The sequence below is a fragment of the Petrotoga sp. 8T1HF07.NaAc.6.1 genome (assembly GCF_016772115.1).
In the GTDB taxonomy this organism is placed as follows: Bacteria; Thermotogota; Thermotogae; order Petrotogales; family Petrotogaceae; genus Petrotoga; species Petrotoga mobilis.
Genome location: NZ_AUPG01000005.1, coordinates 1 through 57,671, shown reverse-complemented (window position 1 = coordinate 57,671; position 57,671 = coordinate 1). Strand labels below are relative to the sequence as shown.

The 57,671-nt window shown below is 35.7% G+C and carries 48 protein-coding genes and 2 pseudogenes (1 of these 50 running past the window's edge); 32 read left to right on the top strand and 18 right to left on the bottom strand.

The features are described from left to right. The 5 genes and pseudogenes from fliF to NAAC61_RS04575 form a co-directional block, all read right to left on the bottom strand. A pseudogene (fliF, locus tag NAAC61_RS04600) lies at window positions 1–982 on the bottom strand (flagellar basal-body MS-ring/collar protein FliF) (it extends 568 nt beyond the left edge of the window). A gap of 26 nt (window positions 983–1,008) precedes the next feature. Beyond that, window positions 1,009–2,031, bottom strand: a complete 1,023-nt coding sequence (locus NAAC61_RS04590; protein WP_202695387.1) for a lytic transglycosylase domain-containing protein — start codon at window positions 2,029–2,031, stop codon at window positions 1,009–1,011. A gap of 11 nt (window positions 2,032–2,042) precedes the next feature. Next, window positions 2,043–2,870 carry a purine-nucleoside phosphorylase gene (locus NAAC61_RS04585; protein WP_202695386.1) on the bottom strand — a complete coding sequence of 276 codons (828 nt, stop codon included), beginning with the start codon at window positions 2,868–2,870 and terminating at the stop codon, window positions 2,043–2,045. A 15-nt stretch (window positions 2,871–2,885) separates the two neighbouring features. Further along, complete coding sequence (gene hpt, locus NAAC61_RS04580) at window positions 2,886–3,398, bottom strand: hypoxanthine phosphoribosyltransferase (RefSeq protein WP_012209173.1); 513 nt, start codon at window positions 3,396–3,398, stop codon at window positions 2,886–2,888. Window positions 3,399–3,581: 183 nt separating this feature from the next. Beyond that, on the bottom strand, window positions 3,582–4,316 hold the full coding sequence (locus tag NAAC61_RS04575; protein ID WP_041534111.1) for a biotin--[acetyl-CoA-carboxylase] ligase: 735 nt from the start codon (window positions 4,314–4,316) through the stop codon (window positions 3,582–3,584). Between the two features lie 108 nt (window positions 4,317–4,424). Here NAAC61_RS04575 and NAAC61_RS04570 point away from each other — a divergent pair, with 108 nt between their 5' ends. The 28 genes and pseudogenes from NAAC61_RS04570 (at window position 4,425) to NAAC61_RS04435 (ending at window position 37,288) form a co-directional block, all read left to right on the top strand. After that, the gene (locus NAAC61_RS04570; protein ID WP_012209171.1) at window positions 4,425–5,531 is read left to right on the top strand and encodes an FtsW/RodA/SpoVE family cell cycle protein; all 1,107 of its coding nucleotides are present in this window, start codon (window positions 4,425–4,427) and stop codon (window positions 5,529–5,531) included. 7 nt (window positions 5,532–5,538) lie between these two features. Then, entirely contained in the window at window positions 5,539–6,456 is a 918-nt protein-coding gene (locus NAAC61_RS04565) for a glutamate formimidoyltransferase (protein WP_012209170.1), read from the top strand. Next, window positions 6,453–6,920 carry a 23S rRNA (pseudouridine(1915)-N(3))-methyltransferase RlmH gene (locus tag NAAC61_RS04560; protein WP_103065915.1) on the top strand — a complete coding sequence of 156 codons (468 nt, stop codon included), beginning with the start codon at window positions 6,453–6,455 and terminating at the stop codon, window positions 6,918–6,920. The genes NAAC61_RS04565 and NAAC61_RS04560 overlap by 4 nt, the downstream gene beginning before the upstream one ends. A gap of 62 nt (window positions 6,921–6,982) precedes the next feature. Further along, window positions 6,983–8,245 (top strand): adenylosuccinate synthase, encoded by a 1,263-nt coding sequence (locus NAAC61_RS04555; protein ID WP_121958831.1) that lies wholly within the window; start codon window positions 6,983–6,985, stop codon window positions 8,243–8,245. A gap of 20 nt (window positions 8,246–8,265) precedes the next feature. Next, on the top strand, window positions 8,266–9,738 hold the full coding sequence (locus NAAC61_RS04550) for an NAD(P)H-hydrate dehydratase (RefSeq protein ID WP_146026668.1): 1,473 nt from the start codon (window positions 8,266–8,268) through the stop codon (window positions 9,736–9,738). A 70-nt stretch (window positions 9,739–9,808) separates the two neighbouring features. Beyond that, the gene (locus NAAC61_RS04545; protein WP_121958829.1) at window positions 9,809–10,408 is read left to right on the top strand and encodes a thiamine diphosphokinase; all 600 of its coding nucleotides are present in this window, start codon (window positions 9,809–9,811) and stop codon (window positions 10,406–10,408) included. Between the two features lie 15 nt (window positions 10,409–10,423). Next, window positions 10,424–10,900: a metallophosphoesterase gene (locus tag NAAC61_RS04540; protein WP_103065911.1), complete on the top strand. Its 477-nt coding sequence runs from the start codon at window positions 10,424–10,426 to the stop codon at window positions 10,898–10,900. 18 nt (window positions 10,901–10,918) lie between these two features. After that, a complete protein-coding gene (gene yihA, locus NAAC61_RS04535) occupies window positions 10,919–11,509 on the top strand; it encodes a ribosome biogenesis GTP-binding protein YihA/YsxC (protein WP_121958828.1) in 591 nt (196 codons plus the stop codon). A 33-nt stretch (window positions 11,510–11,542) separates the two neighbouring features. Next, a complete protein-coding gene (locus tag NAAC61_RS04530) occupies window positions 11,543–13,330 on the top strand; it encodes an ATPase (protein ID WP_202695384.1) in 1,788 nt (595 codons plus the stop codon). Continuing rightward, on the top strand, window positions 13,323–13,955 hold the full coding sequence (locus NAAC61_RS04525; RefSeq protein ID WP_202695383.1) for an SIR2 family NAD-dependent protein deacylase: 633 nt from the start codon (window positions 13,323–13,325) through the stop codon (window positions 13,953–13,955). Before NAAC61_RS04530 ends, NAAC61_RS04525 begins: the two co-directional genes overlap by 8 nt. Window positions 13,956–14,389: 434 nt before the next feature. Further along, on the top strand, window positions 14,390–15,694 hold the full coding sequence (asnS, locus tag NAAC61_RS04520; RefSeq protein ID WP_237729770.1) for an asparagine--tRNA ligase: 1,305 nt from the start codon (window positions 14,390–14,392) through the stop codon (window positions 15,692–15,694). Between the two features lie 20 nt (window positions 15,695–15,714). Beyond that, window positions 15,715–16,771: pseudogene (gene ruvB / locus NAAC61_RS04515) on the top strand (Holliday junction branch migration DNA helicase RuvB). Further along, window positions 16,764–17,459, top strand: coding sequence for a YggS family pyridoxal phosphate-dependent enzyme (locus NAAC61_RS04510; RefSeq protein WP_202695382.1), 696 nt, complete (start codon window positions 16,764–16,766; stop codon window positions 17,457–17,459). Before ruvB ends, NAAC61_RS04510 begins: the two are co-directional and overlap by 8 nt. 114 nt (window positions 17,460–17,573) lie before the next feature. Further along, window positions 17,574–17,876 (top strand): YggT family protein, encoded by a 303-nt coding sequence (locus NAAC61_RS04505; protein ID WP_012209158.1) that lies wholly within the window; start codon window positions 17,574–17,576, stop codon window positions 17,874–17,876. A gap of 5 nt (window positions 17,877–17,881) precedes the next feature. After that, window positions 17,882–18,706, top strand: coding sequence for an NAD(+)/NADH kinase (locus tag NAAC61_RS04500; protein ID WP_103065906.1), 825 nt, complete (start codon window positions 17,882–17,884; stop codon window positions 18,704–18,706). A gap of 18 nt (window positions 18,707–18,724) precedes the next feature. Continuing rightward, window positions 18,725–19,483 (top strand): phosphate signaling complex PhoU family protein, encoded by a 759-nt coding sequence (locus NAAC61_RS04495; protein WP_103065905.1) that lies wholly within the window; start codon window positions 18,725–18,727, stop codon window positions 19,481–19,483. Beyond that, window positions 19,480–22,941, top strand: a complete 3,462-nt coding sequence (locus NAAC61_RS04490; protein ID WP_202695381.1) for an LptF/LptG family permease — start codon at window positions 19,480–19,482, stop codon at window positions 22,939–22,941. The genes NAAC61_RS04495 and NAAC61_RS04490 overlap by 4 nt, the downstream gene beginning before the upstream one ends. A gap of 12 nt (window positions 22,942–22,953) precedes the next feature. Continuing rightward, window positions 22,954–23,634, top strand: coding sequence for a uracil-DNA glycosylase (locus NAAC61_RS04485; RefSeq protein WP_012209154.1), 681 nt, complete (start codon window positions 22,954–22,956; stop codon window positions 23,632–23,634). Next, window positions 23,631–25,325, top strand: coding sequence for an AAA family ATPase (locus NAAC61_RS04480; RefSeq protein WP_202695380.1), 1,695 nt, complete (start codon window positions 23,631–23,633; stop codon window positions 25,323–25,325). Before NAAC61_RS04485 ends, NAAC61_RS04480 begins: the two co-directional genes overlap by 4 nt. Further along, window positions 25,309–27,156 carry a hypothetical protein gene (locus tag NAAC61_RS04475; protein ID WP_337919730.1) on the top strand — a complete coding sequence of 616 codons (1,848 nt, stop codon included), beginning with the start codon at window positions 25,309–25,311 and terminating at the stop codon, window positions 27,154–27,156. Before NAAC61_RS04480 ends, NAAC61_RS04475 begins: the two co-directional genes overlap by 17 nt. Then, window positions 27,153–27,770, top strand: a complete 618-nt coding sequence (locus NAAC61_RS04470) for a methylated-DNA--[protein]-cysteine S-methyltransferase (protein ID WP_121567385.1) — start codon at window positions 27,153–27,155, stop codon at window positions 27,768–27,770. The genes NAAC61_RS04475 and NAAC61_RS04470 overlap by 4 nt, the downstream gene beginning before the upstream one ends. A gap of 119 nt (window positions 27,771–27,889) precedes the next feature. Further along, the gene (locus NAAC61_RS04465) at window positions 27,890–29,200 is read left to right on the top strand and encodes a nicotinate phosphoribosyltransferase (RefSeq protein WP_103065900.1); all 1,311 of its coding nucleotides are present in this window, start codon (window positions 27,890–27,892) and stop codon (window positions 29,198–29,200) included. Between the two features lie 21 nt (window positions 29,201–29,221). Next, the gene (locus NAAC61_RS04460; protein WP_202695378.1) at window positions 29,222–29,836 is read left to right on the top strand and encodes a hypothetical protein; all 615 of its coding nucleotides are present in this window, start codon (window positions 29,222–29,224) and stop codon (window positions 29,834–29,836) included. Window positions 29,837–29,851: 15 nt separating this feature from the next. Continuing rightward, a complete protein-coding gene (locus NAAC61_RS04455) occupies window positions 29,852–30,793 on the top strand; it encodes an enolase C-terminal domain-like protein (protein ID WP_121958818.1) in 942 nt (313 codons plus the stop codon). Window positions 30,794–30,931: 138 nt separating this feature from the next. Next, window positions 30,932–32,302 (top strand): ATP-binding protein, encoded by a 1,371-nt coding sequence (locus tag NAAC61_RS04450; RefSeq protein ID WP_202695377.1) that lies wholly within the window; start codon window positions 30,932–30,934, stop codon window positions 32,300–32,302. Between the two features lie 744 nt (window positions 32,303–33,046). Then, on the top strand, window positions 33,047–33,544 hold the full coding sequence (locus tag NAAC61_RS04445) for a MarR family winged helix-turn-helix transcriptional regulator (protein ID WP_103065689.1): 498 nt from the start codon (window positions 33,047–33,049) through the stop codon (window positions 33,542–33,544). After that, entirely contained in the window at window positions 33,541–35,274 is a 1,734-nt protein-coding gene (locus tag NAAC61_RS04440; protein ID WP_121958815.1) for an ABC transporter ATP-binding protein, read from the top strand. The genes NAAC61_RS04445 and NAAC61_RS04440 overlap by 4 nt, the downstream gene beginning before the upstream one ends. A gap of 157 nt (window positions 35,275–35,431) precedes the next feature. After that, window positions 35,432–37,288 (top strand): ABC transporter ATP-binding protein, encoded by a 1,857-nt coding sequence (locus NAAC61_RS04435; RefSeq protein ID WP_237729767.1) that lies wholly within the window; start codon window positions 35,432–35,434, stop codon window positions 37,286–37,288. Window positions 37,289–37,555: 267 nt separating this feature from the next. On the opposite strand, the gene NAAC61_RS04430 is transcribed toward NAAC61_RS04435, so the two are convergent. The 13 genes from NAAC61_RS04430 to NAAC61_RS04370 all read right to left on the bottom strand — a co-directional run bounded on the left by NAAC61_RS04430 (window position 37,556) and on the right by NAAC61_RS04370 (window position 55,210). Then, window positions 37,556–38,491 (bottom strand): ABC transporter permease, encoded by a 936-nt coding sequence (locus NAAC61_RS04430; RefSeq protein ID WP_202695376.1) that lies wholly within the window; start codon window positions 38,489–38,491, stop codon window positions 37,556–37,558. Window positions 38,492–38,553: 62 nt separating this feature from the next. Continuing rightward, the gene (locus NAAC61_RS04425; protein WP_121515167.1) at window positions 38,554–39,585 is read right to left on the bottom strand and encodes an ABC transporter ATP-binding protein; all 1,032 of its coding nucleotides are present in this window, start codon (window positions 39,583–39,585) and stop codon (window positions 38,554–38,556) included. Continuing rightward, complete coding sequence (locus NAAC61_RS04420) at window positions 39,578–40,549, bottom strand: ABC transporter ATP-binding protein (protein WP_121958812.1); 972 nt, start codon at window positions 40,547–40,549, stop codon at window positions 39,578–39,580. The genes NAAC61_RS04425 and NAAC61_RS04420 overlap by 8 nt, the downstream gene beginning before the upstream one ends. A 6-nt stretch (window positions 40,550–40,555) precedes the next feature. Beyond that, window positions 40,556–41,965, bottom strand: a complete 1,410-nt coding sequence (locus NAAC61_RS11190) for an ABC transporter permease (protein ID WP_233187705.1) — start codon at window positions 41,963–41,965, stop codon at window positions 40,556–40,558. Continuing rightward, window positions 41,962–43,011: an ABC transporter permease gene (locus NAAC61_RS04410; RefSeq protein ID WP_121958811.1), complete on the bottom strand. Its 1,050-nt coding sequence runs from the start codon at window positions 43,009–43,011 to the stop codon at window positions 41,962–41,964. Before NAAC61_RS04410 ends, NAAC61_RS11190 begins: the two co-directional genes overlap by 4 nt. 90 nt (window positions 43,012–43,101) lie before the next feature. Further along, window positions 43,102–45,609, bottom strand: a complete 2,508-nt coding sequence (locus NAAC61_RS04405; RefSeq protein WP_202695375.1) for an ABC transporter substrate-binding protein — start codon at window positions 45,607–45,609, stop codon at window positions 43,102–43,104. A 460-nt stretch (window positions 45,610–46,069) separates the two neighbouring features. Further along, a complete protein-coding gene (locus tag NAAC61_RS04400; protein ID WP_202695374.1) occupies window positions 46,070–47,746 on the bottom strand; it encodes an ABC transporter permease subunit in 1,677 nt (558 codons plus the stop codon). Window positions 47,747–47,763: 17 nt separating this feature from the next. Continuing rightward, window positions 47,764–48,738: an ABC transporter permease gene (locus NAAC61_RS04395; protein ID WP_237729766.1), complete on the bottom strand. Its 975-nt coding sequence runs from the start codon at window positions 48,736–48,738 to the stop codon at window positions 47,764–47,766. A 76-nt stretch (window positions 48,739–48,814) separates the two neighbouring features. Continuing rightward, window positions 48,815–50,578, bottom strand: coding sequence for an ABC transporter substrate-binding protein (locus NAAC61_RS04390; protein ID WP_121958807.1), 1,764 nt, complete (start codon window positions 50,576–50,578; stop codon window positions 48,815–48,817). An 18-nt stretch (window positions 50,579–50,596) separates the two neighbouring features. Further along, on the bottom strand, window positions 50,597–51,805 hold the full coding sequence (locus NAAC61_RS04385; RefSeq protein WP_202695373.1) for an ABC transporter ATP-binding protein: 1,209 nt from the start codon (window positions 51,803–51,805) through the stop codon (window positions 50,597–50,599). After that, window positions 51,805–52,830 (bottom strand): ABC transporter ATP-binding protein, encoded by a 1,026-nt coding sequence (locus NAAC61_RS04380; protein ID WP_443146884.1) that lies wholly within the window; start codon window positions 52,828–52,830, stop codon window positions 51,805–51,807. Before NAAC61_RS04380 ends, NAAC61_RS04385 begins: the two co-directional genes overlap by 1 nt. 228 nt (window positions 52,831–53,058) lie before the next feature. Beyond that, window positions 53,059–54,294, bottom strand: a complete 1,236-nt coding sequence (locus NAAC61_RS04375; RefSeq protein WP_202695371.1) for a replication-associated recombination protein A — start codon at window positions 54,292–54,294, stop codon at window positions 53,059–53,061. Continuing rightward, window positions 54,269–55,210: an NAD-dependent epimerase/dehydratase family protein gene (locus NAAC61_RS04370; RefSeq protein ID WP_202695370.1), complete on the bottom strand. Its 942-nt coding sequence runs from the start codon at window positions 55,208–55,210 to the stop codon at window positions 54,269–54,271. The genes NAAC61_RS04375 and NAAC61_RS04370 overlap by 26 nt, the downstream gene beginning before the upstream one ends. Before the next feature lie 200 nt (window positions 55,211–55,410). On the opposite strand from NAAC61_RS04370, the gene hflK reads away from it, so the two are divergent. From hflK to NAAC61_RS04355, 4 genes are all read left to right on the top strand, one after another. Next, the gene (hflK, locus tag NAAC61_RS04365) at window positions 55,411–56,406 is read left to right on the top strand and encodes an FtsH protease activity modulator HflK (RefSeq protein WP_121515156.1); all 996 of its coding nucleotides are present in this window, start codon (window positions 55,411–55,413) and stop codon (window positions 56,404–56,406) included. Then, window positions 56,403–57,023 (top strand): protease modulator HflC, encoded by a 621-nt coding sequence (hflC, locus tag NAAC61_RS04360; protein ID WP_233581257.1) that lies wholly within the window; start codon window positions 56,403–56,405, stop codon window positions 57,021–57,023. The genes hflK and hflC overlap by 4 nt, the downstream gene beginning before the upstream one ends. Further along, window positions 57,020–57,262 carry a hypothetical protein gene (locus NAAC61_RS10645; protein WP_233581255.1) on the top strand — a complete coding sequence of 81 codons (243 nt, stop codon included), beginning with the start codon at window positions 57,020–57,022 and terminating at the stop codon, window positions 57,260–57,262. The genes hflC and NAAC61_RS10645 overlap by 4 nt, the downstream gene beginning before the upstream one ends. 2 nt (window positions 57,263–57,264) lie before the next feature. Continuing rightward, a partial coding sequence (locus NAAC61_RS04355) for a hypothetical protein (protein WP_202695369.1) occupies window positions 57,265–57,671 on the top strand: 407 nt, incomplete at its 3' end.

The window sequence follows — 57,671 nt, the reverse complement described above, 5'->3', positions numbered from 1 at the left end:
TTTCCTGTACTCGTAGGCGTTTGATAAGTATACGGGGGGATGTTGGAATCAACACCAGGTACACCACCAGAGGTTGGAGAAGAACTACTCTGTTCAGTCTTAGTCTGTTGACTTAAAATTATTCCATTTTCATCTACAACCGGTTCGACCATTCTTTGCTCTTCTTCTATTTTTTGCCAATTTAACTCTATCTCGGGAACCACAACAACATTCCCCAAACCAAAGACTGATTGTAAACCGCTTTCTACTTTTTCTTTATAATATCTCTCAATCTCAGCTTTTAACTTAAATTTAGTATCGGCACTTCCAATATCTTCTCCCAAAGCAATCTGAGCGCTTAAATCGTTCGAAAAATTATCCACTACTTTTATGTTCTCAGGTTGCAACCCAGCAACTGCTCCAGCAACTAAATTAATTATCCCTTTAATTTGGCTTGAAGTTACGCTCGCCCCAGGATTCAACACTAACAAAACAGATGCAGAAGGTTTTGGACTTTCACCAACTTGATAGTAAGTTCTTGGAGGAATAACCAAATGAACACGAGCACTTTGTACCGAGTCCATAGAAGCTATACTCCTAGACAGCTCACCTTCCAAAGCGATTTGATAGTTGACCTGCTTATCGTAACTGGTGGCTCCAAAGCTTGATTTTGAAGAAGTTCATAACCTTGAAGATTGTAGCCCAACGAACCCTCGCTGGCTAATCTCATTCTCAACTCTGACACATTCTGATTTGCAACGTAAATATTCCCAAAATCATCTACTTTGTATTCTACACCTATTTCTTCCAATTTTGTTACAATATTACCCGCATTTGCTTGATCTAAACCTCCAATAAAAAATTCATAATTTTTCCTTGAAAGCAATATTGAAAAAAATACTATCAACGCAACGACAGTAATTAACAAAACTATATAGTTTCGTTTTTTTCTATTTTCTAGATTTTTCCACCAGTCTCTTATTTGTTGCAAATACTTTTCCATAGGGACATCCCTTCCTGAGGCATTTTTTAAAAGGCCAATCTAAAACCTAGATTTATAGAAGTTTGGTAAATTTCGTAACCCATAAAAAGGTCTAAGTTGTAAATTGAAAAATAACTGGAAAGCAATAAAGTATCAGCATTAATTAATATTTTTGTGGTCCAGTTATCAGTTAATTCGTGTTTGTAAATTAACTCAGGATTTTCAGGCCCTTTAAGAATAAAATTTTGCCACGGTAAACCCACTCGCAAAACGATATCTTCTGGAATGGTTTTACCTTCTATTCCAAAGCCTAAATTCGTTCTAGGCACATACAAAAAGGTATATCCGCAATCTGTTTTTATATTTGCAAAATCAGATTCTTGGATTTGTTTTAGTGGAAGTTCTAAACCAACATTTCCGTATATTTCAAATTTTCTATATGCAAGTCCGGCTTTAAAATCCGTATTTATTCTGTCTTCTTCACCTTCTGGAAAATAAAATACTCTACCTCCTATAAAATAAGGTGAATATATTTTTGAGTTAGAATAATTTTGTTGGGCTCTTTTTACCTTCTCGTAGTATGCTTCACCACCAGGAGACACTTTCCCTGCCATAACAGCGGTAGGTCCATCATGGTATGCTATAATCTGCAACCTTTCGTCATCAAAAAGACGTCGAAGATACCCATGGTATTCTAATGCGCCTTTTAAATTGTCATACGGATCAAATAAATTATAAACGTGTAAATCTACCCCGGTTGGATTTTTCAATTGAAGTAGCCCCATCGCTTTAGAAGATGAAATAGCATGGGTATAATTAGATGATTCTACAACCATTTGGCCACCTATCAAAGTCCGCGGCTGAGACCACACACTTTCTAGCAATTTATTAGAATCCATTATCGGATATTTGTTAATCGAATAGAACTCAATTCCAAATTCTCCGTTGGAATTAGAATTGTATTCAAAATAGGTATTCGGTTTCATAAAAAAGTAATCGTAAACTTCATAATAAGAAAAGAACAAAATTGGCAAAAATATAAAAATTGCCAACAAAACAAAAGACTTCAAAAGATCACCTTCTAAAAGATATCTACTAGGTCCATGATGATCTCAGCTATATTTTCGCCTGTTTTTTCTGCAATCTTCAAAACTTCTTCTGCACTAACTTCTTTCAATTGCTCAGGAACAGCTTTATCAGTTATAGCGGTGATACCCAAAATCTCCATACCAGCATGTTTTGCAACTATAGCCTCTGGTACAGTCGACATCCCGACCAAATCGGAGCCAAAATTTCTCATCATAGCCATTTCAGCAGGTGTTTCAAATGTAGGACCGCTTAAACCTAAATATACACCAGAATATACTCTAATATTAAGTTTTTTAGCAGATTTAAAGGCTTCTTGCACCAAGGATTTCGAGTAAACTTCCGTCATATCTGGAAATCTAGGACCCCAATCATCGAAATTTGGTCCAATCAAGGGGTTGTCACCAAAAAAGTTGATGTGATCCGTGATTATACACGGTACACCCACTTCAAAATCAGGATTTAATGTTCCTGCTGCGTTAGTCAATACAAGAGTTTCAATACCTAATTCTTGCATTACACGTATTGGAAAAGTGACCTCTTTCATAGTGTACCCTTCGTAGTAATGAAATCTTCCATTCATAAGTAACGTATCTTTACCCTTTAAACTCCCTATCATTAATTCGCCTTTATGGCCTGGAGCGGTAGAACGGGGGAAGTTAGGAATATCAGAATAAGGGATTGCAAGGGCATCTTCTAAATTTTGTGAAATTTTCCCTAATCCAGACCCTAAAACGATCGCAATTCTGGGCTTTTTCGTGGTTTTTTCTTGAATATACTTAGCTGCTTCTCTCACTTTTGATACGTACTGTTCAATATCCATGTAATATTAGCCTCCTTATTCTATATATCCAATGTAAGGTAAATTTCTATATTTTTCATTGTAATCCAATCCGTACCCTACTATAAATTTATCTCCAATTTCAAAACCAGGAAATCTTACTTGAATTCCATGCTCGTGAATTGTTTTTAAAACAATAGATGTAATTTCTAAAGAGGAAGGATTTTGCATCTCTAAATATTTTACTATATATTTTAATGTATTCCCAGTATCCACGATGTCTTCGACTATTAAAACATGTTTATTTTCAAGAGGCTCATCAAGCCAACTTTTTACCTTTACTTTTCCCGTGGTTATATCCCCAGAATAACTAGATACCTGTATAAAATTATAATTAACGTTCAAATGTATCTTTTTTACCAAATCACTAAAGAAATTGACGGATCCTTTTAAGACACATACCGCGACAATTTCATCCGTTATATTTTTATAATAATCATCTATTTGCTTAGCCAAATCTTCAACCTTTTTTTGAATTTCCTCCTCTGAAATAAGGACTTTTAATGACATTATATACCTCCCCATAGAAATAAAAAATTACTCTCTTTATATCTTATTCTTTTAAAAACCAAAACTTCCCCCAAAAAATTCATTCTAAGAAATATTATAAGTTATTATGAGTTATTTTGTGGATCTAAGTCCAACAAATATATTGTATCATAAGTAAAGACCATTTGCTCCCTTACTTAAAGATTATAACACAATTAATTCGCCAGAGTTTATTTTTCTTATCTCACCGTTATTGTCTATTATTTCCAAATAATCTGACTGAATTTCGTTTACTGTGCCGTAAATATTTCCATTATTTTCAACTGATACTTGGACCTTATCCCCTACTTTCACATTCAAATGATTCAACCACATTTTTGTAATGGATGAAATTGCTTTAGGTTTGAAATATTTTAGATAATACCTATGATAAGCAACATGGTTTAGTTCATTTAAAAGTTTCCTCAAAGGAATTTCTTTCCCAATAACATCTTTTAAAGCAATTGAGTTGTTGGAAACTTTTTCAGGTAATTCATTGTTAACGTTTATTCCTACTCCCACTATAACGCAACTTGGTGTACCATCCTCATAAACGCTCTCTCCCAAAATTCCGCACACCTTTTTAGAATTAAGCAAAATATCGTTAGGCCATTTAATGATGGGATCCAACTTATATTTTTTTTTCAAGACATTATAAATCACCAAAGAATACATTCTCAAATAAAAATAAGGAATCAAAGGCCTTTTACGGGGCTTGAATAACACAGAAAACCATAAACCTCCCAAAGGAGAATACCACCTTTTGTTATTCCTCCCGTAACCTTCTGTTTGTTCTAAAGCCCAAACAACAGTTTCTGATGGTAGTTCACGCCAGTGTTTTTTGATATAGTTGTTCGTTGAATCAATTTTATCTAGAAGAATCAAATTATCACCTATCATTTTAGCAGACTTTTCCTCCTCTTAAAAACTTTAATATATCAATATGATATAATATATGGTTGATCAAAGGCAAACTCTTATCAAAATTTGTAAAGGGAGATACTTTCAGTGAATTCTTTTTTTATTACAAATTTAATAGGTGAAAGAAAAGAACGCATAAAAAAAATAGAATTTATACTCGTTATCGCTTACGTTTCATTGGCAATTTTTGGATTTTTATCTGTTAAGAGTGCTGTAATCAACAGTCCTTTAGAAGGCATAGAAAATCAACAATTAATGTGGATCATTCTAGGGATAGCTTTTTTTGCCATTAGCATTTTTATTCCAGAAAGGTTTATTAAGAAATATACCCCTATTCTATTTTATTTAGTAATTCTTGCCTTGGTTTTAGTACTATTCACCACACCAATTAGTGGGGCTAAAAGATGGATAAGGCTGGGACCTGTGGGTTTTCAACCATCTGAAATATTTAAGCTGGCATTGTTATTATATCTTAGTTATGTTCTTTCTCAAAATGATAATAAAAAGTTTTATTTTGCATCAATAATGATTTTTTTATCTGCAGGGTTGATATACCAAGAACCGGATTTTAGCACTTCTATTATAGTACTATTCACCTGGTTTGTACTAGTTTTTGTTTCAGGAAGGTTCGAAAAATTATGGCAGTATTCCTTAGGATTAGCTTTGATTGGCAGTCCTATAATTTTTTATAACCTCCAAGAATACCAAAAAGGTAGGATAATAGGGTTTCTCTTTCCTCAAACCTACTCTCTAAGTTATTATTATAACACCGCTCAAGCGATAAAAGCTATAGGTTCTGGAGGTTTGCTAGGGGAAGGATACATGAATGGATACATGAATTTGAGTGGATTCGTACCTGAAAGTCATACGGATTTTATACTTTCCGTTATTGGAGAAGAGTTTGGATTTTTGGGGGTAAGTTTTATTCTAATACTTTATTCGGCAATACTTTGGAGACTATACGAAGGATACAAAAAAAGCGATGACCTATTTTGGAAGTATTTTTATGTTGGATCTGCATTTTTGATCTTTTTCCATATTTTTCAAAATATTGGAATGAATCTTGGCATGTTGCCAGTTACAGGCATCCCTCTGCCTTTATTATCAAATGGTGGCTCTTCTTTTGTTACTTTTTCTATAATACTAGGGGTTGCAACAAAAGGTTTAATGATAGAAAAAAACATCACGAGGTGATTCAAAAATGAAAATCGTAGAAACTCTACCAAACATCAGTGAAGGGAAAAACAAAGAATTAATCAACCGAATCAAAGACCTTTCTGAGAATTTTGATAAGATTTGGTTTATTTCTTGTAAAAGTGATGAGTACTTCAATAGAAGCTTCATCAGTGTTGTAGGTGAATTAAACGAAATAGAGACTTTCTTATTCGAAATGGTGAAAATATGCGTGGCAAATATAGATCTCAGAAATCATAGTGGGTATCATCCAAGAATAGGTGCCGTAGATGTCATCCCGATTGTACCGCTAATATCTACAACCTTTGATGAGGCGGATAATCTTGTAAAAAGATTAGCAAAAAAAATCTCTGAAAGTTTTGAATTGCCTATATATCTATACGAAAAATCAGCCAGAAACGATTATCGTAGAAATATTAACACCTTAAGAAAAGGTGAATTTGAATTCTTAGCAAAAAAAATGTCTTTCCCTGAATGGGAACCAGACTTTGGTCCAAATCATCCTCATCCCACTGCAGGAGCAACTATTATGGGGGTTAGAGATTTTCTAATATCTTTGGAATTCCATATTAACACCTCAGACAGATGGCTAGCAGAACAAATAAAACAAGAAATAAGTTTGAATTTACCCGCCAGTGTATTTTTAGAAAGAAAACAAAACGGTAAATTCAGTCTCACTCTAAATGCAAAAGAAGGGGATGTATCACTCTATTTGCTCTACAGCAAAGTTAAAACGATAATAGAACATTTTGGCAGCGAAATAGAAAAAGTAACTCTCCCATCTCCTTTAACGGGAAAATTGTTTTTACATTCGTTTAAAAACTTAATCGGTAACTTGGATGGAGAATTATTTACAATAGAAGAAAAATTGCTAACCGAATCACAGATCACCAAAACAAAACATATTTCAAACGAGGAAAAATGACTAGAATCATAGTCGTAGGACCTTTAAAAAGTCCCTATATAATAGATGGAGTCAAGCAATATTTAAAGTGGATAAAGAAATTTGAACGAATTGAACTAATACAACTTCCTTTGTCCGGAGATTTAAACAAGACACCACCTTCAATTTACAAAGATAAAGATTTCAAAAAGTTTGAAAAATATTTCCCGGATTCTTTCAACGTTTTATTGGATGAGAGAGGAGAACAAATGGATTCTGTAAAATTTTCTGAATTTTATGACCGCACAAAAACCTCTTCGCAAGGGAAACATATAAACTTCATTGTTGGTGGTCCTTTAGGACATTCTGATAAAATTTCCAATAAAGCTGATTATATTTTATCGTTATCTAAAATGACTTTTACCCACGAATTTGCGGTTTTGATTCTTTTAGAGCAATTGTTTAGAGTTAACAAGATATTGCACAATGAAACCTATCATTATTAAAAAAATTACAATATTTTTTATCACAGGAAGGGAGGAAGGTACGGTATCATCGTACAAAAATCATGAAAAAAATGTCGATTGTAGGTGCCCAATGGGGCGATGAAGGTAAAGGTAAGGTTGTCAACTATTTTTCAGAAAAGTTTGAATGGATCGTACGTTTTTCTGGAGGGGCGAACGCAGGTCACACTATCTATTACAAAGACAAAAAATATGTGAATCATATGCTTCCTTCTATTATGCCCAATTCTCAATCTAAAGGTTTTTTAGGTGCAGGAATGGTTTTAGATTTAGAAAAACTTGTAGAGGAACTAAATATACTAGAAGCTGATTTTCCTGGAATGTCCTCTAAATTTTACATTGATTTAGAAGCCTTTTTGGTCCTCCCGTGGCATAAAGAAGAAGACGAAATTATAGAAAGTATGAGAAAAAAGCCAATTGGAACAACAAAAAGAGGAATCGGACCTGCCTATACCGATAAGGTATCAAGGGAAGGTATAAAACTCTACTACCTGTTTGATGAAAAAATGCTTAAAGAACGTTTAGAAGACATATATTACCTAAAAAATAGTCTGTATGGGAACAAATTAAAAACTTCAAAAGATGATGTGTTTGAATACTTGATGAAAACCAAAAATGAATTGGAAAAATTGAAGATAAATTACGCTAGTGCGGTAGAGATGGGGAATGTTTTCAGAAGTACATCGGTACTGTTTGAAGGAGCTCAAGGCGTTTTGTTAGATTTAGATTTTGGCACCTATCCTTTTGTCACCTCATCTTCGTGTATGGCTCATGGAGTTTCTTCAGTTGGATTTTCAACGTTTGAATTAGATGAGGTGTATGGGGTACTCAAAGCCTACACAACACGGGTAGGATCGGGACCTTTCCCAACAGAAATCTTTGGAGAAGAAGCTCACAAAATTAGGGAATTGGGAAAAGAATACGGTGCGACAACAGGAAGGCCAAGAAGGGTTGGTTGGTTAGATCTCCCTGCTTTGAGATACGCAAAAATAAGATCTGGTTTAACAGGGCTTGTAATCACCAAGGCGGACGTTTTAAACGGGTTAGATAAGATAAAAGTTTGTACACATTATGAGGTCAACGGAAAAACAAAAGATACTCCATCCTCCTCGTACGACTTTTTTGTTGCCAAACCTATTTACACTGAATTGAACGGTTGGAAAGATACCAACGATATTAATTTCTTAAAATATTTATCGTATATTGAAGAACAAATCGGTGTTGATATTGACTACATTTCTTACGGACCAAAAACCGAAGAAATGTGTTCAAAAAATGATTTGATCTTGAACATGGAAAACAAATAAAAAGTTTAGAGGTGAAAAAATTGAAAATACTCACTTCTTCCCAGGCAAAATTAATAGACAAATTGACTATAGAGAAAGGAATAGCCCCAGAAACGCTGATGGAGCAAGCGGCTTTTTCTGTAGCTGACATAGCGGAAACCTTTGAACCAAATTCCATTCTATGTGTAGTAGGAAAGGGTAACAACGCAGGTGATGGTATTGCAGCGGGTAGGATCCTAAAAAATAGAGGCTACAACGTTGAAATACTTATAGTAGGCGATCCAACTCAAGGGAGTCCTGGCTTTAAAAAGCAACTTGAGATCGCCAAAAAATACGAAATTAATATTTATCGCTTCAACGTTGACAAAATTAATTATTCGCAATACGATCTCATAATAGACGGGTTAATAGGTATAGGCTTGACAGGAGAAGTCAAGGGGGAGGTTGCTGAAGCGATAACACAAATAAACTCTTCAGGATCAAAAGTATTATCAGTTGACGTTCCATCGGGAATATCATCTGACACAGGTGAAGTTCTAGGAACGGCAGTTAAAGCCGATCAAACGGTTACATTCGGCTTTTTAAAAATTGGCCATCTACTCTATCCTGCAAGAGAATATTGTGGAGAAATAAAAGTTGCTCCTCTATCTTTCGACAACTCGCTGGTAAACTCAATCAATCGAGAACTCATACTAGAAGATACCGTTAAGAACTTACTTCCAAACAGGCCTGAAGACTCTTACAAATACAAATTTGGAACGGTTCTAATACTCGCAGGCAGTGAAAAATACCCTGGTGCCCCTATCCTTTCAGCTATTGGAGCTCAAAGAACTGGAGCTGGTATGGTTAAACTGATTACACCAGGTGATTCATCAAACGTTTTAACTCTTGAACCATCCATAATCTATAAGTCTTTAAAAAAAGAACACTTTGAAGAAAAAGACGTTGAAAATTTAAAGGAAGAAATCGAAAAATCCAACGTTATAGTTTTAGGTCCCGGTATAACTGAAAATGCAAAAGGCTTTGTTAAAAAATTAGTTGAAACCTACAAAGATAACAAATTATTCGTTTTAGATGCAGATGCTCTATCCATTTTAAAAGATAAAGATGTAAAATTAAACAGAAATTTTGTTATAACCCCTCATGTAGGAGAACTATCAAAGGTTTATAAAAACTTAAAAAACGACGTCTTCGGCTTGGAAGAGTACGCAAAAGAGTTGAACTGCACCATCGTATTCAAATCATCAACTACCTTGATAACAAACGGCGAAAAAACATATTTCAACATAACAGGGAATTCAAGTCTAGCCAAGGGAGGATCGGGAGATTTACTATCAGGAGTTATCGGATCGTATATTGCTCAAGGTTTAACAACGATGCAAGCTTGCCTAATTGGAAGCTATGTAGTATATAAAACTGCAAGAGATTTATCTTTAGAGTACACAAACTACTGTTTAACACCAAAAATAATTGCTGACAATCTATATAAGACAATCCATTTATTAAACTCATGAACCTATAATCCAATTAGGAGGCGATCAAATTATAATCTATATAATATCTGGAGCAGAACAAAGAAGCTCTTTGGAATTTTACGAGAAAATGATACAAAAGGCATCCTTGACAATCGCCTGTGATGCTGGAATCAAAATCTTCAAAAAGTTAAACTTACCACCTAACTATTTAATAGGAGATTTTGATTCTGCTTCTATTGAAGACCTTCAGTGGGCTGAAGATAACAACACAGAAATATTGAAATATCCAAAAGAAAAAGATGAAATCGACACGGAATTGGCTTTAATATTTCTGAAAGAAAATCACTATAAAAACGTTATATTATCAGGGGTTTTGGGTAATCGCATCGATCAAGAAATGGCAAGTGTATTTCTCCTAGCCGAATACATAGATCTAAATCCCGTTATCCTAGAAGAAGACGTAAAAATTGGTATAGTAAATAAAAAAGTGGAAGAAGAAGCCCGGATCGGTGAAAGTTGGTCCATTTTAAGAATAGGAGAACCCGTTAGGGGGCTTACTCTTAAAGGGTTCAAATATCCATTAAATAAAAAAGATATCTTTGATTTCAAATCCCTAGGAATCAGCAACGAAGCTAAAGAAAACAAAATAGAAATATCCGTTGAAAGTGGCATGGTCGTTTATATCAGATGGATCGACAAAAAATGGTAAGCAGGAGGCGATCTAATGTGGTTAGTATTATCAGATTCTCACGACAACATGGATAAACTTAAAAAGATCCCAGATATAATCCAAAGGTACAATGTCGATACCATTTTCCATTGTGGAGACTTTGTAGCACCTTTTACTTTACCATATCTAATCTATGACGATATCGATTTTTATGGTGTCTTCGGTAACAACGACGGAGAAAAGTTACTACTTTATGAAAGATCAAATAAAAAGATAAAAAACGGACCCATTACCATAGAAAAAGATGGTAAAAAAATATTTCTGATGCATGAACCATATTCCTTAGAAGCCGCTGAAAATTCAGGGATTTATGATTATGTATTTTTTGGTCATACCCATGAAATAGTAAATAGGAAAACCGGTAAAACCGTTGTACTAAACCCAGGAGAATTTTCTGGATGGCTAACTGGGAAGGCAACTTATGGTATAATAGATCCTAATGAAGCAAAAGTTGAAATCAAAGAACTGTAGAGGAGGACCATCGACATTTTGAAAGTATACAAAGCTCAATTAATAAAAACCGTCTACAAAATTGAAGATCTCCCACCACCAGATAAAAAAGAAATCGCCTTTGCAGGGAGGTCCAATGTTGGAAAGTCAAGCTTTTTGAATGCCATTTTAGGCATTAAAATAGCAAAAGTAAGTTCTACTCCAGGAAAAACCAGATCCATCAATTATTACTTGGTGAATGATAAATATTACTTTGTTGATTTACCGGGATACGGTTTTGCAAGTGTTTCAAAACAGGAAAAAGAAAGATGGAACGTACTGATGAACGAGTACTTTAAAACCAGATTTTCTTTGAGTGCCGTTTCTTTGCTTATCGATCATAGACATATGCCTCAAAAATTGGATTATGCTATGGTAGAATGGCTCAAAGATCTAGGAACACCTTTTTTGTTTATCTTAACAAAATCTGATAAATTAACGAAATCTGAAAAAGCTAAACTTTTTGAAGATATCAAAAGAAGTTTTTCAACTTATGGTGAATATATATATATGCCTTTTTCCTCAAAAACAAAAGAAGGGTTAAAAGAGGTTTTGAAAACCATCGGCGAAATATTAGGCGAAGTTGATTAATTTCTAAAGACCGTTAAAAGGGAGGGTTAAAAAATGAGTTATGAAAGAACTGTATTGATTCCCGGGGAGGTATCTTATAGTAACATATCTCAAATACTAAACTCAAGTTATCTACTAGAAATAATTTCAGAATTAATCGAGGATGCCGAAGAGACACGCAATACGTTGTATCCTTTTTTTCAATTATTTCTAGTAGATGAAACCAAACAAAAAGTTCATGAAAGGTACGATTTAGAACAAATCCGACAACTACTCTTAGCATTATCTTTAAACAGCTTAGACCATTTGGATGAATCCTCTTACTTTAGTTTCCCAAAATTATCTTCATACAGAGAAACGTTGGCTCTCTTTGTTGAAGATACTTTCAATCTATGGCGTTCAAAACACAGATTCATGAAAAAAGCGGATCCATTTAGTCACAACTCAAGAACGAGAATTCACAAACAAATATCCTTAGTTAAAAACAACTCTGATTTAAAAAGCTTAGTCTTGGGAGTATATAGACAAATCCTTGTTAATATATCAGCCAGAAGGGTAAAAGTGCTCAGGCAACTTCCCAGTGGAGCTCAAGCTGGATTTATAGTTGATCGACCTAGAACAAAACCAGAAGCTCAAATAGCCGACGCTGATTTTTTATACAACATGGAATATGTTTGGAGCGTAGTATTGGAACCACCTGTTATCTTTTATACATACTCAAATAAAAGAAGAGGGGTATTCAAAGTTGTCGATCGCCCTATATTAAACAAAATTAATATTGAAAATCCACAGGATTGGCTGGTGTTCCCTATATACGTTAACGACAAATTGATATTCGTTGTTGTTTACAAGGAATACTTTGCGATGGCAGCAGGTTTGGCAAATTTGTACGAGTTTGCAGATTTTGAAAGTTTAGAAAACAGAAGACCTGATGGCATATACATTTTCGGTATGAATAAAAGTTTTTTTGAGGATGAAGACGATTACAATGGTATTATCTATAAAGAAGATGATGGAACTTACGTAGGGCTTGTCGGAGATGATCCTTCTATAGACTACTTTGGTTATATGAAGAAAATGGTATTGACGATTCACAACTTAATAGTTATAGACGAAGATAGACTACCAATTCATGGGGCTCTAGCTGAAATAAAGTTAAGGGACGGAAAAAGTTTCAACGTAATGATAATGGGAGATAGTGGAGCGGGAAAATCTGAAACATTGGATGCCTTAAATAGAATAAGAAAACAAGTATCCGAAGTAAATATATTGATAGATGATATGGGATCATTAGATATTTTAGAAGATGGAACCGTGGTTGCGTATGGGACAGAAACTGGTGCTTTTGTCAGACTAGATGACTTACAACCAGGTTATGCCTACTCCGCTATGGATAGAAGTATCTTTTTGAATCCAAACATAACCAACGCCAGAGTTATAGTACCATACTCCAATTACGAAGATATCATAAGACCTACTAAAATTGATTATTTCTTTTACGCCAACAACTATGAAAAAATAGATGAAAATAAACCACCGATCGAATTTTTTAATGACGTAGATAAAGCGTTAGATATATTCTCAAAAGGTGCCAGAATGGCAAAAGGTACCACTTCAGAGAAAGGTCTAACCTATAGTTACTTTGCCAATCCTTTTGGTGCGATCCAAAGAAGAGAAAAACACGAAAAAATTGCTAGAAAATACATGGAAACTCTAATGAAAAGTAACGTCAAAGTCGGGACACTTCGAACTCAACTTGGTGTAGAAGGCTACGAGGAAGAAGGTCCATTAATAGCCGCCCAAGAACTTTTGAAGTTTTTAAAAGGAGAAAAAGATGTCTGAAGTTGCGAAAAAATGTGCCGAATTAATTTATAATTCAAATTCCATTGCGGTCTTAAGTGGTGCGGGGATGTCTACTAACGCAGGTATCCCCGATTTCAGAGGCCCTAACGGGATCTACACGAAGGCAAATATAGAAAATCCTGAGAGAATTTTCGATTTAGATTATTTCTATCTGGATCCTTCTTTGTTCTATAAGTTTCACAAAAAATTTTTGGAGTACATAACGAAAGCAGAACCAACCTTTACTCACAAATTTTTAGTTCAACTTGAAAAGGAAGGAAAATTAAAAGGGATAGTAACTCAAAACATAGACTCTTTACACCAAAAAGCCAGCTCAAAAAAAGTCTATGAAATCCATGGAGGATGCTGGAAAAATTACTGCACAAAATGTAATAGAGAATATTCTCAAGAAGAAATATTAGAAAAGGTCAACAACGAAACAGTACCAAGGTGTGATAACTGTGGTGGAGTAATAAAACCAGACATAGTATTCTTTGAAGAACCCGTAAAATACTTAACTGAATCGGAAGTTTTGATGAAAAATTCGGAACTTGTCTTGGTTTTAGGATCCTCTCTTGCGGTTATACCAGCAGCAATGCTGCCATCCCTAACTAAAGGAAGATAATTGTTGTAAACAAAGGTGAAGTATCAGAAATGTACCTTCCACCAGAAAAGGTAGCTCTTATTGTTAACGAAGAATTGGATACTTTTTTTAAAGAAGTTGCCAAAGAATGGGCGGGGAGCGGGGCAAAGGGGCGCTAGAACAGAATCTTAAAGGGTTTACCCTTTTGCAGCCTTGTGCAAGATTTATTAAAACAAAAATATGAATTTGGGGATCTTAAGGGGCAAAGCCCTTTTGCATCCTTGTGCAAAAAAAATTTATTAAAACAAAAATATGATTTTGATTCTGGGGATCTTAAGGGGCAAAGCCCTTTTGCAGCCTTGTGCAAAAAAATATTTTAAGTTTGCTGCAGTATGCAAACTATGTTTTTAAATGATTTTGAACTTGAATTTGGGGTTTTTAAGGGGGGGACCCCCTTAACGTCCGGAGGTGGTAGTATGATTCCAAAATGGGTATATATAAAAGACTTCAAAAAACACATCAATGAAATAGTAGAATTTCGGGGATGGGTATGGAACAAAAGAAGCAGCGGTAAAATTGCTTTCTTACAGTTAAGGGATGGAACTGGTTTCATTCAAGGAATAGCTGAAAAAAAGGATTTTGATGATGAAACCTTTGAAAACATAAGAAAAATAAAAATGGAAAGCAGCATAATCTTACAAGGAACCATAAAAAAAGACGAAAGATCTCCTGAAAACGTTGAATTACATATAACTTCTTTCAAAAAAATACAAGAACCCATTGAAGACTATCCCATTTCTAAAAAAGAGCATGGCATAGACTTTTTAATGGAAAATAGGCATTTATGGATCAGATCAAGAAGACAGTTTCATATCTTAAATATTAGAAACGAAATTTTAAAGGCAATTAGAGATTTTTATAATCAAAATAATTTTACCTTGATAGACACCCCTATATTTACTGGTTCTATAGGGGAATCTGCTGGTAACACATTCAAATTAGACTATTTCGATTATGGAGAGGTATATCTAGCACAAACAGGTCAACTTTACTTAGAAGCTGCGGCGATGTCCTTTGGAAAGGTGTACAATCTAGGCCCTACATTCAGATCCGAAAAATCAAAAACAAGAAGACATCTAATCGAATTTTGGATGAATGAAGCCGAAGTAGCTTTTTATAAACATGAAGACAACATCAAATTACAGGAAAACTTAGTTTCTTTCATAATCAAAAGGGTATTAGAAAATGCTTCTGATGATCTAAAAGAAATTGGTAGGGATACAAATAAACTACAAAAAATTCAACCACCTTTCGAAAGAATGACTTACACGCAAGCAATTGATTTTCTTAAGAAAAAAGGGTTTGAAGTAGAATGGGGAGAAGATTTCGGCGCGGATGAAGAAAGTGTACTGGCTTCTCAATTTGAAAAACCACTCTTTGTGGAAAAGTATCCTAGGAAAGTTAAGGCTTTCTATATGCAACCTGATGAAAACAACCCTGATGTTGTACTCTGTGACGACTTACTTGCCCCCGAAGGTTATGGAGAAATAATAGGGGCTTCCGAAAGAATATGGGAAGAATCAGTCCTAATAGACAGATTAAAAGAATTCAATCTTCCTTTAGATCAATACCAATGGTACATAGATTTAAGAAAGTTTGGTAGCGTTCCACACAGTGGTTTCGGTTTAGGCGTTGAAAGAACGGTTGCTTGGATATGTGGTTTAGAACACATTAGGGAAGCTATTCCTTTTGCAAGAACACTTTACAGAGTTTATCCATAAGATCCTAAGGAGTTTTTAAAATGATCGAAAAAGAAAATACAAACCCAAAGAGGTTACTGGATCCCTCTTTTATTGGTGAGGATACAGGATCAAAGAAATTAAGACCAAATTACTTGAATGAATTTATAGGCCAGGACAACATAAAAAAAAAAGTTAAAGGTCGCGATAGAAGCTGCTAAAATAAGAAAAGAAGCGATGGATCATGTAGTTTTAGCAGGTCCTCCTGGTTTAGGTAAAACAACCCTAGCTTATGTAATTTCAAATGAGCTAGGTGCTAATTTGCAAATTACAAGCGGTCCTGTAATCGAAAAAGCAGGAGACCTCGCTGCCATCTTAACCAACTTAGAAAATGGCGACGTACTATTCATAGACGAGATCCACAGGCTGAATAGAACCGTGGAAGAAATCTTATACTCAGCTATGGAGGATTTTCAACTTGACATTGTTATTGGGAAAGGACCTTCTGCTCGTTCTATAAGGATTGACTTACAACCTTTCACGTTGGTAGGTGCCACTACCCGATTAGGCCTTATAGCCCCACCACTGAGAAGTAGGTTTGGCATAATTTTGGAAGTCGATTTCTACTCTCCAAAAGACCTCAACTTAATCATAAAAAGGAGTGCAGACATACTCAATATAAAAATAAAAGAAGATGCATCTCTCATTCTAGCTCAAAGATCTCGGGGAACCCCCAGGATCGCCAACAGACTCTTGAGAAGAGTTAGGGATTTTGTCCAAGTTTCTGGAAAAAACATCATAGAAGCTGAAGATGTGGACAACACAATGAAATTATTAGAAATGGATGAAGATGGCTTAGATAAAATGGATCGAAAAATTCTTAAAACAATAATAGAAAACTATGAAGGTGGGCCGGTGGGTATAAATGCCTTAGCTTCATCGATTGGGATAGAACCCGATTCAATCAGCGAGGTCTATGAACCATTTCTACTACAAGCAGGTTTCATTATCAGGACCCCTCGAGGTAGGGTGGCAACTGAAAAAGCCTACCAAAAACTAAATTACACCTATAAAACTTCCAATCACAATATCAGTTTATGGGGGGAGCTTAATGAATAATTTTCTAATAGAAAATTATCACACCTTGTTAAATGAGATCCAACAAGTTACAGAAAAATCAGGTAGAGATCTGAACTCTATAAAATTAGTTGCTGTTTCAAAGAATTTTCCAAGTGATAACATAAAAACATTATACGAAGAAGGTCATAAAGATTTTGGAGAAAATAAGGCTCAGGAATTAAGAGAAAAATATGAAGATCTCAAAAACCTTGACATTGTATGGCATTTCATAGGCAGGATACAAACCAACAAAATAAAATACATCGTTCCTATCGCAGAATATATACATTCAGTTTGGAGAATGAAAGAAATAGAGGAAATTCAAAAAAAAGCCGAAGAAATAAATAAAACACAAAAAGTTCTTCTAGAAATAAACATATCTGGTGAACAATCAAAAGCCGGACTCATTCCAAGTGAAGTAGAGGCTTTTTTGCAAGATGCAACATCTTTTAAAAATATAAAAATAATTGGTCTAATGACGATGGCTCCTTACACTGACAACGTTGAGGTTATAAGAAACGTCTTTCGAAGCTTACGAGAACTCAGAGGCAACCTAAATAAAAAATACCCTTCGATAAAGGAACTATCTATGGGAATGACTAACGATTACAAAATAGCTATAGAAGAAGGTGCCACTCTTTTAAGAATAGGAACAAGAATCTTTGGCAACCGTTATCTTCCAGAATAGGGTATAAGGTTAATAAGCAAAACTCATATACCTTCCTTAGAAGGGTGGGGAGCGGGGCGAAGGGGCGCTGACACAAAGTTTTAGAGTTTTTAACGATAACACAAGGAGGAAAAAATGTTCGTAATAGCAAATCTTTTAATAGCATTAGCAAGTATATTAAGAATAGCAATAGTATTTTTTGAATTTTGTATAATTGTATCCGCTTTATTAAGTTTCATCATGCCCTTCCAATACAACAGACTTCGAGGTTTTATTGATTCAGTTGCTAATATAATTTTGAATCCAATAAGAAGATTTATACCCACAGTTATAGGCAACATAGATCTATCTCCAATGATTGCCTTTTTGATATTGATGTTTTTAGATAGATTTTTGGTACAATCTCTATTGGAGTTAGGCTATAGGATTGGAGTGTAATTTTTATGAAGATCTTTATCTTTTACAATCCACTTAAGCTTTCTAACGATGACCTTGAAGAAAACATATTAAAACCTTTTAATGAAAGCAATATAGAGGTTCTTGGTTACGCTGCGGCAGGTTCAACCGTAGAGGAAAAACAAGCCCAAGCAGCCGATTTTTTCGTGATTTTTGGGGGCGATGGGACGGTATTGAAAATAGCTGAAATTGCCGCAATATTTTCAAAACCGGTAATAGCAGTTAATACTGGGAATTTAGGGTTTTTGAGTTCTTATTCCAGTTCTGAGATAAAAGAATTGATCGAAGATATACAAAAAGAAAACATTTCTTTTTCATTTCGACATCTTTTAGAATGTCATGTAGGCACCAAAAAAGTCGTTGTTTTAAACGATATCGTCTTATTGAAAAGCCAACCATTAGGTACTATGAACGTTGATGTAAAAATTGAGGAACACACTTTATTCTCATTCGCTGGAGACGGATTAATTGTATCAACGCCGACAGGATCCACTGCGTATGCCTTATCTGCTGGAGGTCCCATAATTCACCCCGAATTGAATGTTGTTCAGCTCATCCCATTAGCCGCCCATGCCCTCAACATTAGGCCTTTCATAGCTCCTCCAACGCAAAGGATAGAGATCATTTTGAAAAACATGAGCAAAGGCTTTGTATATGTAACCGGGGATGGAGATATCATTCATAGGATGGAACCAGGGATGTCAATATTTGTGACTTCCAGTGAGATGACGATAAAACTTGCCCAAAGAAATGGCAACAATTATCTCAACGCGTTGGATAAAAAATTAGGGTTTGGCAGAAGGTTTGAATAATTTTAGGAGGCATATAATTTGTTCAAAAAAGAGAATGTCAGCCAAATCAACAGCATCAGTTTAAATCGATTGACACGATATTTGAATAATGTTTTGAGAATGGGTAGAATAGTTCAAGAAATGTACTATAAATTTGGGGATGCTTATCTCGAAAGAAACGATAAATTAGCAAAAGAAATAATAAATCAAGACGACAGATTAGATTTCATCGAAGCAAGCCTAAATTATGAAAGCGTTATCTTATTGTCCTCTGGTAATTACACAGGCATTTACTTAAAAGCTTGTTTCATGAGCTCAAAATTAGTCCAAATATTTGAAAACATGGGAGACATATGCGAAAAAAATGCCAAATTGATAATTGAAATACTCAAAACCCCTTCTACTGTAAACGCTACAAATTTTGAGGACAGTTTGGAATTAATCAAAGAGAACCTTTCACTTGTTTTATCCTCACTATCAGATTTGATCAATATCAAAGCCGCCAAATTGATGACAGATCAGGTAAAAGAAAGTTTTTTTGAAAAAGCCAAGAAAAGTTGTATTCTCAACGAAGAAGTGAAAGGACTGATCGAAGCCTACAAATCGTACTTGTACAAGTCCAAAGAATCTATTAAATCCGCTTCTCTTCATATAGAAGTCTTAAACAATTTAGCAAACTTTTCAGATTTTATCACAAACATCTCTGAAAATATCATTTGGGCGTTGACAGGGGAACTGTACAAATGTAGAAATAACGATTTAGAACTCTTCTATTTCTTGGGAGAAGAGAACCCATGAAGAAGCTCTTCAAATACGTTTCAAAAGAATTCATACCGCCATTTTTTATGGGCTTAATTGCTTTTATAGTCTTTGTGAGCTTGGAGTTACTTTACCAACTATCTGAAATAATCGTTAGAAACAATGTGGGATTTTCAAAACTACTGATATTGATTTGGTATCACCTACCATATTTTATCTCTATGGGCATTCCTGTGGGAGTGCTTTTTGGTATATTTTGGGTTATTTCAAAACTCTCCTCTGCAAACGAAATAATTGCTCTACAAACGTTGGGAATACCGATGAAGAAATTAATCATACCTTTCATGACGATTTCTCTCTTGTTATCTTTTTTCACATTTGCACTCTTCAACACCATCGTACCCGTATCAAACTACAAGGCAAAAGAAGCTATGGCATTGTACGTCTATCAAAGGCCTCAAGCACAGATCGAAGAAAACCAATTTGTGGATGTTGGTGATGGAAGATACCTCTTTGTAAAACAGATAGATAGAGAAAGTGGAATTTTATACGACGTGCTCTTATACGAGGTTAAAAATGATTACACCGCTGTTTTTAACGCTCAACAAGCTCAAAAAGGTCCTGACGGTTGGTACATGAAAAACGGAAGGATGTTCAGAACCAACGAAGATGGATTTCTCGACTTAGACATAACTTTTGATCAATTGCAACTCGATATTCAAGAAGATGTCGAAGAATTTCTGAACTTCTCTAAAAGTGCTAATGAAATGACCTCAAAGGAACTAAAAGAAAAAATAACTACTTTTTCCAAACTTGGTTTGGATGTCTCCGGTCTAATAGTTTCTTACCAGTCAAAATTTGCTAACTCGTTGGCTCCCTTAGTAATTTGTATTTTAGGAATTGCCTTGTCCCTGTTTTTAAATTTAACAAGTAAATCTTGGAGTGTAATTACGACTTTTGTGCTGGTAATAATTTATCAAGGTTCTGGCGCTTGGTTGTCTGCTTTGGGAAAAGAGCATATAATAAATCCAACGATATCCGTTTGGATCCCCAACATAATATTTGGTATTATTGGTACTTTTCTATTCTTAATGCTGGATACAAGAGTATCTTACAAACTTCTCGAGCCTTTGAAAAGGGTCTTTTCTATAATATTGTTTATTCTTGTTGGTTCTTCCTTTTTTTCTGCACCTGTAAATATAACGAGTGAAGATTTTTATTTGAAAGATGATCTGTTATTTTTAGAAGGTAACGTCTATGTAGAGTATGAAGGTTCCACGATAAAAGCCGATTCAGCTCAAGGTGAATTAAACGAAGATGGAACGATTAAAGCAGCGACTTTCTTTGGAGATATAACTTATCTATATGAAGATATCTCTATACAAGCCTCAGAGATAACCGTAAACTTCGAGGAAGATTCCGCAGTCTTTGTAAATTCATATACCATACAAAAGTATAAGGCAGAGAAAGAAATAGATGTCCGCATATGGTCTGAAAGCATGGAAAAGCCGATGCAAGAAAATATAATAGAAACAAACCAGACGAAATTAACAACATGCGAGGACTGTATAACTTATTACTTCTCAGCCAGGAAAGTCGACATATTTCCAGGATATTTTTTAATAGCCAGAGATGTGGTACTTAGTTTTTTCGGGGTCCCCGTTCTATACCTACCTTTCTATTTTCAAAGTTTATCAGAAGATGAAGAAGAACCCATGTCTCTCACGTTTGGATACGATAACAACGAATTTTCCCTACTAACAGAAATTAATTATAAGTTTGAAAACGGATCGAAAGTCCACTTATCTTACAACACGGCCAACGATCTAATCACACAAGAAACAGATCAAGAAGTGACACTAAAATACGGTGTCCCTTTTCTATATGGAAGCTTGTATCTATCTACAGGTCTGAATTCTCCAGATACCAACGATAACAACTTAGGAGTTTCTTACCAATTTTTCGAAGATAACGAAGTCAGTGAAATTGCAAAATTGGAGTTAAAAGTTCAACCAGCAACAAAAGAAAAATCCCTGTCGTTAAATATCCCAAAATTGGAAACGAATTTGGGAGACCTTAAAAACATACATTCACACATTTATTGGGATTCTAAGGGATTTGATGATATTCTATTTTTAAACGTTGAATCTCAAGCCTTTCAAAAGAAATATGGCAGATCTTTGATCTCTTTATCAAAGCTCAAGCTCAACTCTCATTCATATGGGGACATATCCAACCTTTCTATGGATCAGATATGGGATACGAAAGAAAGTGAAATAGATATTGAAGGAAAGTACAACTTCTATGAAACATTTGCCAGAATGTACGGCGATTTTGATTACGCTTACACCACCGTCGCAACAGAAACCACCAAAAATCGATTAGAAACTAAAAATACTTTCTCTTACAAAGATACCCTTTATGAGATTGATAGAAATAATTTTGATTTAAAATTCAACATGGAGGATTCAATTCACTTCAACTATAACAACGATTTTATACCGGGTGAAGATTACTCTTCTGGAAAATCGCTCTTTGATTACTCTTTAGAACCGGGGTTAGAAATTGATTTAGGTGTTTTCGAATTTGGTAACTCATTAGAATACGTAAAGGTCTTAGAAAACTCCCTCACTCCCTCTGCCACAGACGAATTGAATTACAACGATTACGTAGGGTATTCTTTCTCTCTTTTTGAAAAAAATTTTACAAACTCTGCAAAGTTAAACAGAAGTTTTGATCTGAGAAACGCTGAAAATTCCCCAGATTTGCAAGAAATGGAACTTCAAACTCAAACCAACATAAATCTATTCAACACTAAAAATACCTTACAAACACAGACCAAGTTTGATACTACTGATCCCAATACGATCCAGCCGGATACAACAAACATCAAACTAACCAACGTCATTGGCCCTTTAACCCATAGAAGTGAGTTTGATTATGGCCATCAAGAAGAGATTAAGGTAGATTATATTGAAAACAGAGAAATTTTGAGGTACAATAGAAATCGGCTACAATTGGATTATAGGTATTATATTCATGAACAAACATTCACCAAAAAGATCCCAGAGGTTTTAACGTATTTTCTTTTTTATTATGAAGGTAACAAAATTTACGGGGATTTTGACATGAAGGAAGAGTACACTGTCTACGACTTAGACCTAAATTTCTTGGAAAAAAGTTCAAATTACTCTTTTGGAATAGATACAACCTACCGCATTTCAGAGTCTCTTGAAACGGGCTTCGACATAAACAACAGGGATAAAAGTGAATTTGCAAAAATTACCTTTGATTATGACATAGAGGATCAAAGCTGGGATTTCACAGAGTTTGAAATACAGAAAAAAATTGTGTGCTGGACGTTGAACGTACAGACTAAATTTTCCTTACTACCCCAGTTTGATTTAGCCTCGTTCAGAATATCTTTTTTTATCAATTATATACCCGATAAAAATATCTCATATGGTGATGATGGGTTTGAATTTGGATTAATGTGAGGAGGAATATTAATGTTCCTATACGGCAACGAGGAAAAACAAAAGAATATCGAAATGATCGCCAAAAGGATAGAGGTATGTGAAAAGTGTCCCTTGAATCTTACAAGAACTAATACTGTGCCAGGTTCCGGAAACGTTGATTCACCAATAATGTTTGTAGGTGAAGGTCCTGGTGCAGATGAAGACGCTTTGGGAGAACCTTTCGTTGGAAGAGCGGGACAACTTTTAGAAAAGATGCTCAAAGAGTATGCAAAATTGGAAAGAAACGATGTCTTCATCACAAACATAGTTAAATGTCGTCCTCCTCAAAATAGGGTTCCCACACAAGAAGAGGTTAAAAGTTGTCAATCCTATCTTGATGGGCAAATAATTGTTATCAAACCAAAAATAATCGTAACCCTTGGCAATACACCGCTGTATTATTTTACGGGTGAATCTAAGATAACTCAATCGCGTGGACGTTTCTTCAACTGGTATGGAGACATTAAAATCTTTCCAACTTTTCATCCAAGTTACCTCTTAAGAAACCAAAGTTCTACTAAAGGATCTCCAAAATGGTACGCATACCTGGATATGAGGATAATCGGGATCATGTACAGAGCATTAAAACAAGGTAAGGATGTTGAAGAGGTTACTAAAACGGTTGAAGAGAAGATCAAAAGCCTCGAAAATGCTGGAGGGAGTCAAACTTGAAACTCTTATCCCTAGAGATAGAGGGTTTTAAAAGTTTTGGCAGAAGAACATATTTTAATTTAGATAAAAATATTATCGCGATAATCGGTCCAAACGGATCGGGTAAATCAAACATTGTAGACGCGATTAGATGGTTATTAGGAGAGCAATCTCAAAAACAGATGAGAATATCAGAAAAAAACGATGTATTGCACATAGGAAGCAATGGAAGTGACTCTTCCAACTATGCAAAAGTTTCGCTAGTAGTACAAAACGACAACGATGAAAAAATTAAAATCTCAAAAATATTGGAGAAAGACGAATCCAACAAGTACTATGTAAACAACAAAGTCGCCACCCTTAAAGAAGTGCAAAATGTATTCAACAAAGGAACCGGGAAAAGCTTTTACTCGATTATTGGACAGGGCCAAATTGGTGAAATAGTTAACTCCTCGCCTGAAAATATTAGAGATATCGTGTTGGATGCTTCAAACATAGCCACGTACTTAGAAAAAAAAGAAATATCGATCAATCTATTGAATAAGACAACTGAAAATTTAGACAGAATCAACGATTTACTATTCGTTGTAGATAAGAGATTAAAATCTTTATCCATTAGGGCTGGAAGGGCAAAAAAATACCTTGAATATCGTAATGAAATCAAAAGAATAGGAAAAATGTATTTTGGTGCTTCTAAAATATCTTTTCTAAAAAAGATAGAAACATATCAAAAGGAGATACAAGAAAATTCTCAAAGAATGAAATCCCTGCTATCAGAGCTTTTCGAAGTAGAACGAAGCTACAGAAATTTAAAAAGCGAAATAGAAGATACTGACAAACAACTCTCCATCAACGGAGACATGGTAGAAAACTACAGGCAAAGGGTTCAAACGATAGAAAATGAAAAAAACCATTTAACAGAAGAACTGAATGAGAACAACTCTTCAATAATAAGCAAAGAGTGGGAATTAAACTCTTTAGAAGAAAAAATGAACAAGCTTGAACAACAGTTAAAAGAACTCTCTAAAAACGAAAGAGATTTTAGAGAAATAGAAGAAAAAACCCAAAACAAAACAAACCTTATAAACGAAAAAAAGAATAGTATTATACAGGAAATAGAAAAACAAGAAGAATCGCTCAAAACCTTAGAATCCGAATTATCAAAGGCATCTCAAGAAAAAGAACGAAAAGAAACAGAACTAAAAAACCTCCAAACAACATACAGCAGTAACCAAGAAAGAATTAACTTACTAAAAGATCAAATAAATACCTTGAAAACAAAATTAGAAAACAATTTACAAAAAATGAAAGAAATAGAAGAACTACTCTCTCATACAAAAGGCACTGAAATTCAATTAGAACAAAGATTAAAAAAGAAATTCGACGAGTTAAAACACACGGAAAACTCTTACAATACCCTTTTATCAGAAATTGACTCTCTTCAACAAAATGAAAAGAATCTGTTTTACACATATCAATCTTTAACCAGGCAGATCAACGAATACGAAGGATTCTCAACAACGATAAAAGAATTTTTCAAAGTCTTCAAAGATGACGATAACGTAGTGGATGTCGTTGCCAATTTAATTAACACAGAAGAAAAATATGAAGAAGCGGTCTCGACAATAGCCAGTTCAAGAATACAAAACATAGTAATAAAAAAATTCGTCGAAGGCAAAAGAGTATTTGGATCTTGTGAAAAAAGGCAATAATGGAAAAATCACCCTTCTTCCACTTGATCTATTAAGGACTGAAGTACGATTACCAAAAAACTTCTTAAAAGAACCCGGCACCATAGACTTTGTAATCAATTTAGTAAACTACACTCAAGAATATCGAAAGGTTATGGAGTACGTTTTCTCTAACTCACTGTTAGTCGATAATATCGAAACAGCTATAAAAATATCGAAAATGAAGTATCCTGGAAATATTGTCACTCTCAGCGGCGAGTTAGTCTACTCTTCTGGTGCCATAACCGGAGGAAAATCTAAATACGATCATTCTTCTACGGTTCTTAAAAGAAAAAGAGAGATCTCTGAAATAGAAGAAGATCTTAACAAAATCAGAAACGACCTTGCAAACAAACAAACCCTATACAACAAAGTAAAAGAAAAACTTAATCTTCAAAAAGAAGAATTAGAATCAACAAAAGACGAGTTAAGGCAAGCAACAGTAACAAAAAACGCACATGACCTTGACTACAAAAAAATAAAGGAAGAAATTAAAAATCTGCAAGAAAGTATAACTTTCTACAACGAAAGATTAGCAAACTATGAAGAAAAAACCAAAACCCTTGATCAAGAGATACAATCATTAAAAATGGAAATCGAAAATAACCATCAAAATACTACTCAAACGACTAAGAAAATGCAACAAATCGAAGAAACCATCAAAGAAAAAAGAACCTTACTCAATCAAGTAGAAAAAGAGCTTATAGGTCAAGAAATGGAGTTAAAGAGCATAAAAGAAAAGTACGAATACTACAAAAATCAAAAGTCAGCAATTGAAAATGAATTAAAAGAAATAAAAATTAAACAGCAAAAAACAAAAGAATCCTTTGATAGCTTAAAAGAAAAGAACGATAAAATAAACCAAGCCATAAACGAACTCAATAAAGAAAAAGACTCTCTCAACAACGAAATTTCAAAATTATTTGAACTGATGAAACAAAGTAGGACAGGCAAATACGACAAGGCCAAAGACTTGGAAAATTATGAAAATCGTATAGACAAGTTAAAAACTGAAATAAATACAATAAAACAAAAAAATCAAGAGATTGAATTTGAAATAAAAGAAGCCAACCACAACATACAATTCCTAAACGAAAAAGCCCAAAACTTAGAAATTAACGAAGAAGAGTTCGAGCTAAAAGAATTACCCGAAAAAGACATCCAGGCACTTGGGAACAAACAAAAAGAATTGGAAAGTTCATTAAAAAAGCTAGGTTCGGTTGATTTAACTGTTTTAGACGAATACGAAGAAGTAGAAAAAGAATACCAAGAAAATCTAAAAAACAAAGAAGACATAATGAAATCCATAAATTCTCTTAAACAAAGTATAAAAAATCTAGACGAAGAAGCTCAACGACAATTCAACACATTTTTTAACAATCTGAACAAAGAATTCTCATTCTTCATCTCAAAACTTTTTCCAAATGGATACGGTGAACTCAGGTTAATTGGTGAGGGCAAAGAGTTTGAAAAAGGGATCCAAATATCTGTAAAAAAATCTGGGATGAACTTTCAAAAGCTCTCTCTCTTTTCAGGAGGAGAAAAAGCTCTCATAGCTATAGCTTTTCTCTTCTCACTCATGAATCTAAACCCGAGTCCTTTTTATATACTAGATGAAATCGATGCCCCTTTGGATGACCTAAACGCTGCCAAAATATCAGACTTAATATTAGAGAACTCTAAAAAGTCTCAATTTTTGATAATAACCCACAATAAAATAGTGATGGAAATTGCCGAGCTTTTTTACGGAATAACCATGAGGGAAGGAACTACGTACATAGTTCCCGTTGATTTCAAGGAGTTGGAAAGATGAAAGCCGTAATAGGAACTCCTATCGGTAGTGTGATAATCTATGTCAAAAATGACAAAATAACTAAGATAAGGCTAACCTTTCAAAAAGAAGGGTGGGCTGCAAGACAAAAGAATAAAGATTTTCCTTCCTTAGACGGGTGGTCCGCCAGACAAAAGAATAAAGATTTTCCTTCCTTAAACGGGTCGGCTGCAAGACAAAAGAATAAAGATTTTCCTTCCTTAGACGGGTGGGCTGCGGGGCGAAGGGGCGCTAATAAAAATGAGAATTATTACAACTCGAAAACAAAGAAACATTTTGATATAATATATGCATATCTATATGGAGATCTCCAAAAAATCCCAAAAGAAATATTTGACTTCCCAGGTGAAACAGCTTTTGCAAAAAGGGTTTATGAAACTCTGTATAACACAAAAAAGGGAAGTGTAATTACCTACAAAGAATTGGCATCAAAGGCCGGAAATCCAAAAGCGTACAGAACTGTAGGAAATTTGATGAAGAAAAACCCTTTACCCATAATTATCCCGTGCCACAGGGTAATAAAAAGTGATGGCAGTATAGGAAAATTCAGTCCAACTATCAAGTGGAAAAAATATCTACTTGATTTAGAAAGATGAGAAATGGGTGAAGGGTAAAGCTCCTTTTCCTTATGGGCGGGCTGCGGGGCGAAGGGGCGCTAACACAAAGTTTTAGAATATATAAAAACGGCTAAAAAATTTATCAGAAGGTGGAAAAAATGGATTTAAACGATACTAATAAAAGATTACATCCAAAACTCTTTAAAGTACCCATCGACAAAATAAGAATGGGCTATTACACCGACAAATATTTCACAAGGTATGTAGAAGTCCTAAAAAAAGACAAAAGAAAAGTAAATGTAACCTATCAATTCTTCCCAAGGGCAGACTGTGTAGTAGTTGGACTAGACGAAGCGCTAGCTCTTTTAACTTACGGAACAGGTTACTACAAAGATGAAGAAAAGGCAAAAGAGATCTTTGATGAAATTTTAACCATAGAAAGAGCAATACAAGACGCCTCTACACGAATGGACAAAGAAGAACTTCTAAATTGCACAAATAAAAAATGGGACCTAAGAATGTTATTAAACAGTTTATGGGTAGATAAATGGGACGAAATAGAAGTATTAGCTTTAAACGATGGAGACGAAGCGAAGAGTATGGAACCTGTTTTCGTAATCGAGGGTAATCCTGTTTATTTTGGGTATTTGGAAACGCTTCTTTTAGGGGTAATGGCAAGGGCTTCTAGTACGGCTACCGCTGTAAAGAAAGTTGTCAATGCTGCCAAAGGAAAACCGATTTTATTTTTCAGTGCAAGATTCGACCATTTTTGGGTTCAAACAACCGACGGTTATGCAGCTTTGAAAGCTGGAGCCTTTGGGGTATCTACCGATGCAAACGCTGATTATTGGGGGGTTGAATCTCTAGGAACAATACCTCATGCCTTAATTGCCGCTTACAATGGTAACACCTCAGACGCAGCTATAGCTTTCAACAAATACATAGATGGTCACGTAAATAGAATGGTGTTAGTAGACTGGGACAACGACGTTATCGGAACCACCATCAAAGTAGCAAAAGACTTTTACGAACACATATACGGTGAAAAACCCAATATTGACAGGGGAGACTTGTCTAAGATAATTGGTGAAGGAAAAGACAAAATTTGGGCAGTTAGATTCGACACATCCGGATCCTTAAGGGACAAATCCGTTATTCCAAAAGACAAATCATCTTTAGGAGTTAACCCGGAGATGGTCTGGCGGGCGAGGAGAAAATTCGATGAACTAGGAATGAACAATTTAAAAATAATGGTCTCAGGGGGATTCAACCAAGAAAAAATTGATTTATTTGAAACCCTTGAAGTTCCCGTAGATCTCTACGGTGTTGGATCATCGTTACTGAAACAAAAAGTTGACTTCACAGCCGATATAGTAGAAGTCGATGGTAGGCCTTGTGCGAAAGTAGGAAGAAAAAAAGGAGACTTCTCACGATTAAAAGTCGTCGAAAAAAATTATTGGGAATACTAATGGAGGTATACTATGTTTTCAATGACACTCTTTCTAAGTCATTTTGTATCTGATTTTGCCTTTACCAACGTTTATTCTGATAAATTCTTGGACAAATCCAGTTATTATAAACATCTAATCTGGGTCTTATTGGTCTTTTTGGCTTTCAATTTTGATATGTTAACAGGATGGATGCTTTTAATAGTTTCACTTTCTGTCCTTCTTCACATAGGTATAGACTTATTAAGAATACAAAACAAAAACACCAACATTTACTTCGAAATCATATTTTTAGGGGCTTTTTTTCTTTGGTCATACCTATTCAGAAACTTTTTTCAAGATTCCTTCTTATCCAATATTTTTCAATTCTATATTGTAGGAATGATCGTAGCAACAAGTTTTGGAAGCTTCTTATTCAGAACTTTCAACTTATTCGAAAAAGAAAGAAAAGACACAATCGGTGCATCGGAAAGGTTAGCGATATTCATTTTTATAATGGCTCAAAACTATCTTTGGTCTATTATAGCACTAGGTGCTGGGTTGGCATACAAACTTATCTTTGTAAAAGAAAAGAATATAAAAGAGCTAATCTTATCGCCAACCTATGCAATATTAGTTTCCTTATTTTGGTTTTTACTCATGGAAAATATATACTAAGAAGGCTGAAAATTCATGAAAGAAAGAAAAAGAGACGTATATTACTGGCAAGAAAGAACAATCTTAAAAAATTTAAATATGGAATGGCAAGAGCATGCGATATTTAAATTCATAGACAAACAAGGAATTCAGGGGGTTGGGGCAGCCACCCCCAATTACTATTTTGGCGAAACATTTAAAACTACTATGGCGATATTGGAATTGATTAGAGACCTATTTGAAATGGAAGATGATATTGAAAATATCCCCAATATCGAAGAAAAATTCAATGAAAAGATAAAAAGAGACAACTCTTCAAAAACCGCTGTTTTTTTAGCCATTTTTGACTACCTAACAAACAAATACAATTACGACCCTATAAACTTACTCTTCCCCACTAAAAAAGGTATCTCACAAGAATCTCTCTTTAGGATTTTTTGGAAAAAAGACACCAATATCTTTGATTTACTTCCTGAAATTCAAAAAGATGAAGAAATTGTAAAGATAGAGTTCTTAGAAAAACCGTTGCTCTCAGAGTTTGAAAAAATATTGAAACTCTTCAAAAATAAAAAACTATGGATCGACCTGAGAGGTTTATTTTCCCAACATGAAATCAGACTCATTCTAAAACTTCTAAAAAGCTCGGAAATAATGGCTTTAGAGCAGCCAACACCAAAGTATAAAGAAAATACTTTAAGCAACCTACAAATAAACTACCCAATATTTTGGGATGAATCCATCGAACAGCCAGAAGATATAATCAGAGTATCAAATATTGCTTCAGGGGTCGTCTTAGACATCACCAAAGTTGGTGGATTAACCAACTTAAAAAAACACTATGACTTAGCCAATACCCTCAACTTGGAAACAGTCATCTCCACAAGAATAGAACACCCCATAAACCTAAACTGGTCCAACAAAATAAAAAAAGCATTCGATATAATAGATTTGAATATAGATCATTATATTGTGATATAATATACTGACGAGTAATATACTGATCAGTAATATACTCACCAGTATATTACTGATCAGTATATAAAGGTGGTATATCCTGAACTTTTATGATAGAGAAAAAATTAGATGGGTGGGGAGCGGGGCGAAGGGGCGCTATAAATGAATTTTTATGATAGAGACAAAGAATTAGAAGCTCTTAACAAAATCCTTAACTCTGAAGAAAAAAGATTCACTGTTTTATACGGAAGAAGAAGAATAGGCAAGACTTCTCTCATTAAAAAAGCCTATGAAAATCGTGAGAATTTTTTATATTTTTTTGTTGAAGTAAAAAGAGAAGAGGCACTGTTAAAAGAACTGAGTAGTCTTTTTTCTAAGGCAATTTACACAAATTGGTACGACCTTTTTACAGATCTTTTTGAAAGATTTGATCACATAATTTTTGATGAATTCCAAAATTTCTTTTTGGTAAATAGCGATATACTTTATTCTTTGCAACATGCTTGGGATGAAACAAAATACAACACAAAGCTTACGGTTTTGGGTTCATACACAGGACTCATCAAAAAAATATTTATGGAAGAAAAAATGCCATTATTTGGAAGAGTAAATAACTTTATTAATCTCAAAAAGTTCAACTTAAAAAGCGGACTAGAGATGTTATTCGACTTTGGTTACGATACTGAAGAAGCTTTAGAAATCTATAGCCTTGTAGGTGGTGTTCCCAAATATTTGTGGGGCTTTAAAGACAAAGATAATTTAAAAAATAAGATATACGAGTTATTCATCGCCGATTTTTCACCTTTCAAAGAAGAGTCTAAAAACATTTTAATTTTAGAATTTGGTTCTGAACATAGATCCTATTTTTCAATATTGGAAGCAATCGGGGGAGGCAATAAAACTCTCAAGGAGATAGAAGACATTTCAAAAATCCCTTCTACTTCCCTTTCAAAATATTTAAACGAACTAGTGAATAATTATGAGATTTTAAAAAAAGAAAACAGCATATTAGACAGAAAAAGAAGAAACGCAAGATATTCTATAAACGATGAATTTTTTGACTTTTACTTTAACCTCTTAAGTAGATACCTTTCAGAAATAGAATTCAATCCTAAAAGCGCATTAGAAAAAATATACCAACAATTGCCCACTCATATTGGCCATCAGTTTGAAAATATCTGCATACAATTTTTAAAAGAAAAACCCAATTATCCCGGTTTTCTCATTAATAATATAGGAAAAAGCTGGGGAAAGGTCCCTTATTCAAAAAACTTATCGTATGATATAGACATAGTAGCATATAACGACGACAACATCCTCTTCGGTGAATGCAAGTGGACTAATAAAAAAATGGGAATAAAAGATTTGGAGACACTGAAACTGAGAAGTAACTATGTAAACTTTGGAAACAAGAAAACAAAATACATCCTCTTTTCCAAATCTGGTTTTACACCAGAGTTACTCAAATTTCAAACTGACGACTTGTTTCTTCTAACTCCTGATAAAATGGTATCTGAATTATTTAAGGATTAATTGATCTTATGATACATTTGTTTAGTATTATAAATTTATCTTCTCGTCAACACTTCTCATAATGTTTTTAGCGCCCTTTCGCCAGGTAACTCACTCAAAAGATTAAGAGATGTATTCAAAAGATATAAACTATTAATCAAAATTTCAAATAAAACCTTGATATTTCAAAAAAAGATAGTATACTAATTATTAGTATGCTAATAGTTAGTGAGTTAATTATTAGCATACTAATAGAAAATAGCGTGCAGCGGAGCGGCGTAAAAAGGTGAAAATAGTGACTAAGCACAGCTTACAAAAAACGTTTGACTTTTAAAAGGGTTACAGGGCGAAGCCCTCACTCCACATAGTTTAAGGGACCGCGGGTCCCTTCCTTAAATGGGTGGGCTGCCGAATGAAAATGAAGAAATAAAGATTTTCTTCCTTATGGGTGGGGAGCGGGGTGAAAGGGCGCTAATAAAGACTCTTTTCCTCACGGGTGGGGAGCGTTTGCTGGAGTGTGCAAACTATGTTTTTTTGCAGCCTTATGCAAAAAGTTTTTTGCTGCTTCGTGCAAAACGTCTTTTTGTAATTGTTTTAGAATAATTTCCATACCCTCATTTGCTTCGCAAATGACGTATGCAAATGATGTTACGCGAATTTGGGGATCTTAAGGGGTTTACCCCTTAACGTCCGGCGCTAACACCAAGTTTTAGAATTTCTAAAAGCTGCAATCTAACTATAAGAGAAAAGAAGAGGAGAAAAGAAATGAAAGACAAAACACTTTGCACAGAAGATTTCCCTTTTGATGAACTCAATCCATCAACGATCAACGTTGTCCAACAATTCTTTCAAGTGATGAACCTACAAAGACAGTTAAATTTTAAGATCATGGCAGAAAAAGATGTCTATCCAGGGCAAGGAGTTTGCTTATGGCATATTTCGAAAAATCCTGGAATAAGTCAAATACATCTTGCAAAGCTCATGAATGTTGCTCCTCCAACCGTTTCGTTGATTCTCAAAAGGTTGGAAAAAATGGGGCTCATACTCCGCCAATCCGATCCAAATGACATGCGTACTCTTCAAATCTACTTAACTGAAGCCGGAGAAGAAGAAATAAAAAATTTAAAAACATCCTTTTCAAAGATGGTGAGATACAGCTTTGAAGGGTTATCAGATGAAGAACTCAACACATTTAACGAGTTACTAAAAAAAATATCCAACAACCTATCAAAACATTTACAAAAAGGAGAAGATCAAGGATGAGAACCATACTAAGCAAATATTTAAAACAGTATTATAAAGAAGTAATTTTGACATTGGTTTTACTCACCGTCCAAGCTGTCTCAAACTTATACCTACCAAACTTAAATGCAGACATTATCAACAACGGTGTTGCCAAAGGAGACCTCAATTACATCATGCAAGCCGGAGGAAAGATGTTGTTATTTTCCCTATTACTCGTTGGTGCTGCTGTAGGGGCGACATTTTTTGCCTCAAGAATCTCTGCAAAATTTGCCCAGGACTTACGCAGAGATCTTTATTATAAGGTAATGAGTTTCTCTCAAAACGATATAGACAAGTTTGGAACCGCCTCGTTGATAACAAGAAACACGAATGATGTATACCAAATTCAGATGTTGGTATTAATAATGTTGAATGTGATGATCCTTGCACCTATAATTTCAATAGGTGGCGCTATTATGGCTATTCGCCAAGACGTTGTCCTTTCTACTTCCCTTTTAGTGATAATTCCAGTGATGGGAATGGTTGTATTCTTCTTAATGCGTAAGGCAATCCCACTTTTTAGAAGCATGCAAGTAAAGCTCGATAACGTCAACCGTGTTCTGCGAGAAAAATTAATGGGCGTACGCGTCATCAGAGCTTTCGTGAAAGAAAAAAGTGAAGAAAAAAGATTCGATAAAGTTAATGACGACTTAACGCAAACCTCCATAAAAGTAAATAGATTATTAGCATTAGGTATGCCTCTTCTAATGCTCATCATGAACCTTTCAACCGTTAGCATTCTCTGGTTCGGTTCAATGCGAATAGACAGTGGGGCAATGCCAATAGGCAACTTGACAGCCTTCTTAACCTATATAATGGAAATACTCATATCAATAATGATGGCGATGATGATGTTTGTCATGTGGCCTCGTGCAGAAGCATCTGCCGATCGTATCAAAGAGGTATTAGAAACTGAACCTACAATTAATGAACCAGACAATCCTGTTCTTTTAAAAAGTAAAGAAGGTACTGTATCTTTTAAAAATGTGACATTCAAATACGAAGGTGCTGAGAAACCCGTATTAAGAAACATTTCTTTTGAGGCTAAACCAGGCAAAACTACGGCAATTGTAGGTAGTACCGGAAGCGGTAAAAGCACTCTTATAAACTTGATCCCACGCTTTTACGAAGTTACCGATGGGAAGATAGAAATCGACGGTGTAGATATTAGAGAACTGTCGATGGAAAATCTTAGAGACTCCCTAGGTTTTGTACCTCAAAAAGCTTATCTATTCAGTGGAACGATAGCTTCCAATCTAGCATATGGTAAGAAAGATGCAACGGAAGAAGAAATGTGGCATGCTTTAGAAATAGCCCAAGCGAAAGATTTTGTAGAAGAATTACCTGACAAACTACAAGCTCCAGTTGATCAAGGAGGAACGAACTTCTCCGGTGGTCAAAGGCAACGTTTATCGATTGCACGGGCAATTGTCAAAAAACCAAAGATCTATATATTCGACGATAGTTTCTCAGCTTTGGATAATCGAACCGATGCCAACCTTCGAGAAGCCCTAAAGGAAGAGACTAAAAACTCCACAGTTATAATAGTAGCTCAAAGGGTAAGTACCATACTTAATGCAGACTTAATAATCGTTCTAAACGACGATGGAACGATAGAAGGACAAGGAAAACATTCAGAACTTATGCAATCATGTGAAGTCTATAGAGAGCTTGTAAAATCCCAGTTACCAGAGGAGGAAACCGCATGAGTCCCAATAACACAAAAACTTCTAAAAGTTCAACCAATCGACCTATGGGGATGGGAATGGGAAGGCAGGAGGAGCAACTCCTGGGGAAAAACCAAAAAATTTTTGGGGTTCCTTAAAAAGATTACTTGGATATTTAAAACCTCAATTAGTACCTATTTTGTTCGTTGTTTCTTTTGCCGTTCTTGCTACAATCTTTATGATAACAGCCCCTAAGATAATAGGGAACGCCACCAATGTGTTATTCGAAGGTATAATAAGTAAAAATATGCCTGAAAATATGACAAAAGAAGAAGCTATACAAATGCTTAAACTCTCAGGCAATGATCAAATTGCTGAAATGATTGGGCCAATGAACATAATTCCAGGCCAGGGAGTGGATTATAACAAACTCGTACAAATCTTATTAACCCTCTTGGTAATTTATGGATTATCAGCCCTTTTTAATTGGCTACAGCAATATATGATGGCTGGTGTCTCTCAAAAATCCATCTATCGGCTCAGAAAAGAAGTTGACAACAAACTAGCAAAACTTCCACTTAAATATTTTGACAGTCATTCCCACGGTGATATTCTCAGTAGAGTGACCAACGATATTGATAACATAGGAAGAACGCTTCAACAAACGTTAATACAGATCATAACAGCTACTGTGACTATAATCGGTGTCATCGTTATGATGCTAACGATAAGTCCTTTGCTCACCTTAATAGCCTTGACGCTGATTCCTTTATCTCTAATTGTAACAATGTTCATCGTAAAAAAATCTCAGAAACAATTTGAAACGCAGTGGGACAGCACGGGAAAACTCAACGGTCATGTAGAAGAAACATATTCAGGTCATAACATTGTAAAAGTTTTCAACAAACAAAAAGAAGCTAAAGAAACATTCGACAAAGAAAACACCAGGTTATACCAAGCAAGTTTCAAATCTCAATTCATATCAGGCATAATAAGACCAGCAATAGCCTTTCTAAACAATCTTAACTACGTTGCTGTCAGTGTTATCGGAGGACTCAGAGTAGCAAACGGTCTGATGACACTTGGAGATGTACAGGCGTTCATCCAGTATTCAAGAATGTTTACCCAACCGATAGTTCAAACTGCTAATATTATAAATATTTTACAATCAACTATCGCTTCTGCCGAAAGAGTATTTGAATTCTTAGATGAAGAGGACGAAGTTCCTGATCCAGTCGATCCTGTAGAATTACCTGAAGTAGAAGGAAGAATAGCGTTTGAAAATGTATCTTTCAGTTATGACCCTAACAAACCTTTGATAGAAGGCTTAAACTTAGTTGTTCATCCTGGGGAAAATGTAGCGATAGTTGGACCAACAGGTGCAGGAAAAACAACACTTGTAAACCTTCTAATGAGATTCTACGATGTTACAGATGGAAGAATCACCTTAGACGGTGTTGACATTAGGCAAATGAGAAGATCAGATCTCAGAAAAAACTTTGGTATGGTCCTTCAAGATACCTGGCTTTTTGGAGGCACGATAAAAGAAAACATCGCATACGGTAAAGAAGATGCCTCTGATGAAGAGATCATACAAGCTGCTAAAGCGGCGTATGTAGATCATTTCGTGAGAACATTACCCCATGGTTACGACACAATAATAGATGAAGAAGCTTCGAACCTATCACAAGGTCAAAGACAATTGATAACCATCGCAAGGGCTTTCCTTGCAGACCCCAAAATTTTGATCTTGGATGAGGCAACAAGCTCTGTGGACACGCGTACAGAAACATTAATACAACAAGCTATGGAAAAATTGATGGAAGGGCGAACAAGCTTTGTAATTGCTCATAGATTATCTACAATCAGGAATGCCGACACGATCTTAGTAATGGATCATGGTTCCATTGTCGAAACTGGAAATCACGAAGAACTCATGAAAAATGAAGGCTTTTACTACAATCTCTATATGAGTCAATTTTTGGGAATCGATTTAAAAAAACCAATTAAAGAACCAAAAACATCACAAAAAAATATAGCTTCTGTCAAAAGCTAAACCCTCTCCACCCCAACTAAGTTGGGGTGTGGAATGGATGAAAGTAATAAAATAATTTCCGAAAATACGCCCTAAATGGGCGTTTTTTCAATTAAAAATTGCCAATAATTTCCACTTCGGAATTATATGATGTTATTGATTTTTTCAAATCACATAATGTAGAAATAGTGAGCATAGAAAAGCAAATGGTGAATTTTGAAAAGATATTCATCTCGTATACTAATGGGGATAGGGGAAGACAAAACTAAACTCTGGGCGGGATTTTATTCACTCTTTCCCGCCAACTTTTATTCTAGGGTCAAGCACCCCGTAAATTAAATCTAAAATTACAATACCGCAGATGTATAAAAGAGTTGTAAAAGACAAATTACCCAAAAGAACTGGAATATCATCTTGTTGAATAGCAGCCCAAAAAAGGTTCCCCATTCCAGGCCAATTAAAAATACCTTCGATGATCAATGCCCCAGAAAAAGAATCGAGCACAGATAAAACCGACATTGTTAAGATTGGAGGAGCAGAAGCTCTTAAAGCATGCCCAAACAAAACTTTTCTTTCAGGAATACCCCTAGCCCTTGCGGAAATTATGAAATCATTCTGGAGATTTGTTAACACGATATTTCTTGATAAATATGCTCTACCCCAAAAACGAAAAAAAACAAGCGTAGTTAAAGGTAGAATTAAATGATACACAATATCGGCAAATCTTTTTATAAACCCCACAGGAGGCGGGATGCTAAATATACCACCAGAAGGAAATAAAGGCATTTTGAAAGAAAAAAACATGATCATTACCAGTCCAACCCACCATGTTGGAAGGCCGTAAAAAATCATTGTAAGTATCGAAGTTGTTTTGTCCATGAATCCTCCTGCTTTTTGAGCCTTTTTTATGCCCAGGTATACCCCCAAGAAAATATCTATGATAATAGCCATAGTAAAAAGAAGCATGGTATTAGGTACTCTTTCTAAGATAATTTTAATGACGTCAGTTTCTCCTTTAAAAGATCTTATATACATAGATTGACCATAATTAAAAGTGATCGTATCGAACCAATCAGAGAAAATCTCGGGTAATATTGGTCCTTCCAAAAGGTAGCTATAGTGAAGTTTAAACATGACGTTGAAAAGTACAGCATACACAAAAATAATAACAAAATAAATCATAACCCCCATTAGCATTCTTTTAAAAGCGTATCTCCAATACATAAATGTAACCACCTTTATATCTTTTCAGTAAAATTAAAAAACCCCACATTTGTGGGGATTTTTCAAACCTTTTCTACTTCCTGATCTATCTCTTTGTACCTATAACAAGCAACGTAGTGACCGTTTGAATCTTCTACCAACTCTGGATCATCCACATTCTCAAAACATTCGGGCTGTGCATAAATACACCTTGGATGGAATCTACATCCTTTTGGTATATTTGCTGCAGATGGGATCTCTCCTTTTATTGGTAATTCTTTTATTACGTTTTCTTTTCCAGGTAAAGGTTCTGGTACTGCTTCTATCAAAGCTTTGGTGTATGGATGTAGAGGTCTTTCAATTATTTCGTCAGCATCGCCTAACTCAACTATTCTTCCAAGATACATAACAGCAATCCTGTCGCAAAAATATCTCGCGGTTGATAAGTCATGAGTTATGTATAGATACGTAAGCCCTAAATCTTGCTGAACATCTTTCATCATGTGGAGAATTTCTGCCCTAGTTGATAAATCGATCATAGAAACGGGTTCATCCGCTATTATGAAATCCGGAGAAAGAACTAAGGTCCTTGCCGTTGCAACTCTTTGCCTTTGCCCTCCGCTGAGCATGTGAGGATATCTATCCATAAACTCTTCAGGAGGCGTCAATTTAACTTCATTTAGAACATTCTTTGCTATCTCTTCAATTTCATTAGGATCTTTGGTTTTGTTATGAATGATCAAAGGTTCTGCCAAAACATCTCTAACTCTAAACCTTGGATTCATCGAAGAGTAAGGATCCTGAAAAATCATTTGTACATCTTCTTTATACTTCTTAATTTCCTCAGTGGAAGACAAAAAAGTAACATCTTCACCCTTAAATATTATTTGGCCCTCTGTGGGTTCTTCTAATTTCATCAATAATCTACCCGTCGTTGATTTTCCACAACCAGATTCTCCAATTAAGCCAAATATCTCTCCCTTTCTTATATCAAAACTTACATTATCCACCGCTCTAACCCATCTTCGTTTCCCTTGAAACACTTCTGAAACGGTTCTTCGCAAGGGAAACCACTTTTTTAAATTTTTAATGCTCAATATGATTTCATCATTCATCGAAACACCTCCAACAAGCTGCAAAATGTCCGGGTTCAATTTCTTTTAAAGGTGGTTCTTCTACTGCACATCTATCGAAAGCAACCGGACAACGCTCATGGAATCGACATCCACTGGGTGGATTGAGCAAATCAGGTGGTACACCAGGTATAAAGGCTAATTCTTCAACTTTTTTATGTAAACGAGGTGTAGCTCCCAGCAAACCTTTTGTATACGGATGTGCTGGTCCCTGGGGACCATAAATATGATGATTTTCTCCTATTTCAGCTATCTTACCTGCATACATCACCATTATCCTGTCCGCTACTTCCGCTTCAGTAGCTAAATCATGGGTTATAAAGATAAAAGACAAATTAAGATCCTTTTTTAGCCTTTTCAGAAGATTTATTATTTGAGCTTGAACGATAACATCTAACGCCGTAGTAGGCTCATCGGCAATAACGACTTTAGGCTCTAAAAACAACGCCGTTGCGATTACAACACGTTGTTTCATACCTCCAGATAATTCATGAGGATATCTCTTCAAAATATCCTCTGATAAACCCACCTGGTTTAAATATTTTTTAATTATAGCCAGAGCCTTTTCTTCTTCCATCTCCCTGTGAGTTTGAAGGGTTTCCAGCATCTGTTTTTTAATGGTATAAACAGGGGTCAAACTATTCATGGCCCCTTGAAACACCATGGAAATCTTCTCCCACCTAACTCTTTTACGCAAAACTGATTCTTTTAAAGGAACTATATTTTCTCCATCTATATTAATCTCACCACTTACAATCTTGCCTGGAGGGTTTGGCATTCTCAAAAGACCCATGCCCAAAGTCGTTTTACCACATCCTGACTCTCCAACAAGACCTAATGTTTCACCTTCTCTCAGAGAAAAGCTTACATCGTCTAAACCTTTTACAACACCTTTTCTTGTATAATAGTACACTTTTAAATTTTTAACATTTAAAATATCATTCATTCATATCTACCTCGTTCTCAATTTTGGATTTAAGATGGTGTCCATTGCAAAGCCTAAAAAGGCAAAAGTCATACCTACTAAAGCAATAGCAATTCCAGGAGACACAACCCACCACCAAAGACCATTCGTTACGGCACCACCGTTCATAGCATCGTGGAGAATTTGTCCCCATGTTACTATGGTCGCATCCCCCAAACCAAGCAAACTAACAGTTGCCTCGTAAAGAATGGCACTAGGAACATTCAAAGCCATACTCGCAAAGGAGTATGGAATCAAGATTGGAACCATATGTTTGAAAATAATTCTTCTGTGTGAAGCACCTAAAGCTTTTGCCGCTTCAACATATGTTTCTTCTTTTATTTGTAAAGCCATGCTCCTCACTGTTTTAACAGGACCTACCCAAAAAAACAAACTCATCATAAGAATCAGGCTCCAAATAGAAGGGCTAAATATTGCTGATAAAACAATTAAAACAGGAAGGAGAGGTATGTTGATGAAAATTTCCCAAATTCTTTGCATTATAGAATCAACTATACCACCATAATACGCAGAAACAACTCCGTAAATAACTCCTACTGACACTGAAATAGCAGATGTCATAAGCCCTATGAACAATGCCCATTTAATGCCTGCCAACAAACCACTCCAAACATCCCTTTTAGCGTTATCTGTACCAAGCAAACCAGAAACGCTTCCTGAAACAACTAACCTTGTGTCTTCAATAACAGTTTCTTCTGTCATTTTCATTAGATTAATATTTAGCTTGTAAGTTCCCTTTAACGGAGTTGGATTTGAAAAAAGTTCACCATCTGCTTGTGAAAAAAGCACAGTATTTACGTCAACTCTCGGGGGGAGGTTTTGCACATATCTCCTTGCAAAGCTTCTAACGTTGTTACTTGATTCATTAACAAGTGATACTCTAAAATCTCTTTCAGTGTTCGAAGTAAAACTTTTATTCACTAAATTGATTGTATTACCATCTGGCCGTTCAAGCACCATATTCAAACTAAAGTTACCTTTAAAAGTCCCTCTATAGATTAGATCAACAGGAGGAATATCATAATCGTAATCATACTCTATAACTGTATTTAAAATACTTATTGGACCAGAAATATTTTGTTCTGTATATTCTAAATCTTCAATATATTCAGTTGGAGTATAATCCTTTTGAGAAAACCAATTTATCCAAACGGGAGGAACGCTTCTAGGATTATCTTCCCAATATGTTATATCTCTCCACCTTGTAGAAGCTTCGGGGAAAGGGGTTAAAAACGGTTCAAAAATGACTAAAAATATAAAAAGAAGTAAAAGAATTATTCCAGCTATACCAAATTTAACTTGCTTGAACTCATTCCAAAAATCTTTTAACTGTTTAGTATAGCGTTTTGTTTTATTGTTTGTCTTTATTTTATTCACGCTTTCCCACCAACTTTTATTCTAGGGTCTAAGAAACCGTATATCAAATCCAAAACGACGATACCAGAAATATATATGAGCGTTGTTATTGAAAGGTTACCTAAAAGAACGGGGATATCATTCATCTGAACCGCTGACCAATAAAGGTTCCCCATTCCAGGCCAACTGAATATACCTTCAAACACCAGTGCTCCAGAAAAAGAAGCTAACAAGGATAAAAGGGACATGGTTAAAATAGGGGGTGCAGAGGTTCTTAAGGCATGACCGTATAAAACTGTTCTTTCCGGAATACCCCTTGCCCTTGCAGACATTATGAAATCCTCTTGCAAATTTCCTAAAACTATATTTCTAGTTAAATAAGCCCTTCCCCAAAAACCTATGAACACCAAAGTAATTACAGGCAAAGCCATATGATACAACGTATCAAACAGCCTTCCAAAAAAGGTTGTTGGAGGTGGGACACTGTTCATACCTCCAGATGGGAAAATAGGTATTGCAAATGCAAACAACATTATCATGACCATCCCAAACCACCAAGATGGCAGACCGTATACCCCCATAGTTATTATAGAAGTAGTCTTATCCATTGTTCTTCCAGCTTTCTGGGCTTTTTTTATCCCCAACCATACACCAATCAAAATATCGATAATTATCGCAGTGGTAAACAACATCAAGGTATTGGGAATTCTTTCTAAAACTATTTTAAGTACGTCTGTTTCACCCTCAAAAGACCTCATTACAGTTGAATTCCCATAATTGAAAGTCAACGTATCGATAGCCCTCCAAAAAATTCTGGAAAGCACCGGATCATCTAAGTGGTATAACTGACGAAGTTCGCTGATCCTTCTCTGCCTGTATTCTAACAAATATTGAGGATCTGTTCCTACCTGTGACATCTTCATCATTTCACCGTTTACTTGTTCGACTATTTGACTATTTAACGTCTGATCCATTACCGTGTTAAATAAAGCCGAATATATAAAAATGATGACAACGTAGATTAAAACACCCATCAATATTCTTCTTACTGCATATCTCCAATACATACAGTTAATCACCTCTGTATATAATTCAACTTTCTGAAAAATAGGCTCCCGTGAGGGAGCCCTTAAACCCTAAAAAGGCTTTTTAGAACATTAATACACAACGATAGTTGTTGAATAAGTAGATGGAATAGCTCCTTCCGATCTTGCAGTAACTACAACTGCATAAGTACCGGGGTCTAATGTATTAAGCACGTCTCCAGGTATAGTTGCAACAAATGTTCCAGCTGTTTCTACTTGCGCCTTGAAACTCACTGGCCCTTCTGGTGTGATCAAAGAAACCTCTACATCCCCTTCAGGAGCCGGAGAATATGTATCGTATGGGTAAAGAACCTCTGATACATTAACCGTAACAGGTAAGTCTAACCCTCTTATAGCAGCAAAAGCAAGTTCTATACTATCAACGTTCAACCTAACCGTTTCAAAGTACTCGTTCCAATATCCACGTTCGAATGGGTACCTCTCATCCCTAACAGCCGTTAATTCAACAAAACGTGCACTGGGATCATATCTGGTCATCATGAAAGGACCATTCCCTATATAAGCATGGTTGTATTCATTAACAAAATCAAGTGCCGCTCGGTACCTTTCGACAGCCTCGTCAGGTGTAACCATGTCTTCAATGTAAATAGGCACGTATCTTTCATTTATCATCTTTTGAAGTTCTACTTTAATATCGTTAACCGATACAGGCTCAAGTACATCCACTTCGTAAATGTTTCCACCAGCAGCTGTTGCTGAGAATGTGTACTCTCTTCCTGAAGCTCCTCCATTTTCAACCAACCTCGTTAAAGCTTCAACTATTTCCCAAGAAACACCTATTGGTTGTCCTGATTGAGAAACTGACCATCCAGGTGCTCCCCAAGTAGCTAAGTACATATCATCAATCGGGAAGTTGTAATCAAACCATACGGTTATCGAACCGTCTGAATTTATTTTTCTTGCAACCTCAACTTCTAGTCCGGGCATTGCTGAAGCAGAATAAGTCGCATCGTACCTTGAGTCAGTGGGTCCGGAATCAACTGAAAGGTCCCATACATATAGAGGCTGATACATATAATCTACTAAACTTTCAGAAATTCCATGATGCCAAACACCGTATATTATATCGTAAGTAGCAACACTAACAGATGTAACGCCTGGTCCTACAGGGACCCATTTTTTACTATCAGGATCAACTCTAATAGCATCTGCGGGGACCTCTATTAAACCAACCATCTCACCGTTTTCGTCAACTACAAATTTGGTGTCCAACGTTTCCATCCTTGGAACAACTTTTGCAGGTGTATGATCTGCTGAAGCCGGACTTTCAAACATACCGTAGTCGTACATATTCGATGCAATGTTTATGGAATAGCTATCGTTGAATCCATCCGTTCCTACAGGATCCCAAGCACCCATGAACAAAGATCCTTGAGCAGAGAATTGAACAACGTTCAAGGTTCGATCAACCGTATCTCCAGTGATAATGGACCATTGATTTAATCCATCTCCTAGCCCATATACCATTCGTCTGTTGAATCGATCTTTGTTAGCGACATAGAAGTCTTCTTGGTAGGTCAGGTATATTCTAACGGAATCTCTTATACCCAATTCAGTTGCTCTTAGAATCATATCCCAATACTCTTCTTCTGTTGCAAAATTACCGGCATAAACCTTTTGAGTTAGCTCATCAATCTCATCTTGTTCATAGTTCCAAAATGTTGGCTCTTGACCTCCTGGCATATTAGCATACCAAGGTGCATACATTTGGGAGACAATGTGGTGCCAGTACTTTCTCGTAGCACCTGCGCCCCAACCTTCTGTGTATATATGCCATTGAAGATCTGCAGGGTTTGAGTAATAAGCAAGATCAACTGCTGCATATCTGTCTATTTCTACTCTTTCAACCATTATACCAGCTCTTTCGATTTGATCAGCTATGTATCTGCCTGCTGGTAACCTTCCGTTAGGGTCATCTACGCGAATTATGAACTTCAAGGTTACTGGTTGTCCATCGAATGTCCACCATTGACCTTGTTTTACCAATCTTCCTCTATTTTCAGGCAGATTGGCAGCCTCATTCATAGCGTTTTCTATCATTTCAAAAGCTAGATCTTGGTTACCTTCTGGAGTAAAACCCATATTTGCAGTAATATCAATGTAAGGTTGGGTCCCAGGTTGTCCAGGGGTTGCCATCGTATACATTACTCCACCTGCACCTTGAAGAATCTCGTCGACTAAATACTGTCTGTTAATTAGGTAATTCATAGCATACCTTACTTCTTGAATCGCCAACGGGTTAAAATACTCAACACCGTCAACATTTACCGTATACGGAGGTTCGTTTGGTATGGGGTTAAATAATAAAGACCAAGAACCCGATGGAATGTTGTAAATATCTAAGTTTTGAAGTACCGATTGGGGCAAAGAATTAATCGTTGGAGCCCCAACACCCGTAAAAAACACATCTACGTTACCAGCTGCGACATCTTGAATTGCGACATCTTGTTGCATTCTCACACCGAAATAAACCTTATCCGGCATAGGTCCCTTTTCTGCTAAGGCAAAAGCAGAAACCAACACAAACGTAACCAACAAAAAAGTCGTTACTTTCCTCATAATATCCCTCCTTTAGCATTTGTAAAAACCTAATTGAAGCAAACTTACTCACAACAAAACAATAGATTAAAATTAATTGCTACTTAACAATATTTTCTCTTACATATTTAATTATAATGAAGTTTACATAGTATGTCAAGTTAGAAAAAACCAATTAACAGTAATCTAAGGTATTTATTGCTAATTATTCTTCAATAACGAAAGAAATTTCAATAATGCTAACTTTTTCAAATTTTCAATTAATTTCTTAGTATTTATAAAGATGGGAACTTAAATCTCGAAGTCGTTTCCTTAACTTAAGAAAAATCCCTACTTTTTTAAGTTTAAATAGTAATTGTAGCTAATTTAGGAAAGAATGGATTAATGTTCGATAGGTTTGAAAAAATGGTAGACTCATGCTGGTGGGCATAATAAAAAACCCCACAAAGTACGTGGGGCTTGTGTTAATATAGAGTTTAAATTATTGGCCTAAGGATCGTGGATCTAAAGCATCCCTTATGGCATCTCCAAACAAATTAAAGGCAAGAACCGTTATAATGATAAATAATCCAGGTATAAGTACCCAAGGGTAACTAGTTAAAACTTGAATATCCTGAGCCTGAGAAAGCATCAAACCCCAAGAGGCTCCAGGTTCTGTTACTCCCACGCCCAAGAAACTAAGACTTGCTTCACCTAAAATATATCCAGGTATAGATAAGGTAGCGGAAACGATCACGTAAGTATAGGTATTTGGTAACAAATGGTTCCAAATTACTTTTCTTGGAGGATATCCTAATGCAATAGCCGCTTGAACAAACTCCGTTTGTTTCAAACCCATAGTCATTCCTCTTATAACCCTTGTCATTCCGGGCCATCCAATGAAAGATAAAATTACAACTATCAAAAGATACCTAATCTCCGGTGAGATACTTGTGGGTAAAACAGCACTTAAAGTTAATATCAAATAAAGACTAGGAATTGACATCAATATTTCCGTGAACCTCATAGTCACTTCGTCTATCCATCCTCCAAAATATCCTGCTAAACCACCTAAAAAAATACCTATTGTAAAAGTTAATAATATTCCAATCAACCCTATAGAAAGAGAAATTCGGGAAGCAAAGAATATCCTACTGAAAATATCTCTTCCATATTGGTCTGATCCCCATACATACAGTATACCATCGTTTGAAAAATAATCGGATAGCGAAGGCAGTTTTGTTTTTTCAACTCCAAATAAATGTAAATTCGTAGGGAAAATCCCTAAAAGTTTATAATCCCACGAACGAGTAAAAAATTCAATAGGGTAATTTTTCAAATTAACTGCGTGCAAATCTGATGGGGTCAATACAACAGGTATAAAATCGAAATAAACATTTATTTCTTCCAAAGTTGCAAAAGTATCTACACTGATAATTTCTTGATTTCTTATTTTAGGAGCGTATCTATAATCACTTTTGTAAGTATTAATTGCCATACTTCTGTTATCTTCGTTAACAACAATCGTCTCTCCACTCAGAAGTTTTGAAAAATTAACGTCATAAAGGCCATCTTCAAATGAAACTGGACCATTTAAGTTCTCTTCTTTTGTAAAATAAGATAAAGGAATCAAAGTCTGATCATATTTACGATTGGTTGATAATTCAATATATTCTCCATCTGCAGTTTTCGCCATGATAGTATTCTTAAATGTATAAGTAATATCTGAAACTGTTGCATTGTAGGTTGGATTGTATTCACCCAATTCAAAGGTAATTAACTCACCCGTTTCGGGATCCCTCGCCTTAATTACATCCAAATGGGTTGCTTCCACGTAATTACTTTGGTATGTTATTGGATCTCTCTCACTCATATACAGGTAAGTGTGAGGTCCGACTCTTTCACCTGTGAATAAATCCTTTCTATAAATCGTAGAAGGAGGGGCAAATCTATACTGAATATGGTTATTAAATGGATTCATTGGAGAGACAAAATCTGCAAATATAGCAAGTAAATATAAAATGATCAACACAACAAGTGATATCATTCCCAATTTGTGCCTTCTTAATGCCCTCCAAATAAGTGCAGGCGTTGACATGAATTCTCGCTCAAAAAGTTCTTCATCGTTTTGTGTGTTTTGGGGTGTGTTCTTCAAATTATCCTTCTGCTTTTTTCTCACTTAAAAATCCCTCCAATTTAAGCACTCATTCTTAATCTGACACGAGGATCAGATGCAGCAAGTAAGATATCAGCGATCAAATTACCAGTAATTAGTAGAATACCTTGCAAAAACAAATTTGCCATTACCAGGTAAATATCTTGCTGGAAGATCGCATCTCTCATCAAAGTTCCTAAACCTGGCCATGAAAACACATATTCCGTTATCAACGCACCACCCAATATCGAAGATAAACTGAATCCCAATGAGGTAATTACAGGATTGATAGCGTTTCTCAACGTATGCTTGTATATGACAACGTCTGAAGGCATCCCCTTTGCTCTTGCAAACTCTGCATAATCTTGGTTCATCTCATCTAAGATCTGCCCTCTCATAACGCGCATAGTTCCAGCAAGAGATGCCGTTCCCAATGTAACTACAGGGCCAGCAACATGCCAGAAGAAATCACCTATCTGTTTGTACCAGGGGAAATTAGCAAATTCTCGTGATAACATCCCCCCGATTGGAAATATTCCAGTATTTGCAGCCCACATTAACCATAATAACGCGAAAAAGAAGTTTGGAATAGAAAGACCTATCAACCCAAGAGTTGAAAGAGCTTGGTCAGTAAATTTGTATTGGTGAAGCGCTGCTGTTATTCCTAAAGGTATACCAATCCCCCAGGTAAATATAAAAGTTGTCACTCCCAATAAAAGTGTGGCTTCAAGTCTTCTCAGCATCACTTGCCAAACATCTATTTTATAAACAAAAGAGTAACCCCAATCTCCCTTCATAATGTTTCCTAACCACAAGAAATACTGGGTTACAGGATTTTTATCCAATCCATACAATCTTTCTAATTCTTGAATCTGTTCGCGACTGATATTGGGATTTACTCTATATGTATCCAAAAAATCACCAGGTGCCAACTGCATTACAAAAAACGAGATAACCGATACTCCTAACAACACAGGTATAGCAAGAATAAGCCTTCTAATTATATATTTGAGCAAGATCACGAAGCCTCCCTACTATGATTTTAAAAAGGCAGAAGGTTTCCCTTCCGCCCTTTTTTAATAAACCTAAAAATTACTGTTCTTTCCAGGCGTACTCAATTTTCCACAGACCTGGTGAGTAGGAATAACCGTAAGGGTTGATCGTTCCATATTTTTCTACAGGATACAAATGCAACGTATTTTTATGTATGTTCAAGTAATTCTGTGAAATTGTGTAAACTAAGATCTGATTTTCCGCAACCAACATTTGCCATTCGTCCCAAAGCTCTTGGAGCTCATCTTTATCCAAAATCGAACGTTGAACTCTCATAATCTCATCAATTCTTTGCTCAGCAGGGTGTGCCCAATATTCATCTGGATCAACCCATTCCATAACTTCAGGAGACCAGTTCCAGAAATGTAACCCACCATCTAACAACCAAACGTTTGTACCCCATCCAGGATCGTCTCCTCCAACTAATCCAATGATAATTGCATCCCAGTTAGCTGAGTACATTTTTTGAACCACTGCGTTGAATTGCATTGGCCTGTAATTAACTTTGATTCCAAGTTTACCTAAGGAATCAACTAAAATAACAGCAATTTCGTTTCTCATCACGTTTTCACCATTGGTGTTCAATTCAAACTCAACAACGTTTCCATCCCAATCGACTAACTCGCCCCTATCATTCCAACTAAAACCTGCTTCTCTTAAAAGTCTCTGGGCTGTAACAAGTGAATATCTGAATCCCAATTCTTCGATTTCAGGATTGTAGAAAGCTGAAGAATTAGTTCTTGGACCATAGCAAGGTACCCCTAATCCGTTGTAAAGTGTTTCTATAAGAGTTTGTTTATCAAAGGCATACGCTACAGCTTTTCTGAAATTATCGTTTCTGAACCATGCCCTATGAACAGGATCGGCTGCGTTGAAATTGAAAGCTATAAAGTTTGACCCGGCAGTAGCTGGACCTACTATTACATTCCAACCTTTTTCCTCGGCTTGAGCTCTCAAAGCTGGGAAATCCTTAGCTTGAGGACCGTGCATATCTATTTCTCCTGCCTCGAATCTTAATCTTTCAACATTAGTATCTGTCACTATTTCGAAGACAATTCTATCTAAGTAAGGAAGTTGGACCCCGTCTTTTGACTTTTCAAAGTAGTATGGGTTTCTTTCCAAAACTACCCTGACTCCTTCGGTGTACTCTGTAACTTTAAAAGGTCCACCAACTACTATTTGATCAACTTGTTCTACCGTCCAAGTGGACTGGAAGGTTTCTGCATCCGTTACTTTATCCTCCAATACGTGTTTCGGCATTATGGCGAATCCACCGACGGTTTCAAGCCCAAATCTGAAGACTGTAGGATATTTGAACATGATTCTATTACCTTCAACAGTCAATTCTGGAAGATTACCTTCAGCGTCCATATAAACATCGTTACCATCTGCTGTTAAATCTGGGACTATTATCTTCTCCCATGTGAATACTACATCGTCGACGGTTAATGGGTGACCATCTGACCATTTAACCCCTTCTCTCATTTCAAACCAGTAAAGTGTGCCTCCATCTGCTGTACGCTCAACACCCCAATCCTTTGCAAGAGATGGTTGTGTTGGCTGCCCATAAAAATCGCTGCTGAGTAACGATACACCACCTTGATTGATGATGATAGAAGATGATGTTTCCTGAGCCCAGTAAGTATTTAGAGTTTTTGGGCCAGAAGTTGTTGCAAGGTATAAGGTTCCACCCTTTTGACCACCTTCTACATCGGCGATAAGCCACTCGGGGTTGTAAGCTTCTTGCGCAAAAATCGTCAAAGCGCTTAAAGCCACTACTAATAGTACCAACAACTTTCTCATGTGAATCCCTCCTTTAAGTTATTTTACCAACTTACCCTCTTTTTCTTGTGATAAACCTCTATCTCTATCCTCTTTGTATAAGAAACAAGCAACATAATGGTTTTCGTTTATTTTATAGTATTCAGGGTAATCTTTTTTACATATGTCCATAGCGTAGGGACATCTTGGGTTGAAAAAACATCCTTTGGGTCTATTAACTGGACTTGGTACTTGACCTTTAACTAAAAACTTTTTTCTATCTCTTCGTTTTCTTGGATCTGGAAGAGGTGCGGCATTTAGTAAAGCTTGTGAATACGGATGTAAAGTTCTATCAAATATTTCTGAACCGTCTCCAAACTCAACTAATCTTCCAAGGTACATAACACCAACATGGTTTGAAATAAACCTAACAACCCCTAAATCATGAGAAATAAAGAGATATCCAACGTTGAACTCACTCTGTAAAGTCTTTAAAAGATTGATTATCTGTGCCTGTACTGAAACATCTAACGCAGAAGTAGGTTCATCAAGGATGATCAACTTTGGATCTAAAATAATTGCACGTGCGACGGCAATCCTTTGTCTTTGCCCGCCAGAAAATTGATGAGGATATCTGTCAGCATGGTAAGGTTTCAAACCAACTTTTTTCAACATATCAAGGGCGATATTTTTTGCCTCTATTTTATTTTTTGCCATCTTGTGAAACAAAAGTGGTTCAATCAACGTCTGTCCTACAGTCATTCTTGGATTCAAAGAAGATGTAGGATCCTGAAACACTATTTGAACATTTCTTCTGAAATCTGCTCTTTTTCTATCTATATCTTTAAACATATAATCCAAAAATTTTTCTTTTCCATTATCGTAGTAATATTGGATATACTTTCTCTCTTCATCTTCAAGATTTTCAAGAACCTTCTCTTTGCTCCCTAACTCTTTTTCTAGTTCATGAGCGTATTCGATGTATTCCCTTTCCAAATACTTTGCTCCAGCTCTTTTATTCATAAAATAATGAGAAGTTTCTTCTCCGTTTAAAAAAATCTTCCCCGAAGTAGGATCTTCCAATCTCAAAATCGTTTTACCAATCGTGGTCTTTCCACAACCTGACTCTCCAACCAATCCATAAGTCCCATTTATATCTAAGTCCAAATTGACCCCATCTACTGCTTTAATGTACCCGACCGTTCTATCTATCAAAAACCCCTGTTTAATTGGAAAATACTTTTTCAGATTACGGATTTTTAAAAGCATCAAAGAGCCTCCTTCTTATCTATCACATCGTCATAATGAACAGGAGTAGTATCAGATATAGGATTAAAACATCTTATGTAATGATTTTCTTCAACTTCTGTTAAATCGGGCCATTCTTTCCTACACTTATCAGTGGCATATGGACATCTTGGCAAAAAAGGACACAATGGTGGAGGATCCAGCATAACAGGAGGTTGCCCTTTTATCGGGTTTAATAGATCCACCTTTATATCGTGCCTTGGTATACAGGAAAGCAGAGCATGGGTATACGGATGCCTAGGTTTTTCAAAAAGTGTATAAATATCTGTCATTTCCATCTGTGTTCCACCATACATTACAATAACCTTATCGGCAACTTCAGCAATTACAGAGAGGTCATGAGTTATGTATATCATTCCCATATCATACTCTTTTTGCAAATCTTTCATCAACTCTAAAATTTGGGCTTGAATAGTAACATCCAAAGCGGTGGTAGGTTCATCGGCGATTAAAATTTCTGGATTGCAAGAAAGCCCTATAGCTATTACTACCCTTTGCCTTTGACCACCTGAAAACTGGAAGGGATAGTCATCGATCCTTTCGGCTGGATTGGCAATCCCTACATCATCTAAAAGCTTTATAGCCCTTTCCCTTGCTTCTTCTATGGACACATTTTGGTGAAAAACAATAGTTTCAATCATTTGATCAGCTATTGTAAACATTGGGTTCAAAGAAGACATTGGGTCCTGAAAGACCATTCCTATATGTTTTCCTCTTATCCTTGTAAAATCTTTCTGTTTTAATTTTGCCAGATCAATGAACTCTTCCTTACCGTCTTTACTGAATTCGTTTGTTTTAAATAATATTTGACTCTCTTTGGTAATATAACCAGGGCTTTTAATCATCCCCATTACAGACTTCATGGCAACACTTTTTCCCGATCCTGTTTCACCGACGATTCCTAAAGTTTCATTTTTACTCAAAGTGAAAGAAAGTTGATTAACAGCTTTAACCGTTCCTTCAGCTACGGGAAAGTGAGTACTCATATTTCTAACGTCTAAGATGATATCATTCAATATATTCACCTCATAAAAATAATATCTCTTTAATTCTATTTCATATTATAATAAATATTAACCTTGATTGTCAAGTAGAAAAAAACTAATTAACAATAGTCTACAGGATTTATTGCCAATTATTCCCGAATAATGAAAAAAATTTCAATAATGCTAACTTATCTAAATTTTTGTGCAAAAAGTTTCATGACTCGTTGTTCAATAATTCTTCTTATCTTTCCAAAGATCTTTTAATCGTTCTTTTATGCGTTTTTCAATACCGATTTCCTTTGGCGTGAAAAATTGGGTACTTTCAAAACCTTCTGGCATGTAACTTTCTCTAACGAAACCCCCATAATCGTGAGGATACTTGTACCCTTCTCCAAAGCCTTGTTTTTCCATTCTTTTATTCAAAGGATTTATCAATTTAGGTGGAATCTCGAAATTATTTTGGCTTATAAACTCTTTGGCTTTAGCGTAGGCTAGGTATGCTGAATTGGATTTTGGTGATGAACACAGATAAATTGTAGCTTCAGATAATGGAAGATAACATTCGGGGTAACCAACATGTTCAGTAGCTATCATAGCTGATACAGCAATATTTAAGGCGTTAGGATCAGCCAAACCAACATCCTCGGCAGATAAAATAACCATTCTTCTTGCTATATACATCGGGTCCTCACCGCTTTCAAGCATATAAGCAAGATACAACAGCGCCGCGTCTACATCGCTACCCCTCATACTTTTTATATATGCAGAAATGAAGCTGTATTTTGCGTTTTTGTCGTAAGTTAGTCTATACCCGGTAAAATCTTTCAGAAATTCTAAATCAATTGAATTGATCCCAGCTTCATTTGCAGTCTCTATTAGATTCATTATCCTTCGGATATCATTTCCAGCATATTCTATCAGTGCTTTCCGTGCCTCTTTTGTAATTTTTAAATCTTTGTAATAATCTTCTATTTGTTGGAATAAATTTTCATAATCTTCGGCAGTTAATTCTTTAGTTTTAAAAACCAATACCCTCGATAATAAAGCTGGATTGACACTAATAGCTGGATTTTCTGTTGTCGCCCCTATGAGAGTTAACTCTCCTGTTTCAACACTTAAAAGTAAAGTATCTTGTTCGGCTTTATTCAATCTATGTATTTCATCGACAAATAATAATTTGGGTTTTGTAAAAAGATTATTTTTTTGCTCTATTATATCCTTTATTTTTTTCTTTCCCTCTATTGCCCCTGAAATAGAAAAAACATCGTAATAATCTTTTATCTCGTTTATTAAAGCCCTTACAATAGTTGACTTACCGCTACCAGGTTCACCATATATAATGAAAGATCTAACCTTTTTATTCTTTATCCAGGTTTTAAGAATTTCTTTCAACTTTTCATTACCCAGCACCTCGTCAACCTTTTTAGGTCTAATTATCTCATAAAGAGGTTGTGTACCACTCAATAGTGTTTTCCACCCCTTTTTCTAAATCGTATTTAGGCTCCCAACCTAAAATATTTTTTGCCTTTGCGTTCGAAAGCAAACTTATCTTCACATCACCATCCCTTTCTGGCTTATAAACTGGGTCTTTCCCATACCCTGTTTTCCTTTTCATCACTTCAAAAAGCTCGTTTACAGTGGTTTTCTTGTTAGTTGAGATATTTATCGTCTCTTTATCCCCTTTATTCATTGATAAAAAGTTGGCTTCAACGACATCAAAAACATGTACAAAATCTCGTACCTGTTCTCCATCACCGTAAATAACTATTTCTTTTTTCTCAAGCATATTTTGAGTAAAGATCGCCACTACCCCGGCTTCTCCTTTTGGGGTTTGTTTAGGACCATATACGTTGGCATATCTCAATATGGTGTAATTCAGATCATGTTGGCGTGAATAAAACTCGATGTATTTTTCGCAAGCAAGCTTTGAAATAGCATATGGACTAATAGGATGCGGACAGTAATCTTCAGAAGTGGGAACAGGAGCGTTATCACCGTAAATGGCCCCGCCTGTCGATGAAAATATGAACTTTTTAATTCCATACTTAAGGGATAATTTCAACAAATTCAAAGTACCCATCACATTGATTTCAGCGTCCCAGTTTGGATCTTTAACAGAATCGGGAACAGAAATCTGTGCCGCCAAATGAAAAACATAATCGAACTTATGGGTTTCAAATATTTTCTCCAAAACATTATAATCTCTAATATCTTGTTGGTAAAAAAGAGCCATAGGTGACAGAAATTCTACATTTCCTGTGGAAAGATTATCGATAACAACTACGGAGTTGCCTTCTTTCATCAATCTATCAACTAAGTTTGAACCTATAAAACCCGCACCCCCAGTAACGAGGATTCGATATTTGTTTTTATCAGCCATATTTTACCTCCAAAAGTGATAATGATTTAGCGCCCCTTCGCCCTATTTTATATTTTTATTATAACACTCTAGAGCCTTAAATGTATTTTTGAAATTTAAATAGATTATAGTAAAAAATCTGCAAACATATGCGACTTTTATGTTATAATTAATTTTAGCCCTTTTGAGCCTTCCTAAATTTTGAAAAGAGGTGAGTAATTTTGGCTGAATATGAGATCTTCAATCCCAATGAAGAATTTAACGACGAAGGTAACAATCATGAAGGTCATAGATGGCGCAATATAATCATTATTGCCGTTATCATAGCGATTGGTATTTACCTTTTAACCGGTGTTTATCAGGTAGGACCTTCTGAAGTAGCGTTAGTCAAAACGTTCGGTGAATACAAATCCACCGCAGGACCAGGTTTACACATTCATCTTCCCTATCCTATTCAATCTCATGTTATAGTTGATGTAAGAACAATAAATAAGGTTGAACTAGGTTTTAGAACTACCAGCACAGGAAGAACCCCCTCATACAGCTCATACACTGATGAAGCAGAAATGATCACTGGCGATCAAAATATAATTAGTATTGAAGCTGTAGTTCAGTATAGGGTAAACGACCCAGTAGCATATGCCTTCAATGTAATTCAGGGGTACGACTTAGTTAAATCTACTTCTGAAAGCGTACTTAGGGAACGTGTAGCTCTGTCGAATTTAGAAAACGTCTTGACTACAGAGAGAGATCAAATTGCCATGGAAACAGCTGAAAGAGTTCAGTCCATATTGGACAGTTACAACTCTGGTATTATAATACAAAATGTTTATCTCCAAGCAGTAACACCACCAGAACCAGTCGTTCCAGCTTTCGATGATGTGAACAACGCACGTCAAGACCAACAAACAGCAATAAACGAAGCACAAAGGTACGGCAACGACATTATTCCAAGAGCTGAAGGAGAAGCTCAAAGAATCTTAAACGATGCGCAAGCTTATGCCTATGAACAAGTTGCGAAGGCAACAGGAGAAGCAGAAAGATTCAAAGCTTTACTGGAAGAATACCAAAACTCCGAAGACATTACAAGAAAAAGATTAATATTAGACTCTGTACAACAAATGATTAAAAATTCAAAGATACAAGTAGTATCTGAACAAGGAAACACCTTGAACTTTTTGGATTTAAGCGAAATTATCGGTGGTGATGCGCAATGAAAAATACGACGTTATGGGCAGTAGTTATAATCGTAGCTTTTTTTGTAATTCTATTTAGTTTTACGGCTTTCTACATCGTTGATCAAACTCAACAGGCAATAGTACTTAGATTTGGAAATATTATAAGCATAAAAACGGAACCAGGAATTTATGTAAAAACTCCCTTTATAGACAACGTAGTTAAACTCGAGAAAAGGATCATGATCTATGACATACCCGTAGAAAGGGTAATAACTTCCGACAGAAGAACTATTTTAGCCGATACATATGCAATATGGAGGATAGAAGATCCTCAAAAGTTCATTGAAACACTCAGGACCGTAGAAGTTGCAATGACAAGAATCGATGACATCGTTTATTCGCATGCAAGAGATGTTATAGGAAATTACACATTCCCTGAGGTCCTTTCACTCCAAAGACAAACTATCCTGGAAGAAATAAAAAATCGCAGTGAAGCATCACTTGAAGATTTTGGAATAAATGTTGTGGATGTAAGACTCAAAAGAACCGACCTACCTCAGGAGAACACCGAAGCTGTATACGAAAGAATGAAAAGTGAAAGGTATGCTATGGCTGCTCAATTAAGGCTGAAGGAGAAAAAGAAGCCCAAAGAATGAAAGCCGAAGCAGATAGAGAAGCAAGTAGAATCAGATCAGATGCCCAAAGAGAAGCTGATATCATAAGAGGAACAGGTGAGGCAAGCGCAATAAACATTTACTCAGAAGCTTATTCCTTGGATCAAGATTTCTTCGAACTACAAAAAATAACAGACATTTACAAAGACTCATTCAACAACAGCGTATTATTAATACCCAACGATTCACCTTTACTTGAACTTTTCTATGAGGTGGAATAGTCTTGAAGCTAGTTCCTAAGATGTTGTTATTCTCGATGTTAATAATATTACTCTTTGGTTGCCAATATGATGGTAAGTCAAACATTAAATTTGAAATCGAAATTCCAACAAAAATTTCCCCAAATATCCCGTTAACGATAAAAACAAATTTTGACTATGATAATGTAGAAATAATTATCGATGGAGAGGAGGCTCCCTCCTCCCTCTTTTTGGATGAAGAGGGAACTTCTTCTTCACCTCTTTTGGGTGAATATGGAACTTCTTCTTCCTTCCTTATGGATGAAGAAAACGCTTCCTCCTCTATCCTTATAGATGAAGGGGGAACCCCTTCTTCTTCCTTCCTTATGGGTGGGGAGCGGGGCGAAGGGGCGCTAACAGAGAACCTTTTCCTCACGGGTGGGGAGCGGGG

Excerpts from the sequence above, each read along its gene's own strand:
- NAAC61_RS10645 (WP_233581255.1), top strand. The coding sequence starts at position 57,020 with ATGAAAGCCGAAGCAGATAGAGAAGCAAGTAGAATCAGATCAGATGCC.
- NAAC61_RS04510 (WP_202695382.1), top strand. The coding sequence starts at position 16,764 with ATGAATAATTTTCTAATAGAAAATTATCACACCTTGTTAAATGAGATC.
- NAAC61_RS04565 (WP_012209170.1), top strand. The coding sequence starts at position 5,539 with ATGAAAATCGTAGAAACTCTACCAAACATCAGTGAAGGGAAAAACAAA.
- NAAC61_RS04370 (WP_202695370.1), bottom strand. The coding sequence starts at position 55,210 with ATGGCTGATAAAAACAAATATCGAATCCTCGTTACTGGGGGTGCGGGT.
- NAAC61_RS04380 (WP_443146884.1), bottom strand. The coding sequence starts at position 52,830 with ATGAGTACTCACTTTCCCGTAGCTGAAGGAACGGTTAAAGCTGTTAAT.
- NAAC61_RS04485 (WP_012209154.1), top strand. The coding sequence starts at position 22,954 with ATGTTCCTATACGGCAACGAGGAAAAACAAAAGAATATCGAAATGATC.
- NAAC61_RS04385 (WP_202695373.1), bottom strand. The coding sequence starts at position 51,805 with ATGCTTTTAAAAATCCGTAATCTGAAAAAGTATTTTCCAATTAAACAG.
- NAAC61_RS04440 (WP_121958815.1), top strand. The coding sequence starts at position 33,541 with ATGAGAACCATACTAAGCAAATATTTAAAACAGTATTATAAAGAAGTA.
- NAAC61_RS04425 (WP_121515167.1), bottom strand. The coding sequence starts at position 39,585 with ATGAATGATGAAATCATATTGAGCATTAAAAATTTAAAAAAGTGGTTT.
- NAAC61_RS04445 (WP_103065689.1), top strand. The coding sequence starts at position 33,047 with ATGAAAGACAAAACACTTTGCACAGAAGATTTCCCTTTTGATGAACTC.
- NAAC61_RS04490 (WP_202695381.1), top strand. The coding sequence starts at position 19,480 with ATGAAGAAGCTCTTCAAATACGTTTCAAAAGAATTCATACCGCCATTT.
- NAAC61_RS04525 (WP_202695383.1), top strand. The coding sequence starts at position 13,323 with ATGTCTGAAGTTGCGAAAAAATGTGCCGAATTAATTTATAATTCAAAT.
- NAAC61_RS04530 (WP_202695384.1), top strand. The coding sequence starts at position 11,543 with ATGAGTTATGAAAGAACTGTATTGATTCCCGGGGAGGTATCTTATAGT.
- NAAC61_RS04505 (WP_012209158.1), top strand. The coding sequence starts at position 17,574 with ATGTTCGTAATAGCAAATCTTTTAATAGCATTAGCAAGTATATTAAGA.
- NAAC61_RS04575 (WP_041534111.1), bottom strand. The coding sequence starts at position 4,316 with ATGATAGGTGATAATTTGATTCTTCTAGATAAAATTGATTCAACGAAC.
- NAAC61_RS04500 (WP_103065906.1), top strand. The coding sequence starts at position 17,882 with ATGAAGATCTTTATCTTTTACAATCCACTTAAGCTTTCTAACGATGAC.
- NAAC61_RS04420 (WP_121958812.1), bottom strand. The coding sequence starts at position 40,549 with ATGAATGATATTTTAAATGTTAAAAATTTAAAAGTGTACTATTATACA.
- NAAC61_RS04455 (WP_121958818.1), top strand. The coding sequence starts at position 29,852 with ATGAAAGAAAGAAAAAGAGACGTATATTACTGGCAAGAAAGAACAATC.
- NAAC61_RS04560 (WP_103065915.1), top strand. The coding sequence starts at position 6,453 with ATGACTAGAATCATAGTCGTAGGACCTTTAAAAAGTCCCTATATAATA.
- NAAC61_RS04470 (WP_121567385.1), top strand. The coding sequence starts at position 27,153 with ATGAAAGCCGTAATAGGAACTCCTATCGGTAGTGTGATAATCTATGTC.
- NAAC61_RS04585 (WP_202695386.1), bottom strand. The coding sequence starts at position 2,870 with ATGGATATTGAACAGTACGTATCAAAAGTGAGAGAAGCAGCTAAGTAT.
- NAAC61_RS04430 (WP_202695376.1), bottom strand. The coding sequence starts at position 38,491 with ATGTATTGGAGATACGCTTTTAAAAGAATGCTAATGGGGGTTATGATT.
- NAAC61_RS04540 (WP_103065911.1), top strand. The coding sequence starts at position 10,424 with ATGTGGTTAGTATTATCAGATTCTCACGACAACATGGATAAACTTAAA.
- asnS (WP_237729770.1), top strand. The coding sequence starts at position 14,390 with ATGATTCCAAAATGGGTATATATAAAAGACTTCAAAAAACACATCAAT.
- hpt (WP_012209173.1), bottom strand. The coding sequence starts at position 3,398 with ATGTCATTAAAAGTCCTTATTTCAGAGGAGGAAATTCAAAAAAAGGTT.
- NAAC61_RS04405 (WP_202695375.1), bottom strand. The coding sequence starts at position 45,609 with ATGAGGAAAGTAACGACTTTTTTGTTGGTTACGTTTGTGTTGGTTTCT.
- NAAC61_RS04465 (WP_103065900.1), top strand. The coding sequence starts at position 27,890 with ATGGATTTAAACGATACTAATAAAAGATTACATCCAAAACTCTTTAAA.
- NAAC61_RS04410 (WP_121958811.1), bottom strand. The coding sequence starts at position 43,011 with ATGTATTGGAGATATGCAGTAAGAAGAATATTGATGGGTGTTTTAATC.
- hflC (WP_233581257.1), top strand. The coding sequence starts at position 56,403 with ATGAAAAATACGACGTTATGGGCAGTAGTTATAATCGTAGCTTTTTTT.
- NAAC61_RS04450 (WP_202695377.1), top strand. The coding sequence starts at position 30,932 with ATGAATTTTTATGATAGAGACAAAGAATTAGAAGCTCTTAACAAAATC.
- NAAC61_RS04460 (WP_202695378.1), top strand. The coding sequence starts at position 29,222 with ATGACACTCTTTCTAAGTCATTTTGTATCTGATTTTGCCTTTACCAAC.
- NAAC61_RS04390 (WP_121958807.1), bottom strand. The coding sequence starts at position 50,578 with ATGAGAAAGTTGTTGGTACTATTAGTAGTGGCTTTAAGCGCTTTGACG.
- NAAC61_RS04555 (WP_121958831.1), top strand. The coding sequence starts at position 6,983 with ATGAAAAAAATGTCGATTGTAGGTGCCCAATGGGGCGATGAAGGTAAA.